Below are 57,091 nucleotides of genomic sequence, written 5' to 3'. Positions count from 1 at the left end.
CACCGACGGTGCCGTCCACAAGGAACTCCAGGGCGATCAGAATGCTGCCGAGGATCGTGAACTGCAGCCACACCCGGCCCAGGTCCGGATTGATGAACTGCGGCAGGAAAGCGATCGTGAACGTGACCATCTTCGGGTTCAGCAGGTTGGTCGTCAGCCCGCTGAGATAGGCACGACGCCCGGAGACGCCGACGTCGGTCGCCGGCCCCTCCTTCTCGCTGTCCTTGCGGTGGCGGATCAGCTGCACGCCGAGATAGATGAGGTAGGCGGCGCCGATGATCCGAACGGCGGTGAACGCGACCGGCGCCGCGTGGAACAGGGCAGCCAGCCCTGCGGCCGCCACGGCGACGTGGACCGCCTCGCTCGTCGCGACGCCCGCGGTTGCGAGGAGGCCCGCCCGGGGCCCACCGCGCATCCCACAGCCGAGCACGAACAACATGTCCGGTCCGGGCGTGATCATCGCGATCACGGTGGTCACGAAGAACGCCAGGAGAAGCTGCTGGTCGATCGGCATAGCGGCAGTGTCACACACCGATTCTTGGCCACCGGCGACAAATCTCGGCCCGCTCACCATCCGGACCGACCCGCGTCACCAGGCGCTCACATACTGGTCGATGGTCTCCCGCATGTACGTCGATGAGCCGCGGGCGCGGTCCTCCCAGGCAAAGACGCAGGACGTCATGATTGTGTCGTCGCGGTCGCCGAAGCCGAGTTTGCCCAGCGTGGTGAAGAAGGTGTCCCAGTCGACCTCGCCCTGGCCGATGTCGAGGTGCTGGTGGATCCGGGCGGTCGATCCGGGTGGGTTGACGATGTAGCGCAGCCCGGACGAGGCCCGATGGTCGAAGGAGTCCGCCAGGTGTAGTTGGGTCAGCAGTTGGCCGGCGTACTGCATGATCTCGACCATGTTGCCGCCCATGTGGAATGTGTGCGGGGCGCAGTAGAGGAAGGACACCAGCGGGCTGTTGATGCCGCGGATCATGTCGACGGCGACGAGGCCGTCTTCGATGAAGTCGTCAGGGTGCGGTTCGAGGCGCAACTCCACGCCTTCGCGTTCGAAGACCGGGAGGAGTTCGGCCATCGACTTCCAGAACATCCCCTCACTTCGGCTGGCCTGTTCGGGCCGGCCGTTGAACTCGGAGTTCATCACCCGGCAGTCGAGGTCGACGGTGAGTTGGATGGCGCGTTTCCAGTACCGGACCGCGGCCTGGCGCTCGTCCTCGTCGGGCCCGGACCAGCGGTACAACGGCAGGTGGGAGGCGATCTTCACCCCGGCCGCGTCGAGGGCCTTCTTGAACGCCTTCACCGTCGCGTCGTCCGCGCGGGGGTGCAGGAAGAACGGGGTGAAGTCCTCGCGGGGTGACAGCTCGATGTACTCGTAGCCCAGGTCGGCGACGAGCCCGGGCAGCTCGAGCAGTGGCGTCGTACGGAACATGTAGGGGTCGAGCGCAATCTTCATTCAAGGACCCCGGCCTTCTCCGCGGCCGTGATCAGGTTGTCGGCGGCGAACTTCAGGCCCTCGATCTGGCCGAACGAGGCGTCCTCGTGCTCGATGTTCACCGGCAGTTGCGGGTTGACCTTGTGCAGCGCGGTCAGGAATCGGGCCCAGAAGTCGACGTCGTGGCCGCGACCGACGGCGACGAACGACCAGCCCGGGACGGCAGGCCAGCGGGTGACGGTGTAGCGACCGCCGAGGCCGAGCGGCTTCTCCTCGGCCGGGATCCATTCGAACCGGTCGTCCAGTACGCCGTTGATCGCGGCGGTGTCGTGGATGAGCGTGTCCTTCGCGGCGGCGAAGAAGACGAGGTCGCCCAGGTCCTCGATCGCCTGCACCGGATCGATGTGCTGCCAGAACAGGTGACTCGGGTCCAGCTCCGCGCCGATGTGGGTGGCGTTGGTCCGCTCGACGAGTCGCTTCAAGGTGGCCGGGTTGAAGACGAGGTTGTGCGGGTGCATTTCGATCGCGACGCGCACGTCGTGCTCCGCGGCGAGCGCCTCGATCTCGGTCCAGAACGGTACGGCGACCTCGTCCCACTGGTAGTCCAGGGTCTCCTTGTAGACGCTGTCCCAGGGGATGACGGTCCAGGACGGCCGGGTACCGCCGGGCTCGGCCGCGGGGAGCCCGGACATGGTGATGACGGTCTTGATGCCGAGCAGGCCGGCCAGTTCGATGCTGCGTTTGAGGTCGTCGCCGTGGGTGATCTCGGGGTCGGGGTGAAGCGGGTTGCCGTTGCAGTTCAGGGCGGTGAGTTCGATGCCGTACTTCTCGAAGACGGCCAGGTATTCCTCGCGTGCCGACGCGCTCTCCAGGAGTTGCCCGACCGGCAGGTGCGGCGTACCGATGAAACCGCCGGCGTTGATCTCGACGCTGGTCAGGCCGAGGTCGCGGAGGATCGCCAGCGCCTCGTCGAGGGACTTGTCGTGCAGGCAGGCGGTGTAGGCGCCGAGCTTCATGAAGGGTCCTTTCAGATCAGGGAGACGGCCTGGCCGTGGTTGAGCGCGGACTGGGTGACGGCGGCGAGGATCTCGAGGTTGTGCAGACCGTCGGCCAGGGACGGCACCGGCGGGAGCTTGCCGGTCCCCGCGACCTGGTCCAGGAACGCGCGGGCCTGCCAGGCGAACAGCTCGTTCTGGCCGTGGCCGACCGAGGGGAAGTCCATCGGGATGCCCTTGTCGATCCCCGGGTGCTGCGGACCGATGAGCACGGAACGAAAGCCGTTGGTCTTGCCGTCGGGACCGTGGTCGGCGAAGGTGAACTCGCCCGGCCGGTTCAGGTCGAAGGCCGCGGCGCCGTCGGCGGCGAAGATCTCGAACCCGAGCCCGTTCGGCAGGCCGTGCGAGATCCGGCTGATCGAGAACGTACCGACCGCGCCGCTGGCGAAGGTGGCCGTGAAGGTGGCGATGTCTTCGTTCTCGACCGGCTCCAACGTGTCGCCGACAGCGCCTGCCGCGTGCCCGACGGTGGCGCCCAGCGGTACCGGACGCTCGGTCGTGAACGTCTGGAAGACAGCACCGCTGACACTGGCGATTGGGCCACACAAGTACTCGCCAAGATCGACCATATGACTGCCGATATCCGCGAGAGCGCCCGAACCGGGACCGCCCTTGTAGCGCCAACTCATCGGGTTGCCGGGGTTCTGGGCGTAGTCGCACCAGTAGTGGCCGTTGAAGTGGCGCACCGGCCCGATCGCTCCGAGCTGTTCACGGATGGCGTTGATTCCCGGCGTACGACGGAACGAGAAGCCGACGGCCGACACGGTGTCTGCAGCCTCGGCCGCGGTGACCATGGCCTTGGCGTCGTCGACCGAGGGTGCGAGTGGCTTCTCGCAGAGCACATGTTTGCCCGCAGCAAGCAATGCTTCGACCACCGGTCGGTGCAACTCGTTGGCGATGGCAACGGAAACCACGTCGATGTCCGGCGCGTCGACGATCGCCTGCCAGGAGGTCTCCGCCCGCTGGTAGCCGAACCGCTTGGCGCCATCGACGGCGAACGGTTCGTGCGCGTCGGCGACCGCGACCAGGCGGATCTCGGGCATGTCGAGGTCGTAGAGCTGGGACGCGGCGCGGTAGCCCGCGGCATGCGCACGGCCGACCATGCCCGCACCGATCACCGCCACGCCGAGGGAGTTCTGGGTCACAGCTGTCCTGCCTTCGCTTCGGTGGTCGTGAATGCTTCGATCTCGGCCTCGAGTTCGGCCATCGCCTCGCCACCGGCCATCAGGTCGGTGATCTCTTCCCGGGTCCGTTCGCCCTTGCGGAAGTCCGCGGCCAGCGAGCCCCGGATCAGTACGGCGAAGTGGTCGCCGACCGTCATCGCGTGGGTGACGTGGTGCGTGACCAGCACGACCGCGATGCCCTTCTGGCGCGCCTGCATGATGATCCGCAGGACGTGGGCGGCCTCCTTCACCCCGAGTGCCGCAGTGGGCTCGTCGAGGATGAGCAGTTTCGCGCCGAAGTACACGGCCCGGGCGATCGCCAGCGCCTGCCGCTCGCCACCGGACAGCCCGCCGACCAGGCGGTCTCCGTCGGTCACCCGGGTGATGCCGAGACCCTGCATCTCGCGGACGGCGACCCCGCCGGCGAACCTCCGGTCGTAGCGACGGAACGGTCCACGCCACTTGGTCGGCTCGGAACCGACGAAGAACGAGCGCCCGATCGACATCAGCGGGAACGTGCCGCCGAACTGGTGGACGGTCGCGATGCCGTGCCCACTCGCATCCCGCGGGCTCCGGAAGACGACCGCCTCGCCATTGGCCCGGATCGCCCCCGAGCTCGGCTGGTGAACACCGGACAGGATCTTGATCAGGGTCGACTTGCCGGCGCCGTTGTCACCGAGCAGACAGAGCACTTCACCCGGTTGCACGCGCAGCGAGATATCGGTCAGTACGTCGGTCGCGCCGAACGACTTACAGACGTCACTCAGCTCGAGCAGTGGTGCCGCCATGATCAGCCCTTCCTCTTCGTGCGAGGCGCAGTGGACAGCGCCATCCGCCGGAATGTGTTGTTCATCAGTACGGCGGCCAGGATCAGCACACCGAGGATCAGCGCGGCCCAGTCGGAGTTCCAGCCGGTGTAGTAGATGCCCTGGCTGACGATCGCGAAGGTGAGGGTGCCGAGCACGATGCCGAGGACCGAGCCGTAGCCACCGGTCAGCAGCACACCGCCGATGACGACCGCGATGATCGAGTTGAAGACGAAGGACTGGCCGTTCGCCACCTGGGCGCTGTTGTAGAGCATGGTCTGGATGACACCGACCGACGCGGCTCCGAGCCCCGAGGCCATGAAGAGCGTGATCTTCACCCCCTGGACCGGGATGCCGGTGGCGCGGGCGCTCTCCTTGTCGCCGCCGACGGCGAAGACCCAGTTGCCGTACGGGCTGACGTGCAGCAGCCAGCCGACCACGAGCACCGCGGCGATCCACCAGAAGATCGCGACCTCGAACTTGCCGCCCACCAGCGTGCCCAGCAGTTGCTTGGCCGGCTGGCCGGGGTCGATGGCGACGCTCGTCGTACCGGTGATGACCCGGGACAGGCCGAGGGTGAGGCCGGAGAGTCCGGACAGCGTCGCGAGGGTGACGATGAACGACGGGACGTTCGTCCGGGTCACCAGCAGGCCGTTCAGGAAGCCGACGGCCAGGCCGAGCGCGAGCGCGGCCACGATGCCGACGATCACCGGTGCTCCCCAGTAGCCGGAGATGATCGCCACTGTCATCGAACTCGACGCCAGGACCGAGCCGACGGACAGATCCAGCTCACCCGCGACCATCAGCAGGCCGACCGGGATCGCGATGATGCCGAGTTCGGCGGCGACGTTGAGCCAGCTCGCGGCACCGCCGGCGGACAGGAACTGTCCGCCGCCGAAGATCGCGAAGAAGACGAAGACACTGATCGTGCCGATCAGGGCGCCGGTCTCCGGCCGGCGGGCCAGGTCGCCGACCGACGCCCCGGAGCGGGCGCCGGACCCGGCCTGCGATTTCGCAGGCGACGGTTCGGCCAATTGGACTGTCATGTGGGATACCACCTTCGAATGGGTCCGTCCGGGTGAGAGGAAGGGCGAGTGGTGGGGCGAGGGGAGCGAGAGGGAGGCGACGGGGCCGGTGGCAGAGTGGCCCCGTCGCCGGTCAGGGGGTCAGCGGACGCCGGCCTTCGCGCCGGCGATCGCCGAGTCGACGTTGTCCGCGCTGATGATGGCCGGGCCGGTGAGCAGCGGGCGCTGCGGTAGTTCGAGGCCGTACTTGAGGTAGCCGTTGGCCATCGACACCGCCAGGTAGCCCTGCATGTACGGCTGCTGATCGATCGAGAACAGCTGCTTGCCGTCCTTGATCCGGCTGAGCTGCGACTCGTCCATGTCGAACGTGCCGAGCTTGACCTTGTCGCCGACACCGGCCTGCTGGATGCCGCTGGCGGCGCTGTCGGCGTCCGGGGTGCTGATGGTCACGACGCCGTCGATGGTGTCGTCCTTCAGCAGGGCCGCCTTGATGCCCTGTGCGACCGCGGTCGGGTTGCCGAAGTTGGACGACGGCATCGGCAGCTGCTTCGAGTTCCCGCCGCCGGCCTTGACACCGTCCGCGACACCGCGGCAGCGCGACTCGGTGTTCGCCGCGCCCGGGAGCGTGTTGACGCAGAGCACGTTCTTGGCGCCCTGTTTGCCCAGGAACTCACCGCCCGCCTTACCCGCGGTGTATTCGTCGCTGCCGATGTAGTTGAGGGCGCCCAGGCGGTCCGCCGCCTCGATACCACCCGCGTTGTAGAGAATCAGCGGGACGCCTTTGCCGACGACGCGTTTGAAGGCGGCGTCCTCGGCCTCGGGCACCCAGTCGGGCCCGATCACCGCGGTCGCGCCCTGGCTGAGTGCCGAGTCGATCAGCTTGGCCGCGTCCGGGCCGAGGTTGTCGTAGTTCTGCGGCCCGAGGAAGGTCACCGAGCCGCCCTGGGCCTGGACCACCTTGGCCGCGTCGTCGACGCCGCGTTTCACCTTCGACCAGAACGGGTCGTCCGACTTGCCGCCGATGACGAAGATCGCGGTCTTGCCGGTGTCCGCGGCCGCCTTGGCGGTGGTGCCGGCGTCGGCATCGGCAGCATCCGAGGTGCTGCCGGAGGGTTTGCCGCTGTTGCAGGCGCTGGTGAGGAGCAAGGCCGCCACCGCGACCGCGCCGAGAGCCGTGCGGGCCCATCTGGTGCGCATGAGTGATCCCTTCCTGGAGTCCGGCCTCGGCACTTCGGCAGCGGCGGCCGGATCTGTTGCTGGGGTGTGGCGCCAGTCACCAGGGAACCGACACATTTCGGCCTTGTCAATACTTTGTTATGACATTTTAGAGCGCTCTAGAAGTTCCTTCGTTGTAATCTTCTATAGCGCTCTAGAGTCGTTGACCTAGAGCGCTATAGGCCGCATGCTCGGGTAGTACTGCCGTGGGTGCGCTACGGTGAGCCGACGCGGGTGACCGGGAGGTGGTGGGACGTGGCGGACGACCAGCCGTGGCCGCGCCGGCGGGTCACGCTCGCGGACGTGGCCCAGCGTGCGGGGGTCTCACCGGCGCTGGTCTCGATCGTCATGCGGGATGCCCCGGGCGCGAGTCAGCAGAGCCGGCAACGGATCCTCGCGGTCGCGGACCAACTCGGTTACCGCCCGGATGTTCGGGCTCGCGCGCTGGCGAGTCTCAAGGCGCACACCATCGGGGTTCTGTTCGGGCGCGCGGGCCGGTTCCACCTGGAGCTCATCGACGGCCTCTACACGGCCGCCGAGGAGCGCGGCTGGGATCTCGTCCTCAGCGCTCTCACCACCAGCCGGGACGAGAAGCGCGCGCTGGCCTCACTCCACGACTTCCGGTTCGACGCCCTGATCATGCTGGGCCCGCCGGTCGCCGAGCCGATGCTGGCAGGAAACGTGCCGCTGGTGGTGATGGGCTGGCACGTCGACCATCCCGACGTCGACATCGTGCGTACGTCGGACGAGCACGGGATGGCGTTGGCGGTGCAGCATCTCGTCGAGCTGGGTCACCGCCGGATCGCCCATCTCCAAGGCGGAGACGGACTTGTCGCGGTCTCCCGACGCGACGCGTATGTGAAAGCCATGCGCGCACACCGCCTGACCAAGGAGATTCGCGTCGTCAGGTGTGACGGTGAGGACCAGCTGGACGGGCAGCGCGCGGCCCGGGCGATGCTCGACGACGACGCCGGGCTGCCGACCGCCGTCATCGCCTTCAACGACGACATCGCCGCCGCCGCGATGAGCGTGCTCGGGCAGCAGGGGATCGACGTCCCCGGAGAGATCTCGATCATCGGCTTCGACGACAGTGCCCTGGCCCGCGGCCCCGGCATCGACCTCACCAGCGTGCAACAACTACCCCAGGAAATGGCCCGCCTGGCGGTCGATCGCATCATCGCAAGGACGGCGGCCGGCGCCGTACTCGACCGCGAACTCGTCCTCGAGCCCGAGCTCGTCATCCGCTCGACCACCGGCCCCGCGCCCGGCTGAGTGCGGGCGCGGGGCGTGCGTGGCCTCGAAGTCAGCCGATGGAGATGCGGTCGAGGTCAGGGGCGGAGTCTTCGGTGTTGAAGATCCTGATGGTGTTGGCGCCGGCCTGAAGGTTCACCGGCACGGTGACGGTTTGGACGGTCGAGTTGCCAATGCCGGTGACCGAAGCCTCGACCGGTGTCCCGCCGTTGACGGAGACGAAGTACGAGCGGGTCCCGTTCACGGTGTACTCGAGGTAGAGCGTGTACTGGCCGGCCTGGTCCACGGTGACATCCGGGAAGACCACGTGGGCGTCATCCGAACCACCGAGGTTGCGGACCTTCTGGCTGCCCGAGCAGGCCGAGCAGCTCGTGATGCCGGCGCTGCCGATCTGGTTGAGCGAGCTCTCGGCCTCGCGCATGAACAGCCGGTCCGCCGGACGCACCTGGATCGGGACCACCTTCGACACCTTCTTCGGCATCCCGACGGTCTCGAACGTGACCTCGACCGGCACTTGCACCGGACCGGTCTGACCACCGGACGGACCGGTGAGCTGCCAGGAACCGGCAATTGTCTGACCAGTACGCAATCCAGCCTTGGTCACCGGACTGCCAGTCACCGTCCAGCCCGACGGTGCGACCGGGGTCATCCGCACGTTGTCGACCGAGTCCTCGTCCAGCCGCAGCTCGGCCGAGATGTCCACCGACTGCTGCCCTGGACCGACCCAGACCACACCCGACGGCTTCACCGTCATGGTCGTCTTTGGCACGTACGACGCCGGCGGCATCGGACCCACCGCGATCCGGTCGAGCGCCGCCGTTCCCGACACCTGGATCGTGTTCGAACCAGCCTTCAGAGGTACGGCGATCGCCGTACTGCCGGGGACATCGGAGTTGCCGGCGTCCAGCGATGCCGTGATCGGCGCACCGCCATTGACGCTGACCGAGAACGAGCCGGCGGCTGACGTCGTACCGTTGAGCTGGAGGCGGTAGATGCCGTCGGTGGGAGCCTCGACGCCTCGATAGGTGACGCTGCCGCGGTCGAGGCCGGTGACCTGGGCGGAGCCGGAGCAGGCTGCGCAGAGATCGATGCGGGCCTTGCCGCTGAGGGTGTTGTCCCGGGACTCGGCCTCGAGAGGCAGTGGGTTCGAGAGATTCGTCGGGTAGGCGTAGCCGACCTTGATCTCGTCGATCCGGAGCTGCTTGTAGAAGGGCGGCGCCTGCGGACCTGACCAGGTGTTCAGCACGTCCAGCTTGATGTAGCGGGCGAGCTGGTTGCCGATATCAACGAACTGCACGCCACGCCGACTCGGCATCGCGCTGGTTCGTACGGACTTCCAGTCCTTGCCGTCGACGCTCACCGACACCCGGTAGTCCTTGATCCGCGCGGAGTCTTCCGGACGGCCGAAGGACTCACGCGCGTGGGTCGGCGACCATTCCGTCTGGTTCACCGCCAGGTACGTCGCCTTGCGCGCACGGCCGAGGTCGAGCGTCACCGAGACCGGGAGTTGACCCTTGGCATCCCAGTAGCTCGAGTAACTGCCGTCGACCAGGTTGGACGCGGAGTCGCCTGCGGTGGCCGTCGCCTTCAGAATCGATTGCGGGTAGAGGCCCTCCTGCCCGGCCGTGGTCACCTTGAAGACGGTGTCGTAGGTGTCCCAATCGGTGATGCCCAGGATGCTGAGGTAGCCGCCGGACTGGTTGAAGCGGAACTGCTTGCCGGTCCGGACGTCCGTGACCCCGGTGACCCGGTAGCCGTTGTCCCGAAGCCTCACCAGGTCCTGCGACTTCGGCTTGGTCAGCACGTGCACGTACTGCGTGCGCGCGTTGTCGGCGAGGGTGATCACGCCGTGCGCGCCGTCGTTCCAGAAGCCCGGCTGCAGGCCGCCGTACATGTACCCGCCGCCGTTGGTCTTCTCCAGCGACGACCAGATCGGTGGCAGCCACTGGGCCATGAAGTTGTTGAAGTTCTCCTGTTGTGCCGGGAATTTGCCGTTCACCATCGCGGTCTCGGCCATCAGCGACTTGATCGAGGAGCCCGCGTTGGCGACGTACCGGCCGACGCTCAGGCCGTAGTCGACCGCGCTGTCGTTGCCGTCGTACCACCACTGGCCGACGGTCGGCAGTTTGTAGTCCGCCTCGACCAGCCGCGGCATCGGGGTGAAGGTCGCCTGTGGATAGTCGTACGCCGGCGTGATGCCCGTCTTCTGCTCGTTGCTGACGGTGTCCATGATCGGCGTGTCTTCGTTGTTGTTGCTGAGCAACCAGGTCGGGCGTTTCTCCCGGATCTGCTCGTAGAGTCCGTTGCGTTCCCAGTAGGCGTTGTCGTTGTCGATCCAGAAGCCGGACAGGTCGGGATAGTTGTCCATCACCTCGTGGAACAGGTCGTAGCTGTACATGCCGAACCCGTCCCGCGTGGTCAGATCCACCTGCTGTCCCTTGTACGTCGAGTAGGCCGCCGAATCGAGCGTCTGAACCCCCGGCACCTCGTTGTGCCACTGCGGATCGTCGGTCATGTAGAGCAGAACGTGGACGCCCTTGGCCTTGCCGGCGGCGACCAGTTCGCCGAGGAAGTCTCGTTGCGTGGAGCAACTGCCGGGGATGGCCGACGGCCACGGCTTGGCGTAGCCGAGGCGGCTGTGGAAGGTGGCCAGCACGATGTACGACGCGTGCAGCTTGCGCGCCTCGTCGACCCAGTAGTCGGCGCTCCAGCCGCCGGCGGTGACATCGCGCTCCCAGGAGGCGCAGTCGGTGTGCCGGGGCGCGGTGAACATGCCCCAGTGCAGGAACAGTCCGGCGGTGGAGTCGCGCAGCCACTGCTGGCGCGGATGCTCGACCTCCGCCCGGGCGGGGGTGGTGCTGAGCAGTGCGGCGAGCACGGCCAGCGCTAGGGCGCCGACGGCGAAGCCCCGCCGGCGTCGGGCAAGTCGGAAGACCATCGGGTGATCTCACTTCCGGGAATAATGGCAACTAGATTGCCTATTCGGGAGAGATCCGATCTTTTCAACGGTCCGGCGCGCGGTCAAGACCCAGTGTTCAGCTGCCAGGCACCGCCAGCAGGTCGGCGATCACCGTGTCCAGTGCCATCCGGGCAGCTCCGAGGGCGACCGAGTCGGCGCCCATCGTCGAGGTGATCACCTCCAGCGGGACCAGCGTCAGCCTGGCCAGCTCGCGCCGGAACGGCTCGGCGATGATCGCGCCGCCGCGGGACATACCGCCGCCGAGCACGATCACCTCGGGGTCGACCGCCAGCGCGAGCACGGCCGCGCCGCGGGCGAGCGCCTCGGCGAACTCGATCAGCACCGCCAGACTCTCCGGGTCCTGCCGGGCCGCCGAGGTGATCACCAGTTCGCCCTCGCTGCCGGGGCCGACGCCTTGCTCGTCGGCCAGTACGGCGCCCTGCGCGTGCAGGCGAGCCATCGCCGCTTCCCAGCCCAGCATCGGGAACACGCCGATCTCACCGGCCGCACCATGTCGGCCTTGGTGCACCTGTCCGTCGATCAGTACTCCGGCGCCCGCACGGTGACCGGCGAACATGTAGACGATGTCCCGGTACTCGCGAGCCGCACCCTTCCAGTGCTCGGCCAACGCCGCGAGCTTCACGTCGTTCGCCACGGCCACGGGCTTTCCCAGCCCGGCCGACAGCTCTCCGGCCACGTCGATCTCGGTGAAACCGGGCAGTGAGTACGGCGCCAGCCCCGAGCCGAACGGACCTTCGCGTACGTCGTGCACACCCTCGGCGGCCCGGAGTGCACCGGTCACCCCGCAGGCGATGCCGGTGATGTCGGCCGGTCCGAGATTGGCCTGGGCCCAGCTGCTGTGGGCGGCCTCCACCGCAGCCCGCACGCGATCGGATGCAGGCAGCTCGGGGTCGAGTTCTACGCGATGGGTCGCGAGCGTTCTGCCGCGCAGGTCGGTGACCACGGCCATCGCCTTGTGTGCCCCGATGTCCAGGCCGCTCACGTAGCCGGACTCGGCGCGGAACCGGAAGTAGCGGGCCGGCCGCCCGGCGCCCCGGGCCTCCGACGGCTGGCGGGGCGGGGTGGTCTCCTCGACCCGTCCCTCGGCGAGCAGTTCGGCGAGCAGGTCCTCGGCGGTCGGCCGGGAGACGCCGACGACAGCGCGCAGTTCGCGCAGTGTCAGTGTCTCCGCCTCGAGGAAGGCGCCCAGGGCGGCGGCGAGGTTCAGCCTGCGCAGCAGCGACGAATCGCCCGTCCGTCCGCCGACGGCTCTGTCCTGACTCATCCGATGTCTCGCCCCAACGTTCGGCCAATTTGCTAAATGGCCTGCACATTACCACCGGAGAGCGCTAGGTCAGTTCCCTTCGAGCAGCTTCTTGAGGGTCTGTAGATCAGCCTGTACGGCGTTGGCGTCGCGAGCGAAGTCGTCATCGGTCATGTCCGGCCGCTGGCGGATGGTGAAGACGACCTCGCAGCCGTCGCCGTCCGGGATGACGCGCATCGGGTTGTAGACGGTCTCGCCCGACGGCAGCGCCACTTCGTGGTCCACGACGCCGTACTCGTTGCTCTCGGCAAACTTGACGACGACTCGTCCCATCGGTGAGTCGGCGACCCAGTCGCCGTCGACCTGTTCGATCGATCCGCCCAGTCCGGCCGCCCACTCGGGTACGTTCGCCGGGTTGGACGCGTAGGTGTACACGTCTTGGGTGGGTCGATCGATGTGTGTGCTGAGGTGTCGTGAGGTGCTCATGACCCCGACGTTAGCGAGCTACCGCCGGGGTCGTCTTGAACAAATCGGCCATGTAAGGGCCAGCTGGTCAGGCGCCGGCGTTGTCCAGGCGGTCGAGCTGGTCCTCGGTGAGCTTGATGTCACTTGCGGCGAGGGCCGTCTCGAGTTGCTCGGGGGTGCGCGGGCCCATCAGCGTGATCAGTTCGGGGTCGGTCTGGTGGAGCAGCCAGCTGATGACGAGCTGGTTCGGGGTGACGTCCAACTCGGCGGCCACCTCGGTGAGTGCGGCGAGCCTCGCGTCGGCGTCCGGACCGGCGTACAACGACATGATCGGATGACCCTCGCGTTTCGCCGGGTCGTCGTAGATGCCCTTCAGGATCGGCGAGTACGCCACCAGGGTCAGGTCGTCGTTGGCACGCAGATAGTCGACTTGCTCGTCGTCGACAATCGACTCAACATTCGACAGGGAGTCGAGGCCTGCCTTCGGGCGTAAGTACGAATGCTGCTGCTGTACGGCGACCGGCGCCGGCCAGCCGTTCTTCTCGGCCAGCGCACGGATGCGCTCCAGCCGCCAGGTCCGGACGTTCGACCAGCCGATGTACCGGGCTTTGCCTGCGGCAACGATCTCGGCGAGGGCCTCGAGTGTCTCCTCCAGCGGCGTGGACCGATCGTCGACATGGACGTAGTACAGATCGACATGGTCCGTGCCCAGCCGGCGCAGGCTGCCGTCGATCGCCTGCCGCAACGTGTCGCCGCCGGCGCCGACCCACTGAGCGGCCATCGTTTCGTAGCTGCCGTCCCCGGACCGGATCGCCTCGGCGTCCCGCACCCACGCGCTGCCCTTGGTGGCCAGGAAGATCTCGTCGCGCTTCCCGCTCTTCGCGAGCCAGCGCCCGAGGAGCTCCTCGCTCTCGCCGCCGGTGAGGCCCGGCCCGGGCCACCAGGCGTAGCAGTCAGCGGTGTCGATGAACGTCCCGCCAGCCTCCAGGTACCGCTCGAGCATCCCGACCGACGTCGCCTCATCGGTCGACGTACCCATCAGCATCGCTCCCAGCGCCAGCTGACTGACCTGCTCTCCGGTCCGCCCCAACCTGACACTCCGCATACACATCCTCCTCGCGATCTGACTCTTACCGCGAGGCTATGTACGGCGCCAATCATTCGTCCAATGCCAATAACCGGCGTACTTCATGCGTACGACGTATCAACTCGGCAACGTGCCCCTGACGATGCTGTCGCGGGAGTGCACCGGGTTGCCGTCGTTCGGTTCGAGCGAGACGTCGATGATGCGATAGCCCTGGCTGGTCATGTTGTCCGGGATCCGGTACGTGCCGGACTGGCCGGGGTCGAGGACGCCGAGTGACACCATCCGCTGGCCGTCGGAGTTGATCAGCCAGAGTTCGTAGTACCCGGTCCGTGCGTCGAGGCCGGTGACGGAGACCTGCAGTTCTTGGCCGGACTGGATCAGGTCGGCGGTGCCGCCGCCGGACTTGCCGGGCAACGGGTCGAGCTGCACCGTGGCGACTGGTGGGGATTGCTCGTCGGCGCTGAGGAGACCTGCGGTGCCGAGGCCGATCCCGAGGCCCAGGATCGCGGCCACACTCGCGGCCAGCGTCAGGATGCCGCGACCGTACGAACGTCGCCGCTCGACCCCGGCGTCACCGGCGCTGCTCCCGACCCCGGCGTCACCGGCGGTGCTTCCGGCCCAGGCGTCACCTGCAGCGGTGATCTCGCGCTGCGTAGCGGTGGCGGTGGCCGGAGCGAGATCGAGTTCGGCGGTGATGCGATCCCAGACCTGTCCCGGTGGGGTGGCCAGTTCGGGGGTTGCGCGCAGTCCCACGGACAGCTCGCGCAGTTCCGTGAGAGCCGCCTGGCATTGCGGGCAGGTCGCGAGGTGGTCAGCCGCGTCCGGCTCGGGTTCGGATCCGTCCAGGGCCCACTGAGCCAGGACTTCCTCGTCAAGATGCGTCACTGTTCACCTCCTTCAACCTCTCCCGCAGATACAGCAAACCTCGTCGCGCGTGACTCTTCACTGTGCCGAGTGGAAGGTTCAGCCGCGCCGCGATCTGCGGGTAGGTCTGGTCATCGTAGAAAGCCAGCCGGAGGATGGTCCGGCGCGGTTCGTCGATCCGGTCGAGTTCGTCGGCCAGCAGCACCCGGTCCACGAGTTGGTCATCGGCCACCGGCTGCGGCGCCAGGCTCTCGCCGACCGCGGCGGCATTGCGCCGGTCGCGGCTCCTGGCCTCGAGTCTGTCCGCGATCCGGTGCCGAGTGATCCCGGTCAGCCAGGAGCCCAGGCTCCCCGACGCCGGGTCGAATGTCTGCCGGCTCCGCCAGGCCGAGACGAACACCTGCTGGGTGACGTCCTCGGCGTCGTGCTGGTCACCCAGCGCGCGGATCGCCAGCGTGTAGACCAGGCGCGACCAGCGCCGGTAGGCGGCAGCGAGGCTTTCCTCGCGCCCCTCGGCGAAGCCCTTGGCGATCTCGGCCGGCGAGGGTTCGCCGGCGATGGTGGTCACGGCTCGGACTCTAGCCCGAGCGGTCGCCGAGACGTCAGATCCGCGTCGCACTGACGACCAGGTTCTGCTGATATCCACCGTTGTCCGGCTCGTAGCGTCCGCCGCAGGTGATGATCACAAGCCGGGGAGTTCCGGCCCGATCGAAGAGGTCCGCGAGTACCAGCCGTCGTTTGGGGATCTCGCGGACGTGATCGACGCGGTACGTCGTGGTGCGTCCGTCGTACGACGAGATCCGGACCACCTGACCGGTCCGGACCTTACGCAGCCGGACCAGCGGCCCGACGCCGTACTGCTTGCTGTCGAGGTGGCCGCCGAGGACCACCGCGCCCTGGTCGGCGGCGGGACCGGGACCGAAGCGGTACCAGCCGATCGCCGCCGGATCAGGCGGTAGCTCCATCTGCCCGTCAGTGGCGACACCGACGGGCAGTACGGGTACGTCGATCCCGACGGACTTCACCGCCAGGCGCACCGGCACGGGGGTCGGGACGACCGTTGGTACCACCGTTGGTACGGCGGCGTCGTGCGTGCGGACCATGGTCGGGAGGTACCTGCAGCCGGCGCTCGCGAGGAGTGTGGCCGCCACGAGGACGGCCACACCGCCTGTATGGCTCACGAGCGGACCCGGATGGCGGCTGCACCGCCACCCACCAGCGCTAGGGCGAGTACGGCGGCAGCGATGGCCGGCCAGACCGGTGGCTGCTGCGTGGCGGCCTGGCCTCCGGTGCCACCCGGAACGCCGGACGGACTGCCGTGCAGGCCGGAGATGGACTGGACCGCGAGCTTCAGGTTCTTGGCCTGTGCACTGCCCCACGCGTAGATGATGGTGTTCGTTCCCTCCTTCAGGTTCACGTCGGCGGGGCCGAGGGCGACCGTCGTCGTACCGGCGAGGACCACATCGGCGTTGACCGCCCCGGCCGGCAGATCGGCCTTCGCCTCCTTGGGATTCGTCAGGCCGGTGAAGACAGGCTTCCCGCCGGCCCGGACGTCGACGGCGGGTGCGGCCGCCGTGTGCCGGACCGTCAGCCGCGCCTGACCCGCGGCGAGCTTCGACGTGTCGTTGACGAACGGCGTCAGCACCGGCTTGCCACCGGCATCGAGATGCGCGACCACGGTCACGTTGGCGCCACCGGGTACGGCGACGTCGTTCGCCTGGATGAGTGCGGCGCTCTTACCGGCCGCCGTGACCTTGAGGTCGTAGTCACCCTCGGGCAGCTCCAGCGGGTCGGTGAGGGTTCCGGGCGTGAAGTTGGTGAGCAGTTTCTCGCCGTTGGCGTAGACGTCGACGGTCGCGCCGGGTACGCCGTGCAGTACCGAAACGGTCGCGGTAGCGGCCGGGGCCGCCTGGGCGCTTGCCATCGGTACACCGGCGAGCAGCAGACCCCCGCCGATCAGTGCGGCGATTTCGCGAACAGACATCGAACCCTCCTTGGAGTCGGGGTGTGTGTCTGTCTCTTCCGCCGGGACCCCTCCCGCGGATGCATCGGTTCCAGGTGCATCCGCTGGGCGGCTTGCCACGGAAGTAGGGGTACCAAGCGTGAGGAGCTCAGGTATGGAAGGACACCGGCCGTCCGTTGCCGTCATCGGCGCGGGTGTATCCGGGCTGACCGCGGCCTACTTGCTGCGGCATACCCACCAGGTCACCGTGTTCGAGGCCGGCAACCGGCCCGGCGGACATGCGCATACGCACGAGGTCGCCGATCGGGCCGGCCGGACGCATCGGATCGACTCCGGATTCATCGTCCACAACGAGCGGACGTATCCGCACCTGCGCAGGCTCTTCGGCGAGCTCGACATCGCGACGCGATCGACGGAGATGTCCATGAGCGTCCACTGCGACGGCTGCGGTCTCGAGTACGCCGGGGGCCGGGGCGCCAAGGCGATCGTCGGCGGCCGGCAGATTGTCGACAATCGGTTCGTCCGGATGCTGACCGAGGTACGACGCTTCCACCGCGAGGCGCGCCGGGTGCTCGCCACCGGTGACGACGGCTGCACCTGGGCCGGGTTCCTCCGGGCGAACAACTTCTCGCCGTACTTCGTCCGGCATTTCGCGATCCCGCTGGTCTCCTGCGTGTGGTCCTGTGGTTCGGGTCCGGCCGGTCGCTATCCCGCGCTGTACCTGTTCCGCTTCCTCGACCATCACGGGATGTTGCGCGTCGGCGATTCGCCGTCCTGGCGGACGGTCGTCGGCGGGTCCCAGACGTACGTCGACGAGATCGTCGCCCGGATCGGCGACGTACGGACGAGTTCACCGGCGCTCGCCGTACTCCGGCATGACGACGGCGTCTCGGTGTTCACCACGAACCGCTGTCTCGAATTCGATCGCGTGGTCATGGCGACGCACGCCGACACCGCGCTCGACCTGCTCGCCGACCCGACTCCGGCGGAGAAGTCGCTGCTCGGGGCGTTCAGCTACTCGGTGAACCCGGCGTGGTTGCACACCGATCCGGCCGTGCTGCCGTCGAAGAATCGGATGCGGGCTTCGTGGAACTACCGGATGCGTGACTGCCAGGCCGATGAGCCGCAGGTGCTGGTGAGCTACTGGATGAACCGCCTCCAAGGCCTCGATGCGGCCGACCAGTATTTGGTCACGCTCAATCCCGACGGCTGGGTGGATCCCGCGACAGTGGTGAGCCGGATGACGTACGCGCATCCGGTCTTCACCCCGGGATCGGTGGCGGCCGGTCGCTTCCTCCGGGACGAAGGCGGACCGAGGCTGGCATTCGCCGGAGCCCATCTCGGCTGGGGATTCCACGAGGACGGTTGCCGTTCGGGGGTCGAGGCCGCGGCACGGTTCGGTGTCCGGTGGTGAGCATTCCGCGCGTCCCGGCGATCGTGCCGGGACACGTGAGCCACAGCCGGCGGGGCGCGAAGCGGCATCGGTTCCGCCACCGGACCTACCAGTGGCTGGTCGACCTCGACGACCTGCCGGACCACCGGCCGCTCGCGTCGTTCCGGGTGGGCGATCACCTGGGCGATTCGTCCCGCTCGCTGCGGGAGAACGTGGCAGCCTTCGCGACCGCTCACGGCGAAGTGCTCGAGTCGGAGGACCGCGTGCTGATGCTGGCGAACGCACGCAGTCTCGGGTATGTCTTCAATCCACTCACGGTGTTCTGGTGCCTCGGTCCGGCGGATGAGCCGCGCTGGGTGGTCCTCGAGGTGCACAACACGTACGGCGAACGCCACGCCTACCTGGCTCGCCCGGACCGGTTCTCGCTACGCAAAGAGTTCTACGTCTCGCCGTTCTTCGCAGTGAACGGCCGGTACGACGTGACGCTCCGGCTCGACCGCGATCGGATCAACGTCGTGATCGATCTGTGCCAAGACGGACTGCGCGTCTTCAGCGCCGCCTTCGCCGGCCGCCCGCGTCCAGTCCGCTTCGCGACTCTCGCCGCCGCCGCACTGGTGCCGTATCAGGTGTGGGCCCTGATCCGTGCCCATGGCGTCTGGCTCTGGTTGCGTCGGCTGCCCGTTGTTCGCCGTACCCCTGTCGAGGGACTCCAATGACTGCGCTGCACCTCGTCGACGTGGATCGCTGGCCCGGAATCGCCCGAGTGCCGAACAGCCCCGTCCGGGCCGCCGTCGCCCGGCAGATCCTGCGCCGGGCGGTCCGGGACCTCCCGGTCACGGTTCGGCTGCCGGACGGTACGAGGCTCGGAGGCGATGGCCCGGAGTTGGAGATCCGGTCCGACGCGTTCTTCCACCGGATCGGCGCCGACCTGAAGATCGGCTTCGGCGAGGCGTACATGGCGGGGGACTGGCGGCCGGGGAGTGGTTCCGACCTGGCCGACGTACTGACGGTGTTCGCCCACCGGCTGCCCACGCTGGTCCCACCGGTGCTGCAGCGATTCCGCCGCTGGGTGGAGCGGCCCATTGCGCAGGGCAACGATCGGGCCGGCGCACAGGCGAATGTCGCGCACCACTACGACCTGTCGAACGACTTGTTCGCAACGTTCCTCGACCCGACGCTGACGTATTCGTCGGCGTTGTTCGCCGACGGAGACACGCTGGCCGAGGCCCAGCGGCGCAAGATCGACAGTGTCCTCGACCTCGCCGGCGTCCGGTCCGGTACGCGGGTGCTGGAGATCGGCACCGGATGGGGTGAGCTCGCCATCCAGGCGGCGTCGCGGGGAGCCGTGGTCCGGTCGATCACGTTGTCTGCCGAGCAGCGCGACCTCGCCCGGAAGCGGATCGCGCAGGCCGGCGTCCCTGCCGAGGTCGAGTTGTGCGACTACCGCGACGTCCGGGGGCAGTACGACGCGATCGTCAGCGTGGAGATGATCGAGGCGGTGGGCGAACGCTACTGGCCGGCGTACTTCGCGGCTGTGGACAGGTTGCTCGCACCGGGCGGGCGGTTCGGCCTGCAGTCGATCACGATGCCGCACGACCGGCTGCTCGCGACCCGGCACGCGCAGGGGTGGATCCATCAATACATCTTTCCCGGTGGGCTGATCCCGTCGGTCGAGGCGATCGGCACGATCGCCGCCGGCTCGGCCGGCTTGGAGATCGTCGGTCGGCGTGACTTCGGGCCCGACTACGCTCGCACGCTCCGGCTCTGGCGGGAGCAGTTCACCGCGCGGCCGGACGTGATCGCCGGGCTCGGGTTCGACGCGGTATTCCGGCGGATGTGGGAGTTCTATCTGGCGTACTCGGAGGCGGGTTTCCGCTCGGGGTACCTGGGGGTCTCTCAGTTCGCGTTGGTTCGGCAGTGCTGAGGAGGAATCGGCCGTGGAGCTGAGTGGGCGCCGTATCTGGGTCGTCGGGGCGTCGTCGGGGATTGGCGCGGCGCTGGCGCGGGAGCTCGCGGATCGCGGTGCGCGGGTTGCTGTGTCGGCGCGTCGCGTGTCCGCGCTGCAGGACGTGGCGGCCGGGCGGATGGCCGTGGTTCCGGTCGACATCACCGATGCCGAGGCTGTGCGGCAGGCGGCGGATCGTGTCGTCGAGGAGCTCGGCGGCCTGGACATCGTCGTCCTGAGTGCCGGCTACTGGAAGCAGTTGAAGGACTTCGACGCCGAGTCGTTCCAGCGTCATCTCGACGTCAACCTGTCCGGTATGGCGCACTGCCTCGACGCCGTGATCCCTCGGCTCCGGGCCGCCGGCGCCGGCGTCATCGTCGGGATCGCCTCGGTCGCCGGCTACCGCGGGTTGCCCGGCGCAGAGGCCTATGGTGCGACCAAGGCCGCGCAGATCAACCTCCTCGAAGCCCTCAGAGTCCGCCTCCGGCCCGACGGCATCCACGTCGTCACCGTCTGCCCCGGCTTCGTCGACACCGAGATGACCGACTCGAACACTTTCCCGATGCCCTTCATCATCTCCGCTCCGCGCGCCGCGCAGGAGATCGCCAACGGCATCGAACGCCGCGCGACCCGCGTTGCCTTCCCCTGGCAGATGTCGTGGCTGGCCAGGTTGGCGAAGCTCGTCCCGGACAACCTCTGGACCCGCCTGCTCTCGCGAAGCTAGCTGTCGGCTCAGGGGGCGACGGCAGGATGTCGGCGCGGCTGCGACCGAGCAGATTTGGTTGCTTACAGCAATGGAGATGGGGTTCGCGAAAAAATCTGGCACCCGTTGAACCGATCCTTCGGAGTGGACGTGTCCCGGTTCAAGACAACGAGATCACGCGTTCCAGACCACGGAGGATCTGATGAGGAAGTCCCTTGCTGCGACGTTCACCGCCCTTGCCGCCGCACTGACGCTGACAGGATGCGGTGCGGCCTTCGCCGACAAGCCCGCCGGCGGCAGCACTCCAGCGGGGAATAGTACGCCGACCACGCAGCCGGTCACCGAGGAGAACAACGCTCCGGCGAACGGTGCGCAGGCGGGCACCGACGAGGAGGAGCCGAAGGTGCTGAAGGTTCAGCAGGTTCCCGGCCTGAGCCCCATCGTGACCAGCGCGAGTGGGCGCACCGTCTACCGGTTCGACAACGACTCGGCGAACCCGTCGAAGTCGACCTGTTTCGACGAATGCGCCAAGTTGTGGGAGCCGGTTCTGGCCGGATCCGGCGTCGAGATCGACGGCGGTGGCATCGACGAGCGCCAGATCGACACGATCGACCGCCCGGAGGGTGAGCAGGTCACGTTGAAGGGCTGGCCGCTGTACTACTTCAAGGACGACCTCAAGCTCGGCGAACTCGCCGGTCAGGGCCGCGGTGGACTGTGGTTCGCGGTCAACCCGAAGGGTGGCAAGGCCAAGTCGACTCAGCAGACCGAGACGACGGCGCCGGTCCAGAAGGACGTGCAGACGCTGACCGTCAACGTGGTCGACGGATTCATGCCCTTCGTCACCAACCAGGCGGGCCGGACCATCTACCGCTTCGACAACGACTCCGCCAACCCGTCGCGCACCTCCTGCACCGGCGAGTGCACGAAGAAGTGGGAACCGGTCCTGGCCGGCAAGAACGGGGTCAAGATCCTGAGCAACAAGATCAACCGCGGATCCGTCGGCACGATCGACCGCGCGGAAGGCAAGCAGCTCACCCTGAACGGCTGGCCGCTCTACTACTTCCACAAGGACAAGAAGCTCGGCCAGACCGCCGGCTACGGCGTCGGCAACGCCTGGTTCGCCATCGCCCCCGACGGCAAGAAGGCCCCTCGCTGCCCCTGATCCAAACCCCCCACCAGTGGCCGGGCGCCCCCAAGGCGCCCGGCCATGCTGCTGTTCGGTTGCTCGGTGATCCAGGTCGTAGGTCACGCCAGGATCAGCCAGGGGTTCTCCAACAGGTCGGTGAGGTCAGCCAGGAAGCGCGCGCCGGCGGCGCCGTCGAGGATGCGGTGATCGGCCGAGAGTGTGTAGCGCATCCGTGTGCGCGCGGCGATCGATCCGTCGTCGAGGACCACGGCTTCGCGGCGTGAGGCTCCTACTGCGAGGATCGCCGCCTCCGGGGGATTGATGATCGCGGTGAATTGCTCGACGCCGTACATGCCGAGGTTGCTCACGGTGAAGGTTCCACCGGTCATCTCGTCGGCACTCAGCTGTCGCTGTCTCGCACGTTCAGCCAGCTCGGTGGCCTCCTGGGCGATCACTCCGATCGACTTGCGATCGACGTTGCGCAGCACGGGAACGAGGAGACCGTTGTCCACGGCAACGGCCAGGCCGATGTGGATCTCCTGGTGCCGGCGGAGCGCATCGCCGGCCAGCGAGGCGTTCAGATCGGGATGCGTCCGCAAGGTGAGCGCGCAGGCGCGCACGATCAGGTCGTTGAGGCTGATCTTGGGGCGTCCCGCTGCGGTCAATCGGCTGTTGAGGTCTGCCCGGAGCTCGACGAGTTGCTGCACATCCGAAACCGCCGTGAGATAGAAGTGCGGAGCGGTGCGGGCGCTCTCGGCCAGCCGCTTGCCGCTGGTCCTGCGCAGCATTCCGAGCGGCACCTCCTCGGCCGGGCTCGAACTCTGCCCGGCGTACGGCGCCGGCGCTGTCACCGTCTCCGGTGTCGTGATCGCCTCGGCGGCCGCCCGGACGTCCGCGCGGATGATCCTTCCGCCGGGCCCGGTGCCGGTCAGCGTGGCGAGATCGACGCCCAGTTCGTGCGCGTCCCGTCGGGCCAACGGGGACGCCGGCAGCCGCTCGGTGGGTGGCGGGGCTGCGGGTGCGGCACTGCCGGCGGTGCTCGGCGCCGCAGGAACCGGCGGTGGGGACTCGGCCGGCGGGATGGGCTCGGCCGTTGGGGTGGGCTCGGCCGCAGTGTCGTCGTTTTCGCCGACGATCGCGATCGGCTGGCCGATGGCGACTTCTTCGCCCTCGGCAACGATGATGCGGCTCAGGACGCCGGATTCGTAGGCCTCGTACTCCATCACCGCCTTGTCGGTCTCGATGTCGGCCAGAATCTCGCCGGCGGTGACGGTGTCGCCCGGCTGTTTGCGCCAGCCGGCGATGATGCCGGACTCCATCGTGTCCGACAGTCGGGGCATCAGGATCTTGCCCATGGTCGTGTCCTCTCAGTGGAGCCGGCCGACGGCCGCGAGGGTCTGCCTGATCGCCGTCTCGACGTCGTCCGACGAGGGGAGTGCGGCGGTCTCGAGGCTCTTGGCGTACGGAAGCGGTACTTCGGCCATCGCGACTCGGCGGACCGGAGCGTCGAGCTGGTCGAACGCACCGTCGGAGATCGTCGCCGCGATCTCGGCACCGATTCCGTAGGTCAGCCAGTCGTCCTCGAGGACGACGGCGGCGTGGGTCTTGCGGACCGACCGGACCAGCGTTTCGCGGTCCAGGGGACGCAGGCTCCGCAGGTCGATGACCTCGGCGTCGATCCCGCCCTTCGCCAGCTGCTCGGCAACCTGGAGTCCGAGTGCGGCCATCCGCGAATAGCCGATCACGGTGATGCTGCTTCCGGATCTGATCACCGCGGCGCGGCCGATCTCGGCCGGTACGTCATCGTCCGGTACGTCGCCCTTCGCGTTGTAGAGAGCGAGATTCTCGAGGAACAGCACCGGATCGTCATCCCGCATCGCCGCCAGCAACAGCGCCTTCGCATCCGCCGGGCTGCTCGGGGCGACCACCTTCAGCCCAGGGACGAAGGCGTAGTACAGCTCGACGTTCTGCGAGTGGGTGGCACCGAGTTGCTGGCCGCCCCCGCCCGGCGTACGGATGACCATCGGGACGCTGCTCTGCCCGCCGAACATGCCGTGAATCTTGGCCGCATGGTTGACGATCTGGTCGAGCGCGAGCAGGGAGAAGTTGATGGTCATGAGCTCGACGACCGGCCGGAGACCGAGCATCGCCGCCCCGATCGCCGCGCCGGTGAACCCCTCCTCGGAGATCGGGGTGTCGCGGACGCGCTGCTCGCCGAACTCGGACAGCAGGCCGGCGGTGATCTTGTACGACCCCTCGAAGATGCCGATCTCTTCGCCGATCAGGAAGACCCGGTCGTCGCGGAGCATCTCGGCTCGCAGCGTGTCGTGGATCGCCTGGCGATAGGACATCACGGTCATGCGCCGACCGCCGCGAACAAGGGCTGAGCCGGCAGGCGCTTCAGGTCGTTCGGCACCGGCGTCGCGTAGTTGTAGTCGAACAGCGTCTTCACGTCCGGTGCCGGGCTCGCGTCGGCGAAGCTCACCGCCGCGGCGACCTCTGCAGCGACCGAGTCCTCGAGCCGGTCCAGATCTGCGGCAGTCATCATGCCGTCGTTCAATAGCCGATCGGCCAGCGCGAGCAGGGGATCTGCGGCTCGGAGCGCGGCCGTCTCCTCCTTGCTCCGATACGTCGCTGGGTCGACGACAGAGTGGCCGCGGAGCCGGGTGCTGACGGTCTCCAGCAGGGTCGGGTGGCCCTCACGTGCCGCGGCGATGGCACGATCGGCCGCATCCCGGACCGCCGGCACATCGTTGCCGTCGACACGTTCCCCGTGCATCCGGTACGCCGCAGCGCGTTTGTACAACTCGGGTTCGGCCGACGACAGCTCCACGCTGGTGCCCATCCCGAGCTGGTTGTTGATCACGACGTACACGATGGGGAGCTTCCACAGGGCGGCCAGGTTCAGCGACTCGTGGAAGGCGCCGATGTTCGTCGTACCGTCACCCATGTGACACATGACCACCTCGTCGCCGCCCCGATAGGCGATCGCCAGCGCGGCACCGGTTGCGAGTGGCAACTGACCGCCGACGATCCCGTAGCCGCCGAGCAGCCTCGCCTGGGCATCGAAGAGGTGCATCGAGCCACCCCAGCCCTTGGACACGCCGTCGCTGCGGCCGTAGAGCTCGGCGAGGACCCGGCCGGGATCGATGCCCCGGGCCAGGGCATAGCCGTGTTCGCGGTAGTTGGTGAACAGGTAGTCGGTCGAACGGAGTGCGCCCATGAGGCCCACCACGGTGGCTTCCTCGCCGAGGTTCAGGTGGCAGTAGCCGCCGATCTTGGCCTCGGTATAGGCACGGGCGGCCCGTTCCTCGAACCGTCGGATCAGCAGCATCTGACGGTAGTAGCCGACCAACTCGGACATGTTCGGATCTCCTCACCACGGGATGGGCCACGGATCGCGGTGTGTCGGGCCCAGCATAATGATACTAGACCGTATCATTTGAACCGAGTGAAGCGGAGGACGGATGGACGACGTCGTGGGTGACGGACAGCGCAAGCGCGGCCGGCCGACCCGGTCGGAGCGTGAGCAGCGGCGAGAGCAGATCCTCGACGCCGCCGTGCGCTTGTTCCTCGAGCACGGCTACGGGGGCGTGTCGCTCGACCGCCTCGCCGCTGATGCGAAGGTCACCAAGCGGACGATCTACGTGTACGTCGGCGACAAGACCGCCGTGTTCACCGCGGTGGTCAGCCGGCTCAACCGCGACGTACTGCCGGAGGGTCAGGTCGCAGACCTCGAAGCCCTGGCTGTCCGCCTCGTGATGACCTTGCACTCCGACGTTGCGATCGGCTTGCACAGGATGGTGATCGCGGAGGCGAAGCAGTTTCCTGAGCTTGCCAGCGGCTTCTACGCGGCCGGCCCGCAGCGGTACATCGAGGCGTTGGCGGAGTTGCTCGGACCCGCGGGGACGAAGGCCGAGCAGCTGTTTGCCCTGCTCCTGGGTGAGCGACACCGACGACGGTTGCTCTGCCTCGATGCGGCTCCTTCGCGAGCGGAAGCCGACGCTTATGCCCAAGCAGCCTTGGACTCGCTGGCCTTGCGCAATCTGTGAACTTCAGCGATCAGCAGCTGGATCGCGAGCACGGTGACGGTTGTTTCGGCTCTCGACCGGGGCGAGGTGCGGACGTAAGCTGCGGGTGGCTGCTAGGGGAGACTGCGATGAATCAAGGCTTGCTGAACTCATTGACAGATGCTGAGCGCATGCTGGTGGCTGAGACTGAACGGGATGCGTTGAAGGGCCTCGACGAAGATGAACTGCTGGACTTGCACCAGCGGATCCGGCGGGTCCGGACGAAGTACGTGAAGAACTACCGACGTGGCGCGAGTGCAGCCGTCGCGCAGGCGGGCGGGCGAGGCAAGTCCTACCCCAGGAATCAACGCGATCGGGACAAGGCGGAGTTGTTCGAGTCGGTGCTGGCGCGGGTGAGCCGGGCAGTCGCGACGGCCGCCAAGCGAGCGTCGATGGACCTTCGCAGCGAACGGATCGCAGCGGCGCGATCGACCGGCGGAGGCGTTGCGGCTCCGGTCCCCGTCGGCGGTCCCGCGCCGCAGACCAGCCGGCGTCCGCGGGCGACCAAGACCACGGGCGGACTGAAGAAGGACGCGTCGTCGCAGGCCGCCGGCGCCCGTCGCCAGGCCAAACGCGACGCGCGCTGACGACGTCGGCCCTCACCCGATTCGGGTGATCGGTTTGCTCGAGCTGCGGGGGACGACGAAGAGTCACCCCCTGCCGCGATCGGCGTGCACCAGTTAGTCTCGATATTTCGGACGCAGGATCGGGTAAGCGCAGAGCAGGGCACGTCGGCCAGGGGAGGGGCGGCGAGGGTGACCCCGACGCCAGACCAAGCGCGTGAGCGCCAGGCCGGAGGGAGTGTCCCGCGGCCGCCGCTGACGCTGGTCACTCGTGAGCGGTTGCACACCGCTCTCGACCTCGGCGTGCGGGCTCCGCTGACGTTGGTGATCGCGCCGGCCGGCACCGGCAAGACCGTCCTGCTGGCGGACTGGGTAGCGCGCCGGCGACGGTCGGGTGAGTCCGTGGCCTGGGTGCCCGGGCAGTCGCCGGGCTCGCTGGGGCAAACCCTCCACGAGGCGGTCGGCACCGACCTGACGAGTCCGCCGGATCCGATCGTGGTCGACGACGCCCACCTGCTGCCGGCAGCGACGGTCGCCGACGTGTCCCAGGTTCTGAAGGAGTCGCCGCACGCGGTCCGGCTCGTGCTGGCCACCCGGTACGACCTCCCACTGCCGGTGCCCGAGCTCGAGTTGAGTGGTATGGCCCTGACGTTGCGGTCGGGGGATCTGCGCTTCAACGACGCAGAGGCTGCCGCGCTCGTGCAGGCGCATGCCGACAAGGCCACCCCGGAAGACATCCTGCTGTTCCAGGAACAGACGGCCGGCTGGGCGGCAGCGCTGGTGCTCGCGGCCCGGACCCTCGCTGCTTCCGGAGCCGCCGTGTGGCCCGTCGTCAACCAGCGGCCGGTGCTCGACGTGCTGCTCGGTGAAAGCTTGAGCACCCTCGGCGACCGGGTGCAGGCGATGCTGCTGAGCACCTTCGGGGCCACCGCCGTGACCGGACCCCTGGCCGTGATGCTCAGCGGCGACGCAGACGCCGGTGCGATGCTTGCGGATCTCGCCGGCAACGGGCTGCTGGTGACGGCCTACGCCGACGGATCCGGCGGCGAACCGCTGTATCAGTACCACCCACTGCTCGTCGAACTGCTCCGGCGACGAGCCACCGGCAGTACCGAGGACGCGCGGATCGTCGTCGGGGCGCACCGCCGGTCGGCGCTGTACTACGAGAACCGCGGCGACGGCGGAACCGCGCTGCGGAGCGCACTGGGTGCCGACGACCCGGCACTGGTGGCCCGGATCCTGCTTGCGCACGGGCCGGAGATCCTCGCCGCCGGCGATCCCGGTCTCGTCACGGCGGGATTCGAAGCCCTCCCGGACGGCTATCTCACGACCCATCCACACCTGATCGGCGTTCGCGGCCTGCTGCGGCGCGTGTCCGGGGACGTCGCCGGCGCGGTCATGGACGCGGCGTCGGCCGACGACCTGGCCGGCACGACGGATCGGCCGGTGACACCGGACGACGACGCGCTGGCGGCAGACGCCGTACTGCTGCGGCTGTGGGAATCCCGCTACGGCTGGTACGACGTCCAGACCGCGATCGGACGGGCGAGATCCCTGCTGAGGCTGGATCAGGCGGATGGTGACGATCGGCGAGGCGCCGTACTCGCCCCCGAGCGGTTGGCCTGGTTGCTGATCGAGCTTGCGGCGGCGGAGATCTGGGCCGACGAACTCGATGCTGCCCTCGGCCATCTGGACGAGGCGCTCGTCACGGCACGGATGGTGGGCCATACGCGGCTGGTCGCCGGTGGCCTCGCACACCGTGCCGTCGTGCAGTATGTGCGCGGCCAGGTGCAGAGCGCGGCCCAGTCCGCGCGGGCCGCTCTCGACGTGGTCGGAGAGCAGGGGCTACCGCTGGAGTACGCCGTCCGGGCCCACGTCGTGATGGGATTCGCGGCCGTGAGCCAGCTGGATCTGGACACTGCGCGGCACTGGCATCAGCTCGTGGTCGCGACCGACGTGGCCGACTCGGACACGGTGGTCACCGCGTTGCGCGCGATCCTGCGATCCGTGCTCCTGGTCGAGGACGGTCGGCTCGACGAGGCGTTGACGGAACTCACCAGCGATCCCGCGGCGGCCGGGCGGCTACCGTCGTTCCTGTCCCGGGACCTGGCTCTGTTGCGGCTCCGGCTGGCAGTTCTGGTCGGGGACCAGCCCGGCATCGATGCGCAGCTCAGGGAGCTCGACCGGACCGGCAACGAGACCGAGGCCGAGCTGGCCCGGGCCATGCTCTCGATCGGCGGGCGTGACCTGCAAGCGACCGCGGCGATGATCGACCAGTTGCTCGACCGACCGGATCTGTACCCTCCGATCGCGTCCACGGCAGCCTCCTTCCGTACCGTCCTGCTGGCCCGCCTGGGCGATGTGCCCGGTGCCGATACCTCGCTGGTCGACACCCTGAACCGGGTGGCTCCACAGCGAATCCTGCACGCCCTCATCCCGGCCGGTGGCGAACCGGCGTTCCTCGACCAGCTGCGCAGGCATCTCGCGAGTCCGAACCCGCATCCGTTCGCCGCCGTCGCGCTCGACAAGCTGTCGGGTTACCGGAGCGCATCGAGTGAGTCCGGCGGGATGACGCTGCTGGCGCGGACCAGGCCGGATGCGCACGCTTCGCCACCGCATCGCCTCGATGCCGTCGTCAACGGTGCGCGGATCCGGTTGACGGCCCGTGAGGCGGACGTGCTCGAGCAGCTCGCGCTCGGCAGCTCGTACACCGAGATCGCCCAGGCGCTGTACATCACCGAGAACACCGTCAAGACACACCTGATGTCGCTCTATCGCAAGCTCGGGGTGGAGAAGCGGTCCGCGGCCCTCCGCGTGGCCCGCACCGTCGGGCTGACCTAGGGTTTATCCCCCGCCCCGGGTGATTCGCAGCGTCAGGGACGACGTACGACCTGTGACGGCGCGCTGGGTAGGCGTTCGCAGGTCACCCTAATCGGAGGAGGACGGCGGCCCGGCCGATTGGTGGGATGGGGTTTCCAGCGCGGAACGGTGGCGCACTCCTGTCCGCCGAGCTGAGGATGCCACGCTCCGGCGAGAGGAGATCTCGTGAACACGACTCCCGACGACTTCGATCCGATTCCTTCGACCCGGCACCGGGTCACGGTCGGCGTCGCTTCGTTGAAGCAGGCGGAGGCAGAGGTGGACGCGCTCGCCGTACCGGTTGCCCTCGGGGCTGAGCCTCGCGAGGAACTCGGGACGAACGCGGCCGGCTTGGCGTCCGCGGGATTCACCGGAGAGCGTGGCCAGACGCTCGTTCAGGCGCGATCGGAGGGCCCGGTCCGCGTCGCCGTGGGGACCGGTGCGCCCGATCAGATCGACGCCACGCTCGCGCGCGATCTGGCGGCGGAGTTCGCCCGTGCCGTCCCGTGGCACAAGCGCCTTGCGATCGAGGTCCCTACCCGCGACCTGGGCATCTCCCGGGCCGATTTCGCCCAGGCGGTGACCGAAGGGGTGCTACTGGCCCGCTGGCGGTACTTCGTCGGCAAGGACGCTGACCGTGCTCCGCTCGAATCGCTGCTGGTGGTGGCCGACGAGGATTCCGAAGAGGTCGGAATCGGGGTCGAACGCGGTCGTGTCATTGCCGCGGCGTACAGCCTGGGCCGGGATCTGGCCAACTGCCCGGCCACCACACTGTCGGCGGTCCGGATGGCCGAGGTCGCCCTCGAGGTCGGTCCGCCGGCGGGTCTCGAGGTCGAGGTCTTCGACAAGGACCAGCTGATCGAGATGGGCTGCGGGGGTCTGCTCGGCGTCAACCGCGGGAGTGTGGAGCCGCCCCGGATGATCCGGCTGCGCTACCAGCCTGAGGAGCCCACCGGCCGGATCGCTCTGATCGGCAAGGGCGTCATGTACGACTCGGGTGGGATCAGCCTCAAGCCGAGCGACGAGTCGCACGCGCAGATGAAGAACGACATGACCGGTGCCGCGGCCGTCCTCGCTTCGATGACGGCCTTGCAGGCGTTGGGATGTACGTCGGCTGTCACCGGCTATCTGATGTGCACCGACAACATGCCGTCGGGGTCGGCCATGAAGCTCGGTGACGTGTTGCGGATGCGCAACGGCACGACGGTCGAGGTGCTGAACACCGATGCCGAAGGGCGTCTCGTGATGGCCGACGGACTGGCGCTGGCCACGGAGGAGCCGGTCGATGCGATCGTCGACATCGCGACGCTGACCGGTGCCTGCCTGCGAACGTTCGGCGTCGACATCGCCGGCGTGATGGGGAACAACCCGGCCGTGGTGGAGCAGTTGCGGCGCGCGGGTGACGTCGTCGACGAGCCCGTCTGGGAACTGCCGCTGCACCGGCCGTACCGATCGCAGCTCGACTCGTCGATCGCCGACCTCACCAACATGGGCGGCGTGAACGCGGGATCCATCACCGCCGCGCTGTTCCTCGAGGAATTCGTCGACGGCCACCCGTGGGCCCATGTGGACATCGCGGGCACGGCTCAGCTGCCGGCGCCCAGGGCGTGGCGCAACAAGGGCGCGACCGGCTTCGGCACCAAGTTGCTGATCGAGTTCGCCCTCGAGTTCGCTCGCCCCACGGAGACCAGTTCTGGTACGGCGCGGCCATGAACGCCAAGGCGGTGCCGGAGAAGCCCGTCAAGAAAGGCGGAATGCAACGGGTTCTCGACGGTATCGAGCGGGTCGGCAACAAGGTTCCGCACCCGGCCCTGATCTTCCTGGGGCTCATCGTCATCGTCATCCTGGCGTCCCAGATCCTGTCCTGGGCCGGGACGAGTGTGACCACCGAGGTGGCCGAGCCGGCGACGGCCGAGGTCGGTCCCGAGTACCCCGGGGGAACGAGTGTCGCCGGCAACGACGCGCCCCCGGCGCCCGCCGTACCGGATTACGAGCTGCGCGAAGAGACGATCACCGCCGAGAGCCTGCTGGACGGCGACGGCATCCGGTTCATGTTCACCACGGCCGTCCAGAACTTCAACGACTTCGGTGTCGTCGCCGTCATCCTGGTGGCGATGATCGGGGTCGGTGTCGCCGAGGAAGCCGGCCTGATCGCGGCCCTGATCCGCAAGATGGTGAAAGTGGCGCCCAGGGGTGCGATCACCTTCATCATCGTCCTGCTCGGCGGCATCTCCAGTGTCGCGTCCGACGCCGGCTATCTCGTCCTGATCCCGTTGGGGGCGGCCGCGTTCGCCTCGCTCGGGCGGCATCCGCTGGCCGGTATCGCGGCGGCGTACGCCGGGGTCAGCGCGGCCTTCTTCGTGAACATCCTGATCACACCGGCCGACGGCATCATCGCGGAGGTGACGAACGAGACGGTGGCGCTGGTCGCCCCCGACGTCCACCTCAATGTCACCAGCAACTACTACTTCAGCGCCGCCGCGACGCTGTTCTGCGCAGTCGTCATGACGGTGATCACCGAGCGCCTTCTCGAACCCAGACTCGGCAAGTACGACCCGGCCGAGGCCCCGTCCGACGCGCCGGTCGATCATCAGCCCACCGACGAGGAGATGGAGCTGGAGTCACGCGGGCTGAGGTGGTCGGTCTACTACCTGCTGATCGCCGTCGCCATCGTCTCGGCGCTGACCTTCATCCCCGGCGCTCCGCTGCGCAACCCCGAGACCGGCGAGATCTTCGGGTCCTCGCCGTTCATGAGCAGTCTGCTCTTCATCATCTCGATGCTGTTCCTCGCGGCCGGCCTCGGGTACGGCCGGGGCGCGAAGTCGTTGACCGGCAGCACGAACGTCATCAACGCCATCGTGAAGACGTTCAACGGCCTGGGCGGGCTGATCTTCCTGATGTTGCTGATCGCCCAGTTCATCGCTTACTTCAACTACACGAACATGTCGACGCTGGCCGCGACCGGTCTGGCGGACCTGCTCGAGCGGGCCGACATCGGCGCCCTGCCGTTGCTGATCGGCTTCATCCTGCTCGTCGCGATCATCGACCTGATCATGCCCGGGGTGATCCCGAAATGGGCCATCCTGGCACCGATCTTCATCCCGTTGTTCTACCGGCTCGGCATCGCGCCGCAGACCGTCATCGCCGCCTACCGGGTCGGCGACGGTCCGGTCAACGTGATCACGCCGCTGATGGTCTACCTGCCGTTCATCGTGCTGGTCTGCCAGAAGTACCGGAAGAAGGCCGGGATGGGCACCGTGGTCTCGATGATGCTGCCGTACACCTTCATCGTGCTGATCACCTGGACGCTCTTCTACATCGCGTGGTATCTGATCGGGATTCCGTGGGGTCCGTCCGCACCAGTGCATCTGAGCCATGGATGACGGCACGCTGAGCCTGATCATCCTGGGGCTCGCCGTTGCTTTGTTCGTCTGGAACAGACTGCCCGTCGATGTCGTCGCGGTGCTGGTCGCCCTGTCCCTGTGGGCGACTGGCGTGCTGGACTTCACCGCCGTACTCGCGGGCTTCGGCGACCCGGTAGTGATCTTCATCGCCACGCTGTTCGTGGTGAGCGAGGGCGTCGACTCCACCGGGGTGACTGCCTGGGCGGGCCAGACAATCGTCCGGTACGCCGGAACCACCCGGGCCCGGCTGTTGATCGCCATCACGGGGCTGTGTGCTGTGTTGTCGGCCCTGATCACGCTCAACGGCGCAGTCGCGGCTCTGCTTCCGCTCGTGGTCATGCTCGCCGTCCGCGCCGGCCAACCGCCATCACGGATGCTGATGCCGCTGACCTTCGCCGGGAGCGCCGGATCCCTGTTGATGCTGACCGGTACGCCGGTCAACATCATCGTCTCCGACGCGGCCAGCGATGCCGGTGCGGGCGCGTTTCCGTTCTTCTCCTTCGCCGTGGTCGGAGTCCCGCTCGTCCTCGGCACCATCGGCATCTCGGTGCTCCTCGGTCCCAGACTGCTGCCCGCCGCCCGGCCGGCGCATCCGAGCGCCGATCTTTCCTTGCACGCTCAGACGCTCGACATTCACTACGCGCTGCCGAACGGCTTCTACCGGCTGCGCGTGCGAGAGCGGTCGCCGTTGCTCGGGCTCGAGGTGCACGACCTCGACCTCTCGCCGTACCCGGGTGTGGGGATCGTCGGCGTCCAGGACGGACGGGGACGGATCCGCGAGGACGCGGCTATCGATGTCGGTGACGTGTTGGTGGTGACCGGCCCGTCGGATCAGGTGAGCAGCCTGACCTCCGACTCCTTGCTCGCGGTCAGCATGGAACCGATGCCGGTCGACAACCTCATGACCCGGGAAACCGGTGTGGTCGAGGTCGTCATCCCGCCACGGTCGTCACTCGTCGGCGAGACCGTCTTCCCGGGAATGCACCGAGGACGTGACCTGGTCATCATCGCCGTACAGCGGATGGGCAAGGACCGTGGCAACAGGCACACGGAGTTGCACGAGGGCGATGCGATCCTCGTGCACGGCCCGTGGCCGGCTCTCGACGAGCTCACCCGGGACCGGGACGTCCTGCTCGTGGACTCGCCTGAACTCGTACGGCGCCAGGCCGTGCCCTGGGGGCCGAAGGCGTCGATCGCCGTCACCATCCTCGCTGCGATGATCGTCCTGCTCGCGACCGGCGCCGTCCCGCCCGCAATGGCGGGTCTGCTCGCCGCGACAGCGATGGTGTTGTCGAAGGTGGTCGGACCGCGACAGGCCTATCGCGCCATCTCCTGGGAGATCGTCGTACTGATCGGGGCCCTGATTCCGTTGTCGGTCGCGATCCGGAACAGCGGTGGCGCGGAGCGGATCGCCGATCTGATCATCGACGCGGTCGGCCCGGGCCGGCCGTACTTGTTGCTGCTGGCACTCTTCGTCCTCACCGCCGCGCTGGGACAAATGGTCAGTAACACCGCAACGGTGCTGATCGTCACGCCGATCGCGGTGGCGGCCGCCCAGGGGACCGGTACCTCCGTGCGCCCGGTCCTGATGCTGATCGCCGTCGCCGGGGCGGCAGCGCTGCTGACTCCGATCTCCACACCCGCGAACATGATGATCATGAGCCCGGCGGGATACCGCTTCGGCGACTACTGGAAGCTCGGCCTCGTCGTGATGGCGTGGTGGCTGCTCACGGCGCTGGTGATCGTCCCACTGGTCTGGCCGTTCTGACATGCCGACCGTCGACAGGTACGTCTCCACCGGCGGCCTGCCGGTGGACGCTACCGTCGCCGAGCTGGTCCAAGCGGCGTACGAGCGTTTTCGCGGCAGCGACGATGGTGCGGTGACGGACGTGTATCCCGCGCTGGCGCAGGTCGATCCGGATGCCTTCGGGGTCTGCGTCGCGGCCACGGACGGCCGCTTGTTCGAGGCGGGTGACTCCCGTCGGTCGTTCACGATCATGAGCGTCGCCAAACCGTTCGTTTTCGCGTTGACGTGTCAGGCGGTGGGCGTCGATGCCATCCGCACCCTGGTGGGCGTGAATGCGACCGGGTTGCCCTTCAACTCTGTGCAGGCGGTCGAACAATCGGCGGCGGGGCGGACCAATCCGATGGTGAATCCCGGTGCGATCGCGACGACCAGCCTGACGCCGGGGAAGTCGCTGGACGACCGCTGGCAGTTCATCGTCGACGGGCTGTCCCGCTTCGCCGGCCGTGAGCTCCGCCTGGACCCGGACGTTCTCGCGTCGGCGCTGGCCACCAACCATCGCAACCGCGCCCTGGCTGCTCTCCTCAGGAGTGTTGCCGGACTGGCCGGTGATCCCGACGAAGCGACCGAGCTCTACACCCGGCAGAGCTGCCTGAGTGTCGCCGCGACGGACCTCGCGGTGATGGGAGCAACGCTGGCGGATGGCGGTGTCTGTCCAGTGACGCAGGAGCGGGTGATCGACCCGGACGTCGCGCGGGTGACCCTCGCGGTGATGACGATCGCGGGTCTGTACGAAACCTCCGGTGACTGGCTGCTCGACGTCGGGGTCCCGGGCAAGAGCGGGATCGGTGGCGGCATCGTGACGGTCTCGCCCGGCAAGGGTGCGCTGGGTACGTTCGGGCCACGGCTCGATCAGGCCGGCAACAGCGTCAAAGGCCAACTGGCGGCCCAGTTTCTCGCCCGCCGGCTCGGCCTCGACCTGCTCGCCTCGCAGCCGGCGCCGCCGGCCGTCGGCGCTACGGTGCCGCCAGCGTGAGGGTCGTGGTGGCCGACGTACCTGCCCGCAGGTAGGTCAGCTCAAGGGTGTCGCCGACCTCGCGGGTCAGGGTCGCGACCACGATCTGCTCGCTGCTCACGGCCGGCTCGTCGCCGACCTTGGTGATGATGTCACCTGCCTTCAGCCCGGCCTTGGCAGCAGGGCCCCCGGCGTCGACCGCGAGCACGAAGAGTCCGGTCGGCGTACCCGCCGACTTGGCGACCGCAGGCGGTATCTCCTGGACCTGGAGTCCGGTCGTCGGGTGACCCGGCTTCCCGGTGCGGACGAGTTCGTCGGCGATCGGCTTCGCCAGGTCCACCGGGATCGCGAAGCCGAGGCCGACGCTTCCGCCGCCGCTGACGCCGGAGGCGTTCGGCACGGTGGCAATCGCGGCGTTGACTCCGACCAGATGTCCCGCGCAGTCCACCAGCGCGCCTCCGCTGTTGCCCGGATTGATGGACGCATCGGTCTGGATGGCGCCGATCAGATGGTGGGTCACTCCGTCACCGGGGACCGGCACATACCGATCCAGTGCGCTGACGATGCCGGAGGTGACCGTACTGGCGAGTCCGAGCGGCGCGCCGAGGGCGACGACGGGCTGGCCGACCCGGAGCGATCCCGACGACCCGAGGCCGATCAGGGGATAGTTCGCGGCGGCATCCGCGGCCTTGAGTACCGCCAGGTCGGTGCTCGGATCCCGGCCGACGATCACGGCGTCGGAGCTGTGGCCGTCGCTGTACTGGACCGATACGGTGCCCCCACCGGCGGCGACCGAGATGACGTGGTCGTTGGTGAGGATGTAGCCGCCCTCCTTGAAGATCTGGCCCGATCCGGTCCCGGCCTGGGCGCCGCGGCGCGCCGCGATCGTCACGATCGAGGGCAGAACCTGGTCCGCCACCGGGGTCGCCGCGCACATCGCCGTACCTGAGTCCGCCTGGCTTGTCGACAACGATGCGCCGGCCGTGCTTCCGTCGCGCTGCACTACGACGAAGATCAGTGCGGTGATGAGCGCACCGACGATCGCGCCGGCTGCGATCGCGACCGGCAGGCGGCGGGCAGACCCGAAGCGGCCCTGGTCCGCCGGGGGCGTGGGTTCCGGTGTCGGCGGTTCGCCGTCGGGCTGGACCATCTCGACCTCCTCTGGTCCGCTCAGGAGTCGGAGCGCACCGATGGCAGGTCCTGCTCGACGCGCCCGTCGCCATCCCGAGAATAGGTTCGGCCTGCGTCCGGCATCTCACCCGATCCAGGTGACTCCGGCATCGATGCGGCGCGGTCGAAGTACAGGTACGCAACGGCCGCGGCGGCGACCGGCATCGCCAGGGCGAAGAGCAGCGACGACACCACGTTGATCAGCGTGGGAGACAGGTCCGTGCCGAGTAGCAACGAGATCCCGGCGACCGGCCCTGCCGCCAGGCCTAGCCCGATGATGATCGCGAGCGGGACAGCGGTCCGCCACCATCGACCCCTGACCAGCATCCGGCTGCGCCTCAGCGCAGGACCTCCCGAGCAGCGCTCCGCCACCACGATCGGTACGGCGAACGCACGGCTGACCGCGTAGTAGACAGCCAACGGGATCGTCGCGACGAAGATCGTGAGGGCGGCGATCACGACGACGTACTGCACGGCTGCTCGGGTCAGCGGCCTCCAGTCCGACACCACCTGGCGCACCATGAGCGCGGCTGTCACCGGGACACCGCGGTCCAGTTGGTCGAGAGTCGCCGTGACGGCTGCGAGGAGCGCGAAGTACGTCGCAATGGTGAGGAGCGTAACTGCCAGCGCGACCAGAGAGGCCCAGAAACCGGGCGCACTTTCGGTTGGAGCAGCAAGGTCGGCAGGAGCGTCACGTCTGGCCATCTGCACCCTGGCGAGCACGATCGTCACCAGGCTCAGCACGACGAACGCCGCCGCGAAGCCTGCGAACAGGCCCGGTCGAGCCCGGAACAACCGCAGCGCGGCACTGACCGCTTGGCCCCAGGCCCGCCGCTTCCGGGCGGGCAGCGGATCAGCATCGCTCCATCGTGTACGGCTTGCCGCGAACCAGATCAGTACGACGAGGGCAGCGAGCAGCAGGCCGAGCAGCCAGATCCGGTCGAGGGTCTCGCGGACAAGGTTCGATCCGGTCGCGACCGCCGTACAGAATGCGTCGGTACTGCTCGGGCCCAGCAGCGTGCCGGCCGGCACGGTGGTGCTGTCATCCCGCCAGGTCGTCTCGGCGTCCTGGATGGGCGTGGTCCACGAGTCCTTCATGTTCGGCCCGGTCGGTCCGTCGAAGAAGGACCGTTGCCGTTCGCCCCATCGTCCTTCGAAAGCCAGCCACGGATACTGCTGCACGTAGTCAGCCATCGGCACGTAGGCGACGCGCGGTCTCAGCTCGGGTCCTGGATTCGTCGTGTCGTCACAGCCGAGTCCCTCCGAGCCACGACCGAGGTACAGGCGGCGGCCGAACTTGTTGGCATGCGAACCCGCCGCCGGGTAGACGACCGGATGAGTTCCGTCGACGATCTCCAGCTTGGCGTCGTCCCAGCGCGCTCGCTCGGCTCCGCCGTGCTGGCTGAACCCGACGGCGGTCGGGCTCGTGGTCAGGGCAGCCGCGGGGGTTGCCGCCTCGAAGACGAGCCGAATCGACTCCCAGTCGCCTTCGTGGGTGTTGTTGTAGTCGTTGAAAACGTAGAAGAACCAGTACTCCAGGGTGAGCTTTCCGGGGAACCCGGGGTCCGAGGCGACGTGGGCGTAGACGGTCGCCGGATGGGTGGCGTTGATGCGCGCCGACCACTCGGCATAGTCGCAGCCGGGACGCAGTGGATCGCCGGGAAAGTCCAGGAAATGGCCGGGGAACCCGAGGCCCAGATCCTTGCCTTCCGGCTGGGGTTTGACCAGGTCCGGCGGCCGCCAAGGTCCACGGAGCGCCACCTGCTGGTCCCCTAGGACGGCTTCGACATCGGTGGGCTGGAACTGCTCACTGTCCGCGCAGCTCGACGAATCCTCCTGCAGCCTGACCACGGGGGCGTAGCGTTCGGCCAGCCTGTGCGCGGCGGGATCCTCCGGGGAGCCCGCGGCCACAGCCTGATCGGACCGGCCGAGGAGCAGCACCGTGATCAGGGCGGCCATCACCAACGGCAGAACTCGTCTCCCAGCGGACGCCGTCATGCCGACAGCATGGGCACGTCGAACTGATCCGCACACCATCCGACCTCGGCCCGACGACGTCGGGCAGGTCACCCGATCCAGGTGATGCGTCCCGTCCTGACCGCTTGGGACCGTGGCCGTCTCCTGGATTGGTCTGCGCACGGTAGCCGGCCGGCCCGTCGCCCGAGAAGGGTGATGTTTCCCGGCGACGGGCGCAGCAGAGTCGTGTCGACGGGCCGTGAAAGGGGCGTTCCCATGGGCCATTACGTCATCCGGGTGAAGGGCAACCTGTCGCGCGACCTGACGGACGCTTTCCCTTCACTGGCGGCCGATCCGGAGCCTGCGCAGACGGTTCTGCACGGCTACCTCGCCGACCAGGCGGCGCTGGCCGGCATCCTCAACCACCTCGACATGTTGGGAGTGGACATCCTCGAGGTCATGCAGGTCCCGCCGACCCGGCCGCCGAAGGATCCCTGAGCATTGCGCCGCCTCCGTTGTCCGTGGACTCTTAGACGACGTCCGCTCGACGAGGGAGAGTGGTCAGGTTGTGGCCCGTCGTTGGTGCTGTCCTTCCGCAGGCGATGGCGATCGCCTTGAGTCCGGTGCCGATGGTCTGCATCGTGCTGGTGCTGATGTCCACCCGACCGGTCCGAGCCGGGCTGTGCTTCGCCGTCGGCTGGGTCGGTGCCTTGGCGATCGCGACCGGACTCGTCGCAGGGTTCACGGACGCGGTCGCCGAGGACAACGGAGAGGCAGCGCGTGACGGCGTCGACCTCGTCCAACTGGCAGTCGGCGTACTGTTCGCGATTCTCGCGGTCAGGTACTGGCGCAAACGTCCGGAGCCTGGTGCTCCTCCACCTCGGCCGGCAATCGTCGATCGCATCGTGACGCTCTCCGCACCCGCCCTGGTGCTGACGGGTGCCGCCGCGGTTCTGGCGAACGTCAAGAACCTTCCGCTGGTGCTGAGCGCCGGGAGCTACATCGGCGGGGCAGGGCTTCGTCCTGGGCCCGTGATCGGTGCGGTGGCCGTCTTCGTCACCGTGGCCTCGCTGACAGTTCTCCTTCCGCTGCTGGCGGTCGCCGTCATCGGAGCAGAGAGGTCCGCGCGGACCCTGAAATCCCTCGAGACCTGGCTCCTGACCAACCTGAACACGATCACCATCGTGCTCCTGACCGTGCTGGCTGCCGTCATGATCGGCAACGGCCTCGACCTCTTCCGCTGAACCTCGCAGGGCCGTTGGCTAGCCGGCGAACATCTCGCGCAGCGCCTCCTCCTGCTCGTTCGACAGGTTCGACTGGATAAGCTGTGGCTTCCGCAGCCCGGTCGCCTCGAAGGTGGCCTTGATCTTGTCCTGTACGGCGTCGCTGGTCATCAGGAACAGCGCCGACGTGCCGGGAGTGACCTGCTCGCGGACGGCTTTGATGAAATCGTCGTCGATGCCCACATCGGTCAGCGATCCAGCGATGGCCCCTGAAGCGGCACCGATGGCAGCACCGGCGAGCGGCATCAGAAAGATCATCCCGAAGAGCATCCCCCAGAACATGCCGCCGATCGCGCCGACCCCGGTCAGACTGCGCAGCTGCCGGGTCTTGGGCCGGCGCTTCTCCGGCTGCCACGACACCGACGCGGCGTCGTGGATCTTGATCAGGTCCTGCTTGGCCAGCGCCTCCAAGGTGGCGATCGCTTGATTCGCCCCGTCCCAGCTCGCGAACTTCCAGACCGTCAGAGTCGACATCGCGCTACTCCCCTCGAGGCGGACCCGATCCCTCCACCCTGTAGCCACCGCACCCGACCCACCTCACCCCACCCGGGTGACGCTGCCTTCACGAGTCCTGCGAGTAGATGAGCACGGTGTAGGGCGGTAGGCCGGTGCTGGCGCTCCACGCCATCTCATCGCGTGGCCAGTCGTTGGTGGCCGTGTCGAAGGTGGCGTGCGCGCCGAAGTCGGGGCTGTAGCCCTGCCAGTCCGTGTTGCAGCGCAGGCGCCAGGTCCCGGGCCTTGGAAACCCGACGCGGTAGTCGGAGTAGCCGTGATCAGCAAGGTTGGCGATGACGACGACGTCGTCTCGTGGGCCGCCCGCGTCCCAGCGGTGAAAGGCGAGTACTTTGCCGGACTCGTTGACATGGTGGACGTTGACGGAGGCGCCGCGGAGGCCGCGGGTCGTTTGGCGTCGATCACGGCGGAGGGCAATGAGATCGCGGTACATGCTGAGGATGCCGGCGTAGGTATCCGCTTTCGTCCAGTCGATGGGGTCGTCGTCGCGGAACCACTCGTCCTCGAGGAGTTCCTGGCCTTGGAAGATCATCGGGATACCAGGCGAGGTGAAGACGAGCGCAGCGCCGAGTGTCGATCGCTTGCGTGCGTGCCAACTGCCGGGATCGCCAGGAGTGATGTCCTGCGGCAGGCGGGCTTTGCCGTTGGCGACTTCGTCGTGTGATTCGGTGTAGATCACACGGCGAAGCCAACCTCCCGGATAGGCATGGCTGACTGCGTCGCCAACCGCTTGTACGCTGCGGTTCGCGTCTTCAGCCTCGGTCAGTGCGCGGCGGACGGGGTGCACGAAGGCTGCGTCCCATTGGCTACCGAACCCCGCCCCACCATCCTCGGCGTCGCGGGTCAGCCAACCGTTGTTCTGCAGATCCTCGGCGATGTGGAGTTTCCACGGCTGCCGCGCGATCGTCTCATTGGTGACGCGCTGCATCAGTCGCCAGCCGTCGGGGATGTCCGCCGCCGGATCGTTGCCACCCAGCTGATTACGGATGAGTGCGGTCATGTCCCACCGCAGCCCGTCGATCCGGAATTCCTCCAGCCACATGCGAGCGTTGTCGGCGAGAAACTGACGGACCTCCGGACGGCCGTAGTCCGGCCTGGTCTCGCCGTAGGGAGTGAACCTGCGGTCGTCGTTGTAGAAGTAAACGCCGCCGCCGTCACCCTCGTGCCAGCCGTCGAATCGCCAAAGATCGAGGTCTTGCGGCCCGAGGTGGTTGTAGACGACATCAAAGATCACCGCAAGGCCGTGCTCGTGTGCGGCGCGAATGAGTTCCTTGAGTCGACGCGGGCCGCCGTACGTGCGTTCGATCGCGAACAGATGTGCCGGGTTGTATCCCCAGGAGAAATCGCCCATGAATTCCATCGACGGCATGAGTTCGATTGCGCTGACGCCAAGGCCGGCCAGGTGGTCGAGCCGGGCCTCGACACTGTCAAAGCTGCCCGGCGGACCGCCGACGGTGTCGTTGTAGGTGCCGACGTGCAATTCATAAATCACCAAGTCGTCCCACGACGGCGTGCGGTAGTTGTCCGGTCCCCAGTCGAAGTCGGTCGCGGAGACCACCGAACTGCCGGCGGAGTGGGTGAGCTCGCGGGCGTAGGGATCGTTGCGTCGCGGCGGATCCGCGCCACCCACGTGAAACTCGTAGAGGGCCCCCGCGACGACACCTTCGACATCGGCTGACCAGAGGCCCGCGGGCTCCGCGGCGAGCGGCATGACCACCTCGATGCCGTCCGACCCGAGCGAGCCCGTCACGGCGACGTCCGTTGCATGCGGCGCCCATACCCGGAACGTCACGCCGCCGTCGTACACAGTGGCGCCCATTCCGGCTCTGATCGACGGCGCGCGGCCGACGCGGATCCCGTTCATCGCTGCTGCCTCCTTGTCGAGCACCCTACGTCCTGCCGGTCGCTCCATGGGGTTGACAGAGGTACCCCTCGGGAGCACGGTGGCGAGAGGGGCGCGGACTGCCGAGTTGTCTCCGGTAAATGAAGCTCGAATCACATCCTTTGAATCGTTTGCTTTCGTGAGCCATGTGCTCGGCAGCAGCCTGTGAATGTTTTTCTATTTTTGGGGGAGAAGTCTCATGCCGGCAATTGAAGGCGAATTGACCTTCGGTCGATTGAGGTCGATGATCGCGGAACAGCAGCTGGGGTGGCTGCCACCGCACGATCGAGCCGACGACGAGGTGGTGGAGCACTACGGTCTCGGCGCCGATCCGGACAGCGTCGTACCGACCGAAGAGGTCGACGAGCTCGAGCTCGCGTCGCTGGGGATCTCGCCGAACCCGTTCCTCGCCCTCCGCCAGGCTGAGCGTGGGATCGTCTCGCGGTACGAGCTCACGGACCTGTTCTCCGAGCGACTGCTGCGCAGGCTCGGGCTCGATGAGGCGGTCGAGGCCGGCGAGACGCCGCCCGACGGAGGCGTGCCGAGCAGCGTGGACTGGCGGTCCCGATGGGGGCAGAACTGGATCACCAGCACCAGGGACCAGAACGGCTGCCAGGCCTGCTGGGCGTTCGCGGGCGTCGCGCTGGTCGAGTCGATGGTGCGGATCGAGCACGCGACCTGGACGCACTTGTCCGAGGGCGATCCACACCGTGGCGTGGGCAAGACCTGTCCGGACCTGGGCAACATGGGCGAGGTCTCGACCTTCTTCGCCGGCAAGGGGTTCTGCGATCCGGGCTCCTGGCCGTGGCGAACCGACTCGCCGCCGTACGCGCCGACGCCCGACCGCAACGGGAGATCGGTGCGTGGTCCCGGGTTCGACGTGGTGACGGTGGCGAACTCGAAGAACTGGCTCGACACCGTCGGTCCGCTGGTCACGTGGGTCGATATCTACGACGACTTCTACGGTGTGGGCACGGGCGTGTACCGGCGCTCCACCGATCCGGCCAACGTGTTCCGCGGCGGTCACTTCTTCCTCATCATCGGGTACGACGACAGCCTCGGCGCGTGGTTGTGCAAGAACTCGTGGGGAACGAACTGGGGCATGAACGGGGTCGGCTGGATCGGGTACGGCGAGAACCGGATCGACAACTTCGGCCGGTTCGGCGTACGCAACGTCAACCCCGATCCGTGGACGAAGCGCCGCCTGCACAACGGCAACCTGTACGAGAGTGGCAACGGCACACTGCATCGCAACCTGGAGGTCGTCGGCTCGAACGGCTCCCGGGTCCAGCACGTGTGGCGTGAGGGCGGACCCACCTGGAAGTGGGGTACGTCGGCCTCGTTCGCGACGGACGCCGCCGTGAGCCCGACTCTGACCGGGACGACGTTCAACCGCAACATGGAGGTCGTCTACCTGACCACGGGAGGGCGCCTCCACCACTGGTGGACCGGCGGTGGCGGTGGCGGACCATGGAACGACGGAGGCGTGTTCGGGCCGTCCGGCTGCAACGGCGTACCGGGCTTCGTCCAGGGCGACTATGGTGCCCCCGGCAACTTCGAGGTGGTCGTGTCGCAACGCGGGCAGCTCAGGCACCTGTGGCGTGACGGCGGCGGTTGGCACGAGGGTCCGTTGTTCGGCGCCGACATCAAATCGTCCGGACCGACCCTCGTCCAGGGGACCTACGGCGCTCCGCACGGCAACCTCGAGTGCGTCGCGGTCCGCAACGACGGCACGATGCAGCACTTCTGGCGTCACGAGCCGACGTTCACCTGGCACGAGGACGGCATCTTCGGAGCCGGGGTCAGCAGCCCGCCGGTGATGATTCAGGGGCAGTACGGGATGGCCGACGAGCAGGGGCCGAACGGCAACTTCGAACTGTGCGTCGCGGTCAACGGCGTGGTCCAGCACTGGTGGCGCTGGAACTCCGGCGGCGGAGACCTGCAGTGGCGGCACAGTACCGATTTCGGTCACGACGTCGCGGCCGTCACCGGCTTGTGTGAAGGGTCCTGGGGGATGAACCTCGAGGTCATCGTCCTGCGCTTGGACGGCCAGTTGCAGCACTACTGGCGCGACGGCGCCGGCTGGCACGAAGGGGCGGTGATCGGGCCGGCGTGAGCTTCCCCTCGCCAGACCTGCCGGACGAGATCACCGTCCAGGCAGGTCGATCGGTCGACCTCGAACTGCCGTCGTACGCCGGTAGCGGCTACTCGTGGTCTGTCGAAGCTCCCACCGGCACCGCGATCGCCGACGCAGTACTCCGGCCACTCGGCAACGCTCCTGCGGGCCCACCTCCGCAGGAGCCCGGCGTCACCGAACCTCCGGACCTGGTCCTCGTCCCGGACCAGCTCACGATCACCGGCCGCTCGCCCGGCGTGACCCGCTGTCGCCTGACCCTCCGTCGCCGCTTCGATCCAGACCCACCCGCCGCACAGCACGACGTACGCGTCACTGTGGTGCCTTAGACGTCTTGTTGGGTATTTGAGCGCGGCGTACGTTGGCTTGCAAGGTGGGATAACGGGGGCGCGCGTTCTGCCGGACGATCGCGTCGTGGGGGAGGCGATCGCAGATGATTCTCGTGACTGGCGCGACCGGGATGCTGGGACGGCTTGTTGTCGATCGTCTGCTCGATCGGGTTGCGGCGACCGACGTAGCCGTCGTCGTTCGCGATCCCGACGCGGCGGTTGAGTTGGCTGCTCGAGGAGTCGACGTACGCCGCGGCGACTACGACGACCCGGATGGTCTCCGCGCGGCCTTCGCCGGAGTCGCGACCGTGCTGTTCATCTCGGCGCCGGTGACGGACTCAGGACGCCTGGAGCACCACCGGAACGTGGTCCGTGCGGCCGCAGCCGCGGAGGTCGGTCGGATCGCGTACACCAGTGGGCTCGGCGCCGACTTTGTCGACGAAGGCGTGCTGGGTGAACACCATCAGACCGAGGAATGGATCGCGGAGAGTGGGCTGCCTGCCGTGATCTTGCGTCACCCCATCTACTCCGAGCTGTACATCAACCCCGGTCTGCAAGCCGCGATCGATCCAGGCGAACTGACCAGCGCCACCGGTGGCCGCGGGCTGAACACAGCAACTCGTGCGGACCTTGCGGAGGCTGCTGCCGCCGCTGTGACAGCGTCGGATGCTTCCGCCACCTACAACTTCACCGGCCCGGTGTGGACCTACCCGGAGTTGGCAAAGGTGCTCGGCGAGGTGAGCGGACGCCCTGTCGCCTACCGGGAAGTCGAGGCCGAGGAGGGTTTCCTGGGTGCGCTGGCCGAAGTGATCCGCTCTGGTGGATTCGAGATCCAGACCGGCGACCTTGAACGTGTCCTCGGCCGCCCTCCCATGACCCTGCGGGAAACCGTCCTCGCAGCCCTTCCCGCCCTCCAGCGTCCCTGAGTTCTCCTCTGCCGCCGCGGCGAGGCCCCGGCTACGGACGTGCAGGCTGTGTGGCGGTTGTGGCTTGGGCCTCGAGGAGGTGGAATCCGCAGGATGTGGCGATCGACGCGGCCTGCTCGGCGGCGTTGGTCGCGGCCGTTGTGTCGCCGGTGCGGTGTCGCGCGGTGGCCAAGGCGAGCAGTGCCTCTGCTTCGACGTACGGGTAGGCGCCGCGCGCGATCGTGAGGCAGTCTTCGATCCAGTCGATGGCGGCGGGCGCATCGCCGAGTGTGAGGTGGGCCTGTGCCACGGTCGAGGCGGTTTGGGCCTGGGCCTTTCGGTCGCGGACGATGATCGCGAGGTGCTGTGCTCGCAGTGCCGCCTGCAGCGCGGCTGCCCCGTCTCCGCGCTGGCTGTGCAACCGTGACCACTCGTCCAGCGTGGACACTTCGCCGCGGAGGTGCGAGCGGCGCTGGTAGGCATCCAGTACGTCGCTGAGCAGGGCGGCCGCCTGGTCGGTCGCACCCAACTGCCGCAAGGCGCTCGCCAGGTTGCCGCGGATGGCGAGAGTCGACGTCTCCTGGCCGGTCTCGTTGAGCTGCAGGGCGGAACCGAACAGGTCGGCTGCCTCCTGCAGTTCGCCCTGGTACAGGCGCGTCATCCCGAGGCTGTTGAGCACGATGGCACGAACGTGGCCGTGGTGATCGTCTTCGGCCAGCTCCAGGGCGCGGCGCATCCACAGGTCGGCGTCGTCGAGCTTGCCCCGCTCCAGTTGAAGCCACCCGAGCTGGTGGGCCAGATAGGCAGCACCTCTGGTCCAGCCGACGGCGACCGCGAGGGCGTGGCCGGCGAGACAGTCGGACAGCGCGTCCTCGTCCCGCCCGACCGCCCCCAACGCCTGGCCGCGGTTGATCAGCATCGCGGCCCGCGCGATGTCGTCACCGGCCGCGGTGGCGGCAGCCAGTCCGGCCTGTGCCGCCGGTAGCCAGCCGTCGGCATCCCTGCGAATCAGGAAGTATCCCCGGAGCTGGTCGGCGATTCGCCAGGACAGTGAGGGATCGCCGGACTGCGCCGTATCCGTCACGACCGCCAGCAAGGCGGGGAGCTCGTCGTCGAGCCAGTCGAGTGCGGCGGTTTCCGAGCTGAAGAATCTGACCGGTTCGGGGTGGGCGCTGAGCCGCACGAGTTGCGGGTACGCCAAGTCCATCGCGGCCGTCACTGCCTCGGCGTACCAGGAATACAGCCGGGTCCGTGCGGTCTCACCCTCGGCGTCGTCGGCGAGAAGCCGACTGGAGTAGAGGCCGAGCAGATCGTGGAACCGATAGCGGTTCTTCGCGTGCTGCAAGAGCATGTTCGCCTCGAGGAGGTCTTCCAGGACTCGATCGGCCGCGGCCGTCGGCATCCCGAGCAGAATCCCCGTGCTGTCGGCGCTGAAGTCGTCGCCAGGGTGCAGGCTGCACAGTCGGAAGGCGCGCTGGGCATCGGAGCTCAGGTCGGCGTAGCTGAGTTGGAAGCTGTTGAGCACGCTGGACTCGCCAAGGCTGAGCTCGGTGAGCCGCCGGTTGCCGTCCTCCAAACGGCGGGTCAGGTCGGCGACCGTCCACTCCCGCCGAGTGGCGAGCCGCGCACTGGCGATGCGCAGTGCGAGCGGGAGCCGGGCGCACGCCTCGGCGAGCGCGCTCACACCTTCGGGGTCGGCGTCGAGCCGATGCGTTCTCGCGGTGGAGGTGATCAGCTGGACCGCGTCGTCTCGGGGGAGAGGCTCGAGGTTCACGACGCCGGCGGTGGCCAGGTCCGGCAGTCGCCGTCGGCTGGTCACGATCACGTCGCTGCGCCCTGCGCCCGGCAGCAGCGGCTGAATCTGGGCCGTGTCCTGTGCGTTGTCGAGCAGTACGAGCATGCGTCGGTCGGCGAGCTCGCTGCGGAGGAGTGCGGCTGCCTCGGTCTCGTCGGTGCCGATCCGTCGGCCAGGTACGCCGAGCGCGCGAAGAAAGCGGCCGAGCACATGGAGCGGTGCAGGTGTCGTCGCGTCACTGCCGCGCAGGTCGGCGTACAGCTGTCCGTCCGGGTACTCCGCACGGAGGTGGTGTGCGGCGGTCAGGGCCAAGGCGGTCTTGCCGACTCCCGCGATGCCGTTGATCAGGACGACTCGCGAGGAGAGCGCGCCAGGCCGGACGAGCGCCATATGGATCGTCGCCAGCTCGTCCGTGCGGCCGACGAAGTCCGGCGGTGCGGCCGGAGCTTGCTGGATGACCACCCGCTCGGCCGGCTCCCGTGGGGCCCCGCTCTGCTGCCGGAGCACCTCCAGATGAACGGCGCGGAGCCGCTCGCCTGGGTCGATGCCGAGTTGTTCGGCGAGCGCCGACCGAATTCGGTCGTACGCCGCGAGGGCCTCGGCCTGCCGGTCGGCCGTCGCCAGGGTCTTGATCAGCTCGACATGCAGCGGCTCGTCGAGTTCGTGCCGCGTGGTGAGGTTTTGCAGTGGTTCCAGCGCCTGTTCCGGCTCGCCGAGGTCGCGCGCCAGCGTGGCGAAGGCCCGGACGGCGGCCGTGTACTCGTTGGAGACCGCTATGTAGAGCGGGTTGGCCGCCATCGACTCCACATCTGTCTCGCCGCGCCACAGCGCGACCGCGTCCGAGAGCTTGGCCAATGCGGCCTCCGGGTCGGCGCGCGCTGATTGGTCAATGAGATCGCGGAATGTCAGAAGATCGAGGTCGCCTTCGCTCACAGCCAGCCGGTAGCCGGTGCCCCCGCCGACGACCACGGGGTTGGCCGGCTTGCCGGCCTCCAGCAGCCGTCGCAGCCGGGCGACACGGGTGTGCAGCAGGTTCGCGACGTTTCGGGGTACGCCGCGCGGCCAGAGGAGATCGATGAGCTCGTCCTGGCTGACCGTCGTACCCGCACCAAGGGCGAGCCGGGCCAGCAAGGTGCGCTGCGGAGCGGAGTTGACGGGCACGGGGACGTCTCCGTGCCAGACCTCGATCGGGCCGAGGACGCCGATGCGCAGCGGCCCGCCTGCGCCAGGGATCGAGGCGGTGGCGGATCGGTGCACCTTGGCGGCGGCGCGGAGTTTCCCGGCATCGTGCCTACTCAGCGCGAGGGCGGCGGTGATCGCCTCGATCGAGTCCCGCTTCGGGCTTCGGGTCCTGCCCTGTTCCAGGTCGCGGATCGCCCCCGCACTGAGGCCGGCCTGGTCTGCGAGTTCCCGTTGCGTCATTCCGCCGTCCTGGCGGAGTGTCCGCAGCAACTCACCGAAGCGGCCGGCTGGTTCCTGGGCATGCGAGGGGCGGGGTGGGTCCGTCTGCGGCCTTCCGGGCACGGAGAGCATCCTACGTATTCCGACCAGTGACGGAGAATGTGCCCTGTCGAACGGTGCGCCGTCAGAGAGTTGCCACAGGCAACGGATGCTGGACTGCAGCCGAAGGAAGCTCCGCCGGCGGTGAACGTTGGTGTGGGGTGGCGGTTCAGCGGGGTGTGATGCCGTAGTGCGCGCGCACCTGGCCGACAGTCGGCACTGCGCCGAAGCCCAGGGCGTTCGCAGCGACGACGACCGTCCTGTTCTGGTTTGCGTACTCCTGCGGGGTCGACCAGCTGTCCTTGAGGTCGGGAGCTGCGGCGATCGCCCGGAGTACCGCCTCCATCACTGCGATGGCCTCGGCCTTGGTGGCCGCCTCGACCACCACCTGACTACGCACCCAGCCGCCGCCGAAACTGAAGTTGCAATCCCATTCCGCGGAGGCCACGCCGGAGACCGATGTCGCCGCCGCGGTGAACGCCTCCTCGCACTTCGAGGCTTTCGCGGACGAGCACGCCGTGACGGACAGCACCACGACCACCGACGTCAGGACGATCGCCAACCACCGCATTTGTTCAGTCACACCCTCGTCCGCTCCAGAAGAATCGGTGAGCAGGCTAGGCGTCGTCGCGGGCATCGGCCTGCCCGTACTCCACCCGTACTCCGGCACCCGGCGTGCCCAGGCGGTGCGAGGCGCCCGCTCTCTTTTACTCGACGTTGCTCGACCCCGGAAATCTGTACGGTCCCAGCCGTGAATCGACATGTGGATCCGGTGAGCGTCCTTGGAGTGCAGGTTGCCAAGCGAGTCGAGCCGTTCGGCGACGGGCGTCGGTACGTGGCCGCAGGCGAGTGGATGCGGCTGCTGGCGTGGCTGGTGGACTTCGTGGTGGTCGTGTTCGGTCTGGGGATCGGGATAGTTGCCTTGGCGCTCGTGGACCTTCAGATGGACCTCGGCAACGGGGTGTTAGCGCTGGCCCTGCTCGGGCTGGTGTTCGGGGTTCCCCTGGTGTACGGGCTGTTCTACGGCAACGGCCGGGTCCTGGGTGCCGTGCTGACCGGTACGCAGCTCGTCCGGTTGAAGGACGGTGGCCGGCTGGGCTTCTGGGCGCCGTGGGCGATGCTTGTCCGGATCCTGCTGCTACCGCTCCTGATCATCGGCGTGCTGGTGGGCTCATTCGGCGGAGGTGGAGGATCGCCGCCCGGGTCGTTCGTCAGGGTCAGTCTGGACGTCGACGCCTCCCACCGCCTCTGGGCAGCGGAATCAGCCGCAGGGAACGCAACCGGCCCTTCGTGGTAGGTGTTCCGGGATTCTGCCTGGCCGGTCGGTACGGGCGGAGTACGGGCAGCGTCGTGTCGATCGTCGTTCATAGAGTTCGGGCCGTCGTTCGGGCAACAGCCCCAAGCGGGTTGCTGAAGGCAACGGTCCGGTGCCGTGCCCGGCCCTTCCCTACTCGACCTCCGTGGAGGAACTCCCCTGATGCGCAAATCCATCCTGGCCGCCGCGGCGGCGCTGGCCGTTGCCGCGACCGGAGTCGTCGTGGTGGCGCGGCCGACGGCTGCGGCTCTCAGTGATGTGCCCGCGGACTGCAGTGTCTCCACAGCGGCGTACCGCTCCGATGGGCAGCGTCTCACCTACGTGTACTCCGGCCAGACAACCAGCACGAAGGCCTACGCCAACGACAATCTTGGCTGGGTGCCGACGGCGCATCAGCAGATCGGCGCCTCCGGTGACGACACCAGCTTCCGCAGCACCGAGTACGCCGCCCGTGCAGGCCAGGATCGCCTCTTCAAGGTGATCCGTGAGGGCGAGTTGGTCGACGGCGCCTGGAGAATCAGGTCGATGAGCGCCAGCCACATCGGGATCGGGTTCGCCGGTGCCCGCATTCTCGCGTCGGCGTCGCCGTACCTCTATCACGTGGCGGGCAGTTCGCTCTACCGCTCCACGGAGACCTACGTGGACGGCGTGTTCACGCTTTCGAAGCCGGTGAAGCTGGCCGGCACTGGCTGGGACACGGTCAACACACTGACCTACGAGCGCAGCGGCGGAACGGGCAGCGCCGCCGTGGATGTGCTGATCGGCACCAAGGTCAACGGGGAACTCAAGGAGTGGCGGATCAACCGGGGCACCCCGACATCGATCACCTCGAAGGTACTGCGGGCGAGCGGCTGGGGACCGTTCACCAGCCTCAGCACCGGCTACTGCGACGCGCACCCCAACGGCCGCCCACTGCTCGGCATCACGGCTGCTGGTAGGGCATCCGTGCACTTCGACGCCAAGAAGACGGACGGAGTCGGCACGGACATCAAGGGCGGCTCCCTGGGCTCGCTCGGCTGGACCGCGAAGGCCTACGGCCAGTAGTTCGTCCGGGCCTAAGCGAAGGCCCCAGGGACTTCGGCGTCGCGCCCGCAGAAACCTACTGGGTTAAGGCGTCTGGGACAGGTTGCGGCGGATCCAGTTCTCGATGCCGGCGACGTGGGACAGCGACAGCGCGGCGGCGACGCTGGGCTGGCGATCGCCGATGGCGAGGGCGATCGCCCGGTGCTCGCGCTGTGTCTGCTCGAAGGAGTCCTCCTGGGTGACCCCGCGCCAGATCCGGGCCTGCTGGGTCCGGCCGGCCACGCTGTCGACGAACGAGCACAGCACCGGATTGCCCGCGGCCGCCGCGATCCGGTGGTGGAACTCCAGGTCGTTCGCGACGACGTCGCCGACCGGGCTGTCGGCGTCGACCGCGTCGGTCAGCGCGAGCAACTGAGCTACGTCCTCGTCACTCATCAGCAGTGCGGCTTTCTCCGCCGCCATGGGCTCGAGGGCACGGCGCAGCTCGAACAGGTCGAGGATGCCCGAGTCCTGGTGGAAGTCGATGATGAAACCGATCGTCTCCAGCAGCAGGTCGGGCGACAGACTGGTCACGTAGGTTCCGTCGCCCCTGCGGACGTCGAGGATGCGCAGCATCGACAGGACGCTGACCGCCTCGCGCAACGGACTGCGCGAGATCCCGAGCTGCTCGGCGAGGTCCGCCTCGCGCGGCAGGCGATCGCCGGGCTTGAGGCGGCCGTCGAGGATCATCGCCTTGATCTTCTCGATCGCGACGTCGGTCAGGGCCATCCGGCTCCTCCTGGCGGTCTCAGTTCGGCGCGGGGGGACGCATCCGCAGGGTAGCCATCCCGCCATCGACGGCCAGCGCCGTCCCCGCGGTCGAACCGGACGTCGGCCCGGCCAGGTAGACGACGGCGAGCGCCACTTCCTCGGCGGTGACCAGCCGGCCGTGCGGCTGTCGCGCGTCGAGAGCGACTCGCTCGGCCTCGGGATCCGGAGCGGCGTCGAGCAGGCGCTGGACCCAGGGAGTGGCGGCCGTGCCGGGGTTGACGCAGTTGACCCGGATGCCTTCGCGCAGATGGTCGGCGGCCATCGCCATGGTCAGCGACTGCACAGCGCCTTTCGTGGTCGAGTACAGCGCCCGCTGGGGGATGCCGGTGGTCGCGGCGACCGACGCGACATTCACGATCGCCGCGGCCGGTGAATGCCGGAGATAGGGCAGAGCGGCTCGGGTGACCCGGACCGCGCCCATCACGTTGACGTCGAAGACCTGGTGCCACTGGTCGTCGGAGTTGTCCTCGACGGTGCCTTGGGCACCGATGCCCGCGTTGTTCACCACCACGTCGATCCGGCCGTAGGCCTCGGCGACCTGCTGGATCGCCGCACGCACGCTCGCGTCGTCGGTCACGTCGGTCTTGATCCCCAGCACGTCCGCCGGAACGCCCGACGGATCGAGGTCGAACGCCGCCACCCGCGCACCGCGTGCGGTGAGTTCGTGGGCGACCGCCGCGCCGATGCCCGACCCACCACCGGTGACGATCGCGACCAGGCCGGCGTACTCCGGTACGGCCCTCATCGGTCGGCCTCGAACGCGACGTACTCCTGGCGCTGGCGGCCCAGGCCGTCGATCTCCACCTCGACCACGTCACCGGCACGCAGGTACGCGAACCGTCCGGACAGCGCGACGCCCTCCGGCGTCCCGGTCATGATGAGGTCGCCGGGGTCGAGCACCATGTACTGGCTCAGGTGGTGGATCACCGTGGCGACATCGAAGATCTGGTCGCCGGTGCTGGAGTCCTGACGCGGTTCGCCGTTGACGAAGCTGCGCAAGGCGAGCTTCTGGTGCTCGACCTCGTCGGGGGTGACGAGCCAGGGACCGACCGGGCTGAACCCGGCGGCGATCTTGCCTTTGCTCCACTGGCCGCCGGAGACCTCGAGTTGGAACGCCCGCTCGGACAGGTCGTTGGCCACCACGAATCCGGCGACGTGGTCCAGGCTGTCCGTAGGGGAGTCGAGGTACGACGCCCGCTTGCCGATGACCACTCCGAGCTCGACCTCCCAGTCGGTCTTCGTACTGCCGCGAGGGATGGTCACCGTGTCGTTCGGACCGGCGAGCGTGTTCGGCGCCTTGAGGAAGATGACCGGGCTGGTCGGCGGCTGAGCGCCCGACTCGGCGGCGTGGGCGGCGTAGTTCATCCCGATGCAGACGATCGCGCCGGGCCTGGCGATCGGAGCACCGATCCGCAGGCTGCCGGCGTCGTCGACAGGCGGCAGGTCACCCGCCGCGAGCGCTGCTGCCACCCGGGCCGGGCCGTCCGACTCCCAGAACCGGGCGTCGATGTCCTCGGTCAGCCCGGCAAGGCTGCGTACGCCGTCGTCGCCCACGACGACGGGCAGCTCTGCGCCAACGGGACCCAGACGGGCGAACTTCATCGACTACCTCCACAGAGATCGTATCTTTGAATGCCTTTTGCGCTGTTTGGTGGCATTCGGACCAGATTGACACCTCAAACATGTGATGTCTAGCCTCGTGTCCGCCTATCAGACTCTGGAACAGGAGCGGTTCGACACCGCGCCGCACTCCGGACTGGGGTTGTCCGAACGGCAGCCCGCGCCGTGGTCGACCGTCACGACGGCAGACGATCGCCGCGGCGTATCTTCAAGGAGACCAAGCCTCAGTCGACCCGGGACCATGAATGACCGAGACACCGAATGAGATGGACAGCATCGATGCGATCGCTCGTGCCCTGACCTCCGGGTTGCCCGCCAACTGGTCTGAGGTCACCGCGACGTATCGCGCGACGGCGCCGTACGCGGAGCTCGATGCAGAGGTGATCGGACCCTCTGGTGAGTCAGGGCAGGTCGATCCGCTGCCCGAAGGGCTGGAGAGTTACTTCGAGACGCTGCGGCTTCAGATGTATCAGCCAGGCAAGGGGGCCTGGCTGACCGCTCGCGTCACGATTACTCCCGAGGGTCGCTTCTCGACGGACTTCGACTACGAGACCGAGCCGGCGTGGTCGATACCGGTCAACGTCGAGATCTACGTCGCGGACCTGGCCGAGTTCCCGCGCGAGGACAAGTACATCCCCGACTGGCTCCGCGAGAAGACCGGCTGACCGCTACGACCTCTCAGCTCACCGTGCTGGTTTTGGGCCGGCCTCGACCGGCCCGCTGAGGCTCGAGCACCGGCGGGCGGTTTCGAGGAATGCGTGCAGGGCGGGGTTGGTGTTGTTTGCGGACCAGGCGAACTGGAGGGTGAGCTCGTACCCGGTGACGGGAACGAAGCGGACGCCGGCCATCGACACCGCTTCGTAGGAGGAGGCGACGACGGTGACACCGAGACCCGCCGCGACGAGGCCCAGCGCGGAGATGCCGCTGGCCTCTTGGACGATGTCCGGGCTGAAGCCGGCGGCGCGGCAGGCCGCGATGAACTCGTCGTACGCGAACACGGACCGGTGTCGCGGGAAGAACACGAACGGCTCGCCGGCGAGGTCGGACAGGGCGATCCGGTCACGGAGTGCCAGCGGGTGATCGGCGGGTAGCCCGGCCACCAGCGGCTCGGTGAGCAGGGTCTCCAGGTGAACGCCCGTCGGCGCCGCGGAGGTCCGAACGAAGCCGGCATCGAGACGGCCGGCGGTCAGCGCCGCCAGTTGCTCGTCATCGAAGCTCTCGCTGATCCGGAAGCCGATCTCGGGGTAGGCGTCTCGGTGGGCCCGGATGATCGCGGGCAGCAGCCCTAGTGCGACTGCTGGAAGGACCGCGACCGCCAGCTCGCCCCAGTCGCCCTGGGCGGTGAGCCGGGCGAGTCTCACCGCGCGATCGGACTCGGTCAGCGCGCGCCGCGCCTGCTCGAGCACGGCTTGACCGGCCTGACTGAGTGCCACCCGCCGGCTGGTCCGGTCGAACAGTCTGACACCCAGGATCCGTTCCAGGTCGCGGATCTGCCGTGACAGCGCCGGCTGGGTGATGCGCAGGCGTTCGCTGGCGCGGCCGTAGTGGAGTTCGTCGGCTACCGCGGCGAAAGACCGCCACAACCGCGCATCGACATCCATGCAGTCACGTTATCAATCGCGAACCGATCGGCCTTGGACATCATCGACGCCTCCGGGGTTGGGTGGAACTGACGAAAGGATCCGATCCATGACCCAACCCATCAGACCGCTGGCGAGCGGAGTGATTGCCGGTCAGGACGCCCAGGCGGCCGTCTGGTTCCTGGGCGTCCTGTCCCAGGTGCGTGTGAGCGGCGAGCAGACCGGTGGAGCGTTCTCGCTGACCGACAACCTTGCCCGGCGCGGCGACGCCAGTCCGGTCCATGTCCACGATCGTGACGACGAGACGTTCCTCGTGCTCGACGGTGAACTGCGGGTCTTGGTCGGCGATGAGGAACACGCCGCGGGTCCGGGCACCGCAGCGGTGCTACCGAGGCGTCTTCGGCACGCGTACGTCGTCACCTCCGCGACGGCACGGTTTCTGTCCCTCCACGTCCCCGCCGGTTTCGAGCAGTTCGCCACCGAGGTTGGCCGGCCCGCTCCAACGCGCACGCTGCCGCCTGAGCCCGTCGAGCCGCCGGACGTCGCCGTACTCGCGGAGACAGCCGCTCGCCACGGGATCACCATCCTGGCTCCACCACCTCAGCCCTAGATGGTCGGTTCCGAGGAACGTGCACAGACTGCGGGAACGCGGACTCTGCTGAGAGCCGTCGCGGAGCCCAGGGCGACGCGGGCGGCGTACTGGAACGAAGTCGTGGCCGCGAGTCTCGGTGGGCTGGACCTCCGGCTGGACGACGGACCGGACGGCCGGGACGAACTCCTGATCGGGACGGTCGGTCCGTTGCAGGTGGCCGTGTCCAGGTCCGGGCCGGGTGAGGCGTTCCGGACCGCGGCGCACATCCGCAGGCACGATCCCGAGCATTTCGTGGTGTTCGTGCAGGCGGAGGGTGTCACGCTCAGCGAGCAGGACGGACGGCGTTGCCGGTTCGAACCAGGGGACATCGGGATCAGCGATCTCTCCCGGCCACTGCACTGTGCCTACTCCGAGCGGCGCGCGATCATGCTCTCGTACCCGAAGGCGCTGAGCCCACTGCCGGAGCATCGGGTGACGGGCTTGACCGGGGTCGCCGTCCCGGGCACGGACGGGACCGCAGCGCTGGTGTCGGGCCTGGTCCGCCAGTTGCCTGAGCACCTCGATGCCGACGACGGCGCGGATGGTGCGCGGATCGGCTCGGCCATCCTCGACCTGGTCAACGTCGGACTGGCGGCACGACTGGACCAAGAGCAGGCAGTGCCCGTCGAGACCCGATCCCGTGCGCTGCTGCACCGATGCCGCGGGTTCATCGAGGTCCATCTTGCCGATGCCGGACTCACTCCGGCCGTGGTCGCGGCGGCTCACCACATCTCGCTCCGGTACCTGCACCGATTGTTCCAACCGACCGGCGAGAGTGTGGCCACGCTGATCCGGTCGCGGCGGCTGGACCGATGCCGGCGCGACCTCCTCGATCCCGGCCTGCGCCAACGGCCGGTCGCCGCCATCGGCGCACGCTGGGGTCTGACCAACCCGGCGCATTTCAACCGGGCCTTCAAAGACCGCTTCGGCCTGCCGCCGGCCGAATACCGTGCGGTCCACGGTGCGTGGGCAGGCAACAGCCCGACGTCATCGCAAAGCATCTGATCGGAGGAACTGTCGCATGAGCGACAACGCCGGCATCCTGCGCCAGCATCTCGCCGCGGAGAACAACCATGACCTGGCAGGGACACTCGCAACCGTGCTGCCGTTCGTGGTCTTCGTCGACTTCCGGGACGGGTTGCTGGCCGGCGAGCGGTTCCAGTACGACCTCAACGGGCTAATCCGAAAATGGACCGGGTCGGGCGTGCGGCAAGATGCCGGTGGAGCGCAGGGGAGCCGGTTGTGGTTCAGGCGGCGGGTTCGAGGGTGAC

52 protein-coding genes (1 of these 52 cut by a window edge) are annotated in these 57,091 nt (G+C 68.1%); 24 read left to right on the top strand and 28 right to left on the bottom strand.

The features are described 5' to 3' along the window. The 7 genes from EV652_RS20685 to EV652_RS20655 form a co-directional block, all read right to left on the bottom strand. Positions 1-514 carry the 5' portion of a LysE family translocator gene (locus EV652_RS20685; protein WP_132210838.1) on the bottom strand. Its footprint begins 119 nt before the window's first position, so 514 of the gene's 633 nt are visible here — the first part of the coding sequence; the start codon lies at positions 512-514; its stop codon lies off the left edge, out of view. A 75-nt stretch (positions 515-589) separates the two neighbouring features. Next, positions 590-1,456: a sugar phosphate isomerase/epimerase family protein gene (locus EV652_RS20680; protein ID WP_132210837.1), complete on the bottom strand. Its 867-nt coding sequence runs from the start codon at positions 1,454-1,456 to the stop codon at positions 590-592. Then, positions 1,453-2,451, bottom strand: a complete 999-nt coding sequence (locus EV652_RS20675; protein WP_132210836.1) for a sugar phosphate isomerase/epimerase family protein — start codon at positions 2,449-2,451, stop codon at positions 1,453-1,455. The genes EV652_RS20680 and EV652_RS20675 overlap by 4 nt, the downstream gene beginning before the upstream one ends. An 11-nt stretch (positions 2,452-2,462) precedes the next feature. Next, entirely contained in the window at positions 2,463-3,635 is a 1,173-nt protein-coding gene (locus EV652_RS20670; RefSeq protein WP_132210835.1) for a Gfo/Idh/MocA family protein, read from the bottom strand. Continuing rightward, positions 3,632-4,441, bottom strand: a complete 810-nt coding sequence (locus EV652_RS20665; protein ID WP_132210834.1) for an ATP-binding cassette domain-containing protein — start codon at positions 4,439-4,441, stop codon at positions 3,632-3,634. Before EV652_RS20665 ends, EV652_RS20670 begins: the two co-directional genes overlap by 4 nt. A 2-nt stretch (positions 4,442-4,443) precedes the next feature. Continuing rightward, a complete protein-coding gene (locus tag EV652_RS20660) occupies positions 4,444-5,505 on the bottom strand; it encodes an ABC transporter permease (RefSeq protein ID WP_132210833.1) in 1,062 nt (353 codons plus the stop codon). A 120-nt stretch (positions 5,506-5,625) separates the two neighbouring features. Continuing rightward, positions 5,626-6,681 carry a sugar ABC transporter substrate-binding protein gene (locus tag EV652_RS20655; protein ID WP_132210832.1) on the bottom strand — a complete coding sequence of 352 codons (1,056 nt, stop codon included), beginning with the start codon at positions 6,679-6,681 and terminating at the stop codon, positions 5,626-5,628. A gap of 273 nt (positions 6,682-6,954) precedes the next feature. Between EV652_RS20655 and EV652_RS20650 the strand changes: the two genes are divergently transcribed. Further along, entirely contained in the window at positions 6,955-7,971 is a 1,017-nt protein-coding gene (locus EV652_RS20650) for a LacI family DNA-binding transcriptional regulator (protein ID WP_242001889.1), read from the top strand. A 31-nt stretch (positions 7,972-8,002) separates the two neighbouring features. Here the strand turns inward: EV652_RS20650 and EV652_RS20645 are convergent, their stop codons facing one another. The 8 genes from EV652_RS20645 to EV652_RS20610 form a co-directional block, all read right to left on the bottom strand. After that, positions 8,003-10,888, bottom strand: a complete 2,886-nt coding sequence (locus EV652_RS20645; protein ID WP_132210831.1) for a CBM35 domain-containing protein — start codon at positions 10,886-10,888, stop codon at positions 8,003-8,005. Between the two features lie 97 nt (positions 10,889-10,985). Continuing rightward, the gene (locus EV652_RS20640) at positions 10,986-12,194 is read right to left on the bottom strand and encodes an ROK family protein (RefSeq protein ID WP_132210830.1); all 1,209 of its coding nucleotides are present in this window, start codon (positions 12,192-12,194) and stop codon (positions 10,986-10,988) included. Positions 12,195-12,263: 69 nt separating this feature from the next. Then, positions 12,264-12,659 (bottom strand): SRPBCC family protein, encoded by a 396-nt coding sequence (locus EV652_RS20635; protein WP_132210829.1) that lies wholly within the window; start codon positions 12,657-12,659, stop codon positions 12,264-12,266. Between the two features lie 67 nt (positions 12,660-12,726). Further along, the gene (locus EV652_RS20630; RefSeq protein WP_132210828.1) at positions 12,727-13,743 is read right to left on the bottom strand and encodes an aldo/keto reductase; all 1,017 of its coding nucleotides are present in this window, start codon (positions 13,741-13,743) and stop codon (positions 12,727-12,729) included. 99 nt (positions 13,744-13,842) lie between these two features. Then, positions 13,843-14,610, bottom strand: a complete 768-nt coding sequence (locus EV652_RS20625; RefSeq protein WP_132210827.1) for an anti-sigma factor — start codon at positions 14,608-14,610, stop codon at positions 13,843-13,845. Beyond that, positions 14,597-15,157, bottom strand: a complete 561-nt coding sequence (locus EV652_RS20620; RefSeq protein ID WP_132210826.1) for a sigma-70 family RNA polymerase sigma factor — start codon at positions 15,155-15,157, stop codon at positions 14,597-14,599. The genes EV652_RS20625 and EV652_RS20620 overlap by 14 nt, the downstream gene beginning before the upstream one ends. Before the next feature lie 34 nt (positions 15,158-15,191). After that, on the bottom strand, positions 15,192-15,752 hold the full coding sequence (locus EV652_RS20615) for a class F sortase (protein WP_132210825.1): 561 nt from the start codon (positions 15,750-15,752) through the stop codon (positions 15,192-15,194). Between the two features lie 14 nt (positions 15,753-15,766). Continuing rightward, entirely contained in the window at positions 15,767-16,573 is an 807-nt protein-coding gene (locus EV652_RS20610; protein ID WP_132210824.1) for a DUF4397 domain-containing protein, read from the bottom strand. 133 nt (positions 16,574-16,706) lie between these two features. Between EV652_RS20610 and EV652_RS20605 the strand changes: the two genes are divergently transcribed. From EV652_RS20605 to EV652_RS20585, 5 genes are all read left to right on the top strand, one after another. After that, positions 16,707-17,966 (top strand): NAD(P)/FAD-dependent oxidoreductase, encoded by a 1,260-nt coding sequence (locus EV652_RS20605; RefSeq protein WP_132210823.1) that lies wholly within the window; start codon positions 16,707-16,709, stop codon positions 17,964-17,966. Then, positions 17,963-18,661, top strand: a complete 699-nt coding sequence (locus EV652_RS20600) for a DUF1365 domain-containing protein (RefSeq protein WP_242001888.1) — start codon at positions 17,963-17,965, stop codon at positions 18,659-18,661. The genes EV652_RS20605 and EV652_RS20600 overlap by 4 nt, the downstream gene beginning before the upstream one ends. Continuing rightward, a complete protein-coding gene (locus EV652_RS20595; RefSeq protein WP_132210822.1) occupies positions 18,658-19,869 on the top strand; it encodes an SAM-dependent methyltransferase in 1,212 nt (403 codons plus the stop codon). The genes EV652_RS20600 and EV652_RS20595 overlap by 4 nt, the downstream gene beginning before the upstream one ends. Before the next feature lie 13 nt (positions 19,870-19,882). Continuing rightward, positions 19,883-20,614 carry an SDR family NAD(P)-dependent oxidoreductase gene (locus EV652_RS20590; protein WP_132210821.1) on the top strand — a complete coding sequence of 244 codons (732 nt, stop codon included), beginning with the start codon at positions 19,883-19,885 and terminating at the stop codon, positions 20,612-20,614. Between the two features lie 181 nt (positions 20,615-20,795). After that, on the top strand, positions 20,796-21,755 hold the full coding sequence (locus EV652_RS20585; RefSeq protein ID WP_132210820.1) for a hypothetical protein: 960 nt from the start codon (positions 20,796-20,798) through the stop codon (positions 21,753-21,755). A gap of 83 nt (positions 21,756-21,838) precedes the next feature. Here EV652_RS20585 and EV652_RS20580 read toward each other — a convergent pair whose 3' ends face one another. The 3 genes from EV652_RS20580 to pdhA are packed head-to-tail and all read right to left on the bottom strand — an operon-like array spanning position 21,839 to position 25,083. Continuing rightward, entirely contained in the window at positions 21,839-23,074 is a 1,236-nt protein-coding gene (locus EV652_RS20580) for a dihydrolipoamide acetyltransferase family protein (protein ID WP_199238303.1), read from the bottom strand. Positions 23,075-23,086: 12 nt separating this feature from the next. After that, the gene (locus EV652_RS20575; RefSeq protein ID WP_132210819.1) at positions 23,087-24,079 is read right to left on the bottom strand and encodes an alpha-ketoacid dehydrogenase subunit beta; all 993 of its coding nucleotides are present in this window, start codon (positions 24,077-24,079) and stop codon (positions 23,087-23,089) included. After that, positions 24,076-25,083 (bottom strand): pyruvate dehydrogenase (acetyl-transferring) E1 component subunit alpha, encoded by a 1,008-nt coding sequence (pdhA, locus tag EV652_RS20570; RefSeq protein WP_132210818.1) that lies wholly within the window; start codon positions 25,081-25,083, stop codon positions 24,076-24,078. Before pdhA ends, EV652_RS20575 begins: the two co-directional genes overlap by 4 nt. Positions 25,084-25,186: 103 nt before the next feature. Here pdhA and EV652_RS20565 point away from each other — a divergent pair, with 103 nt between their 5' ends. From EV652_RS20565 to glsA, 7 genes are all read left to right on the top strand, one after another. Continuing rightward, entirely contained in the window at positions 25,187-25,771 is a 585-nt protein-coding gene (locus tag EV652_RS20565; protein WP_132210817.1) for a TetR/AcrR family transcriptional regulator, read from the top strand. Positions 25,772-25,920: 149 nt separating this feature from the next. Next, positions 25,921-26,376 (top strand): hypothetical protein, encoded by a 456-nt coding sequence (locus EV652_RS20560; protein WP_132210816.1) that lies wholly within the window; start codon positions 25,921-25,923, stop codon positions 26,374-26,376. A gap of 168 nt (positions 26,377-26,544) precedes the next feature. After that, entirely contained in the window at positions 26,545-29,193 is a 2,649-nt protein-coding gene (locus tag EV652_RS45345) for a LuxR C-terminal-related transcriptional regulator (protein ID WP_132210815.1), read from the top strand. 204 nt (positions 29,194-29,397) lie between these two features. Then, positions 29,398-30,924, top strand: a complete 1,527-nt coding sequence (locus EV652_RS20550) for a leucyl aminopeptidase family protein (RefSeq protein WP_132210814.1) — start codon at positions 29,398-29,400, stop codon at positions 30,922-30,924. Beyond that, the gene (locus tag EV652_RS20545; protein ID WP_132210813.1) at positions 30,921-32,594 is read left to right on the top strand and encodes an AbgT family transporter; all 1,674 of its coding nucleotides are present in this window, start codon (positions 30,921-30,923) and stop codon (positions 32,592-32,594) included. Before EV652_RS20550 ends, EV652_RS20545 begins: the two co-directional genes overlap by 4 nt. After that, positions 32,587-34,383 (top strand): SLC13 family permease, encoded by a 1,797-nt coding sequence (locus tag EV652_RS20540; RefSeq protein ID WP_132210812.1) that lies wholly within the window; start codon positions 32,587-32,589, stop codon positions 34,381-34,383. Before EV652_RS20545 ends, EV652_RS20540 begins: the two co-directional genes overlap by 8 nt. Position 34,384: 1 nt before the next feature. Continuing rightward, the gene (gene glsA, locus EV652_RS20535; protein WP_132210811.1) at positions 34,385-35,395 is read left to right on the top strand and encodes a glutaminase A; all 1,011 of its coding nucleotides are present in this window, start codon (positions 34,385-34,387) and stop codon (positions 35,393-35,395) included. On the opposite strand, the gene EV652_RS20530 is transcribed toward glsA, so the two are convergent. Together EV652_RS20530 and EV652_RS20525 are read right to left on the bottom strand one after the other, a co-directional pair. Then, positions 35,376-36,524, bottom strand: coding sequence for a S1C family serine protease (locus EV652_RS20530; RefSeq protein ID WP_132210810.1), 1,149 nt, complete (start codon positions 36,522-36,524; stop codon positions 35,376-35,378). The two genes, glsA and EV652_RS20530, sit on opposite strands and share 20 nt — an antisense overlap. Before the next feature lie 20 nt (positions 36,525-36,544). Next, a complete protein-coding gene (locus tag EV652_RS20525) occupies positions 36,545-38,542 on the bottom strand; it encodes a hypothetical protein (RefSeq protein WP_132210809.1) in 1,998 nt (665 codons plus the stop codon). A 234-nt stretch (positions 38,543-38,776) separates the two neighbouring features. Here EV652_RS20525 and EV652_RS20520 point away from each other — a divergent pair, with 234 nt between their 5' ends. After that, positions 38,777-38,998: a DUF8691 family protein gene (locus EV652_RS20520; protein ID WP_132210808.1), complete on the top strand. Its 222-nt coding sequence runs from the start codon at positions 38,777-38,779 to the stop codon at positions 38,996-38,998. Positions 38,999-39,066: 68 nt separating this feature from the next. After that, positions 39,067-39,744 (top strand): GAP family protein, encoded by a 678-nt coding sequence (locus EV652_RS20515; protein ID WP_132210807.1) that lies wholly within the window; start codon positions 39,067-39,069, stop codon positions 39,742-39,744. An 18-nt stretch (positions 39,745-39,762) separates the two neighbouring features. On the opposite strand, the gene EV652_RS20510 is transcribed toward EV652_RS20515, so the two are convergent. Both EV652_RS20510 and EV652_RS20505 read right to left on the bottom strand, forming a co-directional pair. Beyond that, entirely contained in the window at positions 39,763-40,257 is a 495-nt protein-coding gene (locus EV652_RS20510; protein ID WP_132210806.1) for a DUF1269 domain-containing protein, read from the bottom strand. 88 nt (positions 40,258-40,345) lie between these two features. After that, on the bottom strand, positions 40,346-42,160 hold the full coding sequence (locus EV652_RS20505) for an alpha-amylase family glycosyl hydrolase (RefSeq protein WP_199238302.1): 1,815 nt from the start codon (positions 42,158-42,160) through the stop codon (positions 40,346-40,348). Between the two features lie 262 nt (positions 42,161-42,422). Here EV652_RS20505 and EV652_RS20500 point away from each other — a divergent pair, with 262 nt between their 5' ends. The 3 genes from EV652_RS20500 to EV652_RS20490 all read left to right on the top strand — a co-directional run bounded on the left by EV652_RS20500 (position 42,423) and on the right by EV652_RS20490 (position 45,567). Then, a complete protein-coding gene (locus tag EV652_RS20500) occupies positions 42,423-44,294 on the top strand; it encodes a C1 family peptidase (protein WP_158441205.1) in 1,872 nt (623 codons plus the stop codon). Next, positions 44,291-44,641, top strand: a complete 351-nt coding sequence (locus EV652_RS20495) for a protease inhibitor I42 family protein (RefSeq protein ID WP_132210804.1) — start codon at positions 44,291-44,293, stop codon at positions 44,639-44,641. The genes EV652_RS20500 and EV652_RS20495 overlap by 4 nt, the downstream gene beginning before the upstream one ends. A gap of 104 nt (positions 44,642-44,745) precedes the next feature. After that, positions 44,746-45,567, top strand: coding sequence for an NAD(P)H-binding protein (locus tag EV652_RS20490; RefSeq protein WP_199238301.1), 822 nt, complete (start codon positions 44,746-44,748; stop codon positions 45,565-45,567). Between the two features lie 31 nt (positions 45,568-45,598). Here EV652_RS20490 and EV652_RS20485 read toward each other — a convergent pair whose 3' ends face one another. Further along, the gene (locus EV652_RS20485) at positions 45,599-48,865 is read right to left on the bottom strand and encodes a BTAD domain-containing putative transcriptional regulator (RefSeq protein WP_158441204.1); all 3,267 of its coding nucleotides are present in this window, start codon (positions 48,863-48,865) and stop codon (positions 45,599-45,601) included. Between the two features lie 145 nt (positions 48,866-49,010). Then, a complete protein-coding gene (locus EV652_RS20480; protein ID WP_199238300.1) occupies positions 49,011-49,424 on the bottom strand; it encodes a hypothetical protein in 414 nt (137 codons plus the stop codon). A 168-nt stretch (positions 49,425-49,592) separates the two neighbouring features. On the opposite strand from EV652_RS20480, the gene EV652_RS20475 reads away from it, so the two are divergent. Both EV652_RS20475 and EV652_RS20470 read left to right on the top strand, forming a co-directional pair. Next, entirely contained in the window at positions 49,593-50,138 is a 546-nt protein-coding gene (locus tag EV652_RS20475) for an RDD family protein (RefSeq protein WP_199238299.1), read from the top strand. A gap of 180 nt (positions 50,139-50,318) precedes the next feature. Further along, a complete protein-coding gene (locus EV652_RS20470; protein WP_132210802.1) occupies positions 50,319-51,200 on the top strand; it encodes a hypothetical protein in 882 nt (293 codons plus the stop codon). A 63-nt stretch (positions 51,201-51,263) separates the two neighbouring features. Here the strand turns inward: EV652_RS20470 and EV652_RS20465 are convergent, their stop codons facing one another. The 3 genes from EV652_RS20465 to EV652_RS20455 are packed head-to-tail and all read right to left on the bottom strand — an operon-like array spanning position 51,264 to position 53,591. Continuing rightward, the gene (locus EV652_RS20465) at positions 51,264-51,947 is read right to left on the bottom strand and encodes a FadR/GntR family transcriptional regulator (RefSeq protein WP_132210801.1); all 684 of its coding nucleotides are present in this window, start codon (positions 51,945-51,947) and stop codon (positions 51,264-51,266) included. 19 nt (positions 51,948-51,966) lie between these two features. Then, positions 51,967-52,734: an SDR family NAD(P)-dependent oxidoreductase gene (locus EV652_RS20460; protein WP_132210800.1), complete on the bottom strand. Its 768-nt coding sequence runs from the start codon at positions 52,732-52,734 to the stop codon at positions 51,967-51,969. Next, positions 52,731-53,591 (bottom strand): fumarylacetoacetate hydrolase family protein, encoded by an 861-nt coding sequence (locus EV652_RS20455; protein WP_132210799.1) that lies wholly within the window; start codon positions 53,589-53,591, stop codon positions 52,731-52,733. The genes EV652_RS20460 and EV652_RS20455 overlap by 4 nt, the downstream gene beginning before the upstream one ends. Positions 53,592-53,854: 263 nt before the next feature. Between EV652_RS20455 and EV652_RS20450 the strand changes: the two genes are divergently transcribed. Further along, positions 53,855-54,274 (top strand): hypothetical protein, encoded by a 420-nt coding sequence (locus EV652_RS20450; protein WP_132210798.1) that lies wholly within the window; start codon positions 53,855-53,857, stop codon positions 54,272-54,274. 18 nt (positions 54,275-54,292) lie between these two features. Here the strand turns inward: EV652_RS20450 and EV652_RS20445 are convergent, their stop codons facing one another. Next, the gene (locus tag EV652_RS20445; protein WP_132210797.1) at positions 54,293-55,210 is read right to left on the bottom strand and encodes a LysR family transcriptional regulator; all 918 of its coding nucleotides are present in this window, start codon (positions 55,208-55,210) and stop codon (positions 54,293-54,295) included. A gap of 88 nt (positions 55,211-55,298) precedes the next feature. Here EV652_RS20445 and EV652_RS20440 point away from each other — a divergent pair, with 88 nt between their 5' ends. The 3 genes from EV652_RS20440 (at position 55,299) to EV652_RS20430 (ending at position 57,090) form a co-directional block, all read left to right on the top strand. After that, a complete protein-coding gene (locus tag EV652_RS20440; protein WP_158441203.1) occupies positions 55,299-55,799 on the top strand; it encodes a cupin domain-containing protein in 501 nt (166 codons plus the stop codon). A 102-nt stretch (positions 55,800-55,901) separates the two neighbouring features. Further along, positions 55,902-56,825 (top strand): helix-turn-helix domain-containing protein, encoded by a 924-nt coding sequence (locus EV652_RS20435; RefSeq protein WP_158441202.1) that lies wholly within the window; start codon positions 55,902-55,904, stop codon positions 56,823-56,825. 16 nt (positions 56,826-56,841) lie between these two features. Then, positions 56,842-57,090 (top strand): hypothetical protein, encoded by a 249-nt coding sequence (locus tag EV652_RS20430; RefSeq protein ID WP_132210794.1) that lies wholly within the window; start codon positions 56,842-56,844, stop codon positions 57,088-57,090. Position 57,091: the final 1 nt, after the last annotated feature.

Origin of the sequence: Kribbella steppae, assembly GCF_004342025.1 — a bacterium.
GTDB classification, from domain to species: Bacteria; Actinomycetota; Actinomycetes; order Propionibacteriales; family Kribbellaceae; genus Kribbella; species Kribbella steppae.
The sequence above is the reverse complement of the archived record's forward strand: the minus strand, read 5'-3'. Positions and strand labels throughout refer to the sequence as shown.

What these genes read in the sequence shown, in the direction of transcription:
- EV652_RS20490 (WP_199238301.1), top strand. Translation starts at nt 44,746, where the DNA reads ATGATTCTCGTGACTGGCGCGACCGGGATGCTGGGACGGCTTGTTGTC.
- EV652_RS20470 (WP_132210802.1), top strand. Translation starts at nt 50,319, where the DNA reads ATGCGCAAATCCATCCTGGCCGCCGCGGCGGCGCTGGCCGTTGCCGCG.
- EV652_RS20605 (WP_132210823.1), top strand. Translation starts at nt 16,707, where the DNA reads ATGGAAGGACACCGGCCGTCCGTTGCCGTCATCGGCGCGGGTGTATCC.
- EV652_RS20635 (WP_132210829.1), bottom strand. Translation starts at nt 12,659, where the DNA reads ATGAGCACCTCACGACACCTCAGCACACACATCGATCGACCCACCCAA.
- EV652_RS20560 (WP_132210816.1), top strand. Translation starts at nt 25,921, where the DNA reads ATGCTGGTGGCTGAGACTGAACGGGATGCGTTGAAGGGCCTCGACGAA.
- EV652_RS20580 (WP_199238303.1), bottom strand. Translation starts at nt 23,074, where the DNA reads ATGGGCAAGATCCTGATGCCCCGACTGTCGGACACGATGGAGTCCGGC.
- glsA (WP_132210811.1), top strand. Translation starts at nt 34,385, where the DNA reads ATGCCGACCGTCGACAGGTACGTCTCCACCGGCGGCCTGCCGGTGGAC.
- EV652_RS20660 (WP_132210833.1), bottom strand. Translation starts at nt 5,505, where the DNA reads ATGACAGTCCAATTGGCCGAACCGTCGCCTGCGAAATCGCAGGCCGGG.
- EV652_RS20520 (WP_132210808.1), top strand. Translation starts at nt 38,777, where the DNA reads ATGGGCCATTACGTCATCCGGGTGAAGGGCAACCTGTCGCGCGACCTG.
- pdhA (WP_132210818.1), bottom strand. Translation starts at nt 25,083, where the DNA reads ATGTCCGAGTTGGTCGGCTACTACCGTCAGATGCTGCTGATCCGACGG.
- EV652_RS20530 (WP_132210810.1), bottom strand. Translation starts at nt 36,524, where the DNA reads ATGGTCCAGCCCGACGGCGAACCGCCGACACCGGAACCCACGCCCCCG.
- EV652_RS20610 (WP_132210824.1), bottom strand. Translation starts at nt 16,573, where the DNA reads ATGTCTGTTCGCGAAATCGCCGCACTGATCGGCGGGGGTCTGCTGCTC.
- EV652_RS20465 (WP_132210801.1), bottom strand. Translation starts at nt 51,947, where the DNA reads ATGGCCCTGACCGACGTCGCGATCGAGAAGATCAAGGCGATGATCCTC.
- EV652_RS20655 (WP_132210832.1), bottom strand. Translation starts at nt 6,681, where the DNA reads ATGCGCACCAGATGGGCCCGCACGGCTCTCGGCGCGGTCGCGGTGGCG.
- EV652_RS20540 (WP_132210812.1), top strand. Translation starts at nt 32,587, where the DNA reads ATGGATGACGGCACGCTGAGCCTGATCATCCTGGGGCTCGCCGTTGCT.
- EV652_RS20450 (WP_132210798.1), top strand. Translation starts at nt 53,855, where the DNA reads ATGACCGAGACACCGAATGAGATGGACAGCATCGATGCGATCGCTCGT.
- EV652_RS20545 (WP_132210813.1), top strand. Translation starts at nt 30,921, where the DNA reads ATGAACGCCAAGGCGGTGCCGGAGAAGCCCGTCAAGAAAGGCGGAATG.
- EV652_RS20505 (WP_199238302.1), bottom strand. Translation starts at nt 42,160, where the DNA reads ATGAACGGGATCCGCGTCGGCCGCGCGCCGTCGATCAGAGCCGGAATG.
- EV652_RS20630 (WP_132210828.1), bottom strand. Translation starts at nt 13,743, where the DNA reads ATGCGGAGTGTCAGGTTGGGGCGGACCGGAGAGCAGGTCAGTCAGCTG.
- EV652_RS20565 (WP_132210817.1), top strand. Translation starts at nt 25,187, where the DNA reads ATGGACGACGTCGTGGGTGACGGACAGCGCAAGCGCGGCCGGCCGACC.
- EV652_RS20525 (WP_132210809.1), bottom strand. Translation starts at nt 38,542, where the DNA reads ATGACGGCGTCCGCTGGGAGACGAGTTCTGCCGTTGGTGATGGCCGCC.
- EV652_RS20680 (WP_132210837.1), bottom strand. Translation starts at nt 1,456, where the DNA reads ATGAAGATTGCGCTCGACCCCTACATGTTCCGTACGACGCCACTGCTC.
- EV652_RS20455 (WP_132210799.1), bottom strand. Translation starts at nt 53,591, where the DNA reads ATGAAGTTCGCCCGTCTGGGTCCCGTTGGCGCAGAGCTGCCCGTCGTC.
- EV652_RS20640 (WP_132210830.1), bottom strand. Translation starts at nt 12,194, where the DNA reads ATGAGTCAGGACAGAGCCGTCGGCGGACGGACGGGCGATTCGTCGCTG.
- EV652_RS20430 (WP_132210794.1), top strand. Translation starts at nt 56,842, where the DNA reads ATGAGCGACAACGCCGGCATCCTGCGCCAGCATCTCGCCGCGGAGAAC.
- EV652_RS20585 (WP_132210820.1), top strand. Translation starts at nt 20,796, where the DNA reads ATGAGGAAGTCCCTTGCTGCGACGTTCACCGCCCTTGCCGCCGCACTG.
- EV652_RS20675 (WP_132210836.1), bottom strand. Translation starts at nt 2,451, where the DNA reads ATGAAGCTCGGCGCCTACACCGCCTGCCTGCACGACAAGTCCCTCGAC.
- EV652_RS20595 (WP_132210822.1), top strand. Translation starts at nt 18,658, where the DNA reads ATGACTGCGCTGCACCTCGTCGACGTGGATCGCTGGCCCGGAATCGCC.
- EV652_RS20510 (WP_132210806.1), bottom strand. Translation starts at nt 40,257, where the DNA reads ATGTCGACTCTGACGGTCTGGAAGTTCGCGAGCTGGGACGGGGCGAAT.
- EV652_RS20575 (WP_132210819.1), bottom strand. Translation starts at nt 24,079, where the DNA reads ATGACCGTGATGTCCTATCGCCAGGCGATCCACGACACGCTGCGAGCC.
- EV652_RS20440 (WP_158441203.1), top strand. Translation starts at nt 55,299, where the DNA reads ATGACCCAACCCATCAGACCGCTGGCGAGCGGAGTGATTGCCGGTCAG.
- EV652_RS20460 (WP_132210800.1), bottom strand. Translation starts at nt 52,734, where the DNA reads ATGAGGGCCGTACCGGAGTACGCCGGCCTGGTCGCGATCGTCACCGGT.
- EV652_RS20645 (WP_132210831.1), bottom strand. Translation starts at nt 10,888, where the DNA reads ATGGTCTTCCGACTTGCCCGACGCCGGCGGGGCTTCGCCGTCGGCGCC.
- EV652_RS20500 (WP_158441205.1), top strand. Translation starts at nt 42,423, where the DNA reads ATGATCGCGGAACAGCAGCTGGGGTGGCTGCCACCGCACGATCGAGCC.
- EV652_RS20665 (WP_132210834.1), bottom strand. Translation starts at nt 4,441, where the DNA reads ATGGCGGCACCACTGCTCGAGCTGAGTGACGTCTGTAAGTCGTTCGGC.
- EV652_RS20445 (WP_132210797.1), bottom strand. Translation starts at nt 55,210, where the DNA reads ATGGATGTCGATGCGCGGTTGTGGCGGTCTTTCGCCGCGGTAGCCGAC.